The 57,671-nt window shown below is 43.1% G+C and carries 54 protein-coding genes and 1 riboswitch (1 of these 55 running past the window's edge); of the genes, 29 read left to right on the forward strand and 25 right to left on the reverse strand.

Annotated features, from left to right (window positions below):
• Nucleotides 1-154 precede the first annotated feature (154 nt).
• The 6 genes from HHA42_RS05175 to HHA42_RS05200 all read left to right on the forward strand — a co-directional run bounded on the left by HHA42_RS05175 (nucleotide 155) and on the right by HHA42_RS05200 (nucleotide 9,010).
• Nucleotides 155-1,738, forward strand: coding sequence for a TerC family protein (locus HHA42_RS05175; RefSeq protein WP_168419438.1), 1,584 nt, complete (start codon nucleotides 155-157; stop codon nucleotides 1,736-1,738).
• A gap of 408 nt (nucleotides 1,739-2,146) precedes the next feature.
• Nucleotides 2,147-2,614, forward strand: a complete 468-nt coding sequence (locus HHA42_RS05180) for a YchJ family protein (protein ID WP_168525636.1) — start codon at nucleotides 2,147-2,149, stop codon at nucleotides 2,612-2,614.
• A gap of 64 nt (nucleotides 2,615-2,678) precedes the next feature.
• Nucleotides 2,679-3,323, forward strand: coding sequence for a trimeric intracellular cation channel family protein (locus tag HHA42_RS05185; RefSeq protein WP_168419440.1), 645 nt, complete (start codon nucleotides 2,679-2,681; stop codon nucleotides 3,321-3,323).
• Nucleotides 3,324-3,471: 148 nt separating this feature from the next.
• Nucleotides 3,472-4,791 carry an MFS transporter gene (locus HHA42_RS05190; protein WP_168419441.1) on the forward strand — a complete coding sequence of 440 codons (1,320 nt, stop codon included), beginning with the start codon at nucleotides 3,472-3,474 and terminating at the stop codon, nucleotides 4,789-4,791.
• A 174-nt stretch (nucleotides 4,792-4,965) separates the two neighbouring features.
• Nucleotides 4,966-7,185 (forward strand): DNA topoisomerase IV subunit A, encoded by a 2,220-nt coding sequence (gene parC / locus HHA42_RS05195; RefSeq protein WP_168525638.1) that lies wholly within the window; start codon nucleotides 4,966-4,968, stop codon nucleotides 7,183-7,185.
• 148 nt (nucleotides 7,186-7,333) lie between these two features.
• Nucleotides 7,334-9,010: an AMP-binding protein gene (locus tag HHA42_RS05200; protein ID WP_168460961.1), complete on the forward strand. Its 1,677-nt coding sequence runs from the start codon at nucleotides 7,334-7,336 to the stop codon at nucleotides 9,008-9,010.
• Nucleotides 9,011-9,111: 101 nt separating this feature from the next.
• On the opposite strand, the gene HHA42_RS05205 is transcribed toward HHA42_RS05200, so the two are convergent.
• Nucleotides 9,112-9,492: a hypothetical protein gene (locus HHA42_RS05205; protein ID WP_168460960.1), complete on the reverse strand. Its 381-nt coding sequence runs from the start codon at nucleotides 9,490-9,492 to the stop codon at nucleotides 9,112-9,114.
• Nucleotides 9,493-9,596: 104 nt separating this feature from the next.
• Between HHA42_RS05205 and HHA42_RS05210 the strand changes: the two genes are divergently transcribed.
• The gene (locus HHA42_RS05210; protein WP_168525640.1) at nucleotides 9,597-9,995 is read left to right on the forward strand and encodes an MAPEG family protein; all 399 of its coding nucleotides are present in this window, start codon (nucleotides 9,597-9,599) and stop codon (nucleotides 9,993-9,995) included.
• 124 nt (nucleotides 9,996-10,119) lie between these two features.
• The gene (gene ppa, locus HHA42_RS05215) at nucleotides 10,120-10,656 is read left to right on the forward strand and encodes an inorganic diphosphatase (RefSeq protein WP_004975651.1); all 537 of its coding nucleotides are present in this window, start codon (nucleotides 10,120-10,122) and stop codon (nucleotides 10,654-10,656) included.
• Nucleotides 10,657-10,753: 97 nt separating this feature from the next.
• On the opposite strand, the gene HHA42_RS05220 is transcribed toward ppa, so the two are convergent.
• On the reverse strand, nucleotides 10,754-12,073 hold the full coding sequence (locus HHA42_RS05220) for an OprD family outer membrane porin (protein ID WP_168525642.1): 1,320 nt from the start codon (nucleotides 12,071-12,073) through the stop codon (nucleotides 10,754-10,756).
• A 489-nt stretch (nucleotides 12,074-12,562) separates the two neighbouring features.
• Nucleotides 12,563-12,754 carry a hypothetical protein gene (locus tag HHA42_RS05225; protein ID WP_168525644.1) on the reverse strand — a complete coding sequence of 64 codons (192 nt, stop codon included), beginning with the start codon at nucleotides 12,752-12,754 and terminating at the stop codon, nucleotides 12,563-12,565.
• Between the two features lie 513 nt (nucleotides 12,755-13,267).
• On the opposite strand from HHA42_RS05225, the gene HHA42_RS05230 reads away from it, so the two are divergent.
• The gene (locus tag HHA42_RS05230; protein WP_252726301.1) at nucleotides 13,268-13,984 is read left to right on the forward strand and encodes a TorF family putative porin; all 717 of its coding nucleotides are present in this window, start codon (nucleotides 13,268-13,270) and stop codon (nucleotides 13,982-13,984) included.
• A 122-nt stretch (nucleotides 13,985-14,106) separates the two neighbouring features.
• Here the strand turns inward: HHA42_RS05230 and HHA42_RS05235 are convergent, their stop codons facing one another.
• A complete protein-coding gene (locus HHA42_RS05235; protein ID WP_168525648.1) occupies nucleotides 14,107-15,594 on the reverse strand; it encodes a YifB family Mg chelatase-like AAA ATPase in 1,488 nt (495 codons plus the stop codon).
• Between the two features lie 69 nt (nucleotides 15,595-15,663).
• Complete coding sequence (locus tag HHA42_RS05240) at nucleotides 15,664-15,891, reverse strand: accessory factor UbiK family protein (RefSeq protein WP_168525650.1); 228 nt, start codon at nucleotides 15,889-15,891, stop codon at nucleotides 15,664-15,666.
• 275 nt (nucleotides 15,892-16,166) lie between these two features.
• Between HHA42_RS05240 and glnK the strand changes: the two genes are divergently transcribed.
• The 7 genes from glnK to HHA42_RS05275 all read left to right on the forward strand — a co-directional run bounded on the left by glnK (nucleotide 16,167) and on the right by HHA42_RS05275 (nucleotide 22,365).
• Nucleotides 16,167-16,505, forward strand: coding sequence for a P-II family nitrogen regulator (gene glnK, locus HHA42_RS05245; protein WP_004650081.1), 339 nt, complete (start codon nucleotides 16,167-16,169; stop codon nucleotides 16,503-16,505).
• Nucleotides 16,506-16,568: 63 nt separating this feature from the next.
• A complete protein-coding gene (locus HHA42_RS05250) occupies nucleotides 16,569-17,978 on the forward strand; it encodes an ammonium transporter (protein WP_131261709.1) in 1,410 nt (469 codons plus the stop codon).
• Between the two features lie 139 nt (nucleotides 17,979-18,117).
• Complete coding sequence (gene nrdR / locus HHA42_RS05255; protein ID WP_096902237.1) at nucleotides 18,118-18,576, forward strand: transcriptional regulator NrdR; 459 nt, start codon at nucleotides 18,118-18,120, stop codon at nucleotides 18,574-18,576.
• Nucleotides 18,577-18,612: 36 nt separating this feature from the next.
• Nucleotides 18,613-19,716 carry a bifunctional diaminohydroxyphosphoribosylaminopyrimidine deaminase/5-amino-6-(5-phosphoribosylamino)uracil reductase RibD gene (gene ribD, locus HHA42_RS05260; RefSeq protein WP_168525693.1) on the forward strand — a complete coding sequence of 368 codons (1,104 nt, stop codon included), beginning with the start codon at nucleotides 18,613-18,615 and terminating at the stop codon, nucleotides 19,714-19,716.
• Nucleotides 19,713-21,005, forward strand: a complete 1,293-nt coding sequence (locus HHA42_RS05265; RefSeq protein WP_131260998.1) for a DNA adenine methylase — start codon at nucleotides 19,713-19,715, stop codon at nucleotides 21,003-21,005. The genes ribD and HHA42_RS05265 overlap by 4 nt, the downstream gene beginning before the upstream one ends.
• A gap of 33 nt (nucleotides 21,006-21,038) precedes the next feature.
• Entirely contained in the window at nucleotides 21,039-21,698 is a 660-nt protein-coding gene (locus HHA42_RS05270) for a riboflavin synthase (protein WP_168460955.1), read from the forward strand.
• 121 nt (nucleotides 21,699-21,819) lie between these two features.
• Nucleotides 21,820-22,365 (forward strand): VTT domain-containing protein, encoded by a 546-nt coding sequence (locus HHA42_RS05275; protein WP_168460954.1) that lies wholly within the window; start codon nucleotides 21,820-21,822, stop codon nucleotides 22,363-22,365.
• A gap of 67 nt (nucleotides 22,366-22,432) precedes the next feature.
• Here the strand turns inward: HHA42_RS05275 and HHA42_RS05280 are convergent, their stop codons facing one another.
• The 4 genes from HHA42_RS05280 to HHA42_RS05295 all read right to left on the reverse strand — a co-directional run bounded on the left by HHA42_RS05280 (nucleotide 22,433) and on the right by HHA42_RS05295 (nucleotide 25,312).
• Nucleotides 22,433-22,651: a hypothetical protein gene (locus HHA42_RS05280; protein ID WP_136144345.1), complete on the reverse strand. Its 219-nt coding sequence runs from the start codon at nucleotides 22,649-22,651 to the stop codon at nucleotides 22,433-22,435.
• 144 nt (nucleotides 22,652-22,795) lie between these two features.
• Complete coding sequence (locus HHA42_RS05285; RefSeq protein WP_168525652.1) at nucleotides 22,796-23,416, reverse strand: hypothetical protein; 621 nt, start codon at nucleotides 23,414-23,416, stop codon at nucleotides 22,796-22,798.
• Nucleotides 23,417-23,463: 47 nt separating this feature from the next.
• Complete coding sequence (locus tag HHA42_RS05290; RefSeq protein ID WP_168418363.1) at nucleotides 23,464-23,871, reverse strand: DNA polymerase III subunit chi; 408 nt, start codon at nucleotides 23,869-23,871, stop codon at nucleotides 23,464-23,466.
• A complete protein-coding gene (locus tag HHA42_RS05295) occupies nucleotides 23,864-25,312 on the reverse strand; it encodes a leucyl aminopeptidase (RefSeq protein WP_168525695.1) in 1,449 nt (482 codons plus the stop codon). Before HHA42_RS05295 ends, HHA42_RS05290 begins: the two co-directional genes overlap by 8 nt.
• Before the next feature lie 158 nt (nucleotides 25,313-25,470).
• On the opposite strand from HHA42_RS05295, the gene lptF reads away from it, so the two are divergent.
• The 4 genes from lptF (at nucleotide 25,471) to HHA42_RS05315 (ending at nucleotide 30,523) form a co-directional block, all read left to right on the forward strand.
• A complete protein-coding gene (lptF, locus tag HHA42_RS05300; RefSeq protein WP_168418364.1) occupies nucleotides 25,471-26,571 on the forward strand; it encodes an LPS export ABC transporter permease LptF in 1,101 nt (366 codons plus the stop codon).
• Nucleotide 26,572: 1 nt separating this feature from the next.
• Nucleotides 26,573-27,643, forward strand: a complete 1,071-nt coding sequence (gene lptG, locus HHA42_RS05305; protein ID WP_168418365.1) for an LPS export ABC transporter permease LptG — start codon at nucleotides 26,573-26,575, stop codon at nucleotides 27,641-27,643.
• Nucleotides 27,644-27,787: 144 nt separating this feature from the next.
• Entirely contained in the window at nucleotides 27,788-29,335 is a 1,548-nt protein-coding gene (gpmI, locus tag HHA42_RS05310; protein ID WP_168525654.1) for a 2,3-bisphosphoglycerate-independent phosphoglycerate mutase, read from the forward strand.
• 18 nt (nucleotides 29,336-29,353) lie between these two features.
• Nucleotides 29,354-30,523: a S41 family peptidase gene (locus HHA42_RS05315; RefSeq protein WP_168525656.1), complete on the forward strand. Its 1,170-nt coding sequence runs from the start codon at nucleotides 29,354-29,356 to the stop codon at nucleotides 30,521-30,523.
• A 55-nt stretch (nucleotides 30,524-30,578) separates the two neighbouring features.
• On the opposite strand, the gene HHA42_RS05320 is transcribed toward HHA42_RS05315, so the two are convergent.
• The 3 genes from HHA42_RS05320 to HHA42_RS05330 are packed head-to-tail and all read right to left on the reverse strand — an operon-like array spanning nucleotide 30,579 to nucleotide 34,306.
• A complete protein-coding gene (locus HHA42_RS05320) occupies nucleotides 30,579-32,006 on the reverse strand; it encodes a sigma-54 dependent transcriptional regulator (RefSeq protein ID WP_168525658.1) in 1,428 nt (475 codons plus the stop codon).
• Nucleotides 32,007-32,049: 43 nt separating this feature from the next.
• Nucleotides 32,050-33,618 carry a HAMP domain-containing sensor histidine kinase gene (locus HHA42_RS05325; protein WP_168525660.1) on the reverse strand — a complete coding sequence of 523 codons (1,569 nt, stop codon included), beginning with the start codon at nucleotides 33,616-33,618 and terminating at the stop codon, nucleotides 32,050-32,052.
• A gap of 52 nt (nucleotides 33,619-33,670) precedes the next feature.
• Nucleotides 33,671-34,306, reverse strand: coding sequence for a response regulator (locus HHA42_RS05330; RefSeq protein WP_004975702.1), 636 nt, complete (start codon nucleotides 34,304-34,306; stop codon nucleotides 33,671-33,673).
• Nucleotides 34,307-34,525: 219 nt separating this feature from the next.
• Here HHA42_RS05330 and HHA42_RS05335 point away from each other — a divergent pair, with 219 nt between their 5' ends.
• Complete coding sequence (locus tag HHA42_RS05335; RefSeq protein ID WP_168525662.1) at nucleotides 34,526-35,617, forward strand: serine hydrolase; 1,092 nt, start codon at nucleotides 34,526-34,528, stop codon at nucleotides 35,615-35,617.
• A 116-nt stretch (nucleotides 35,618-35,733) separates the two neighbouring features.
• Here HHA42_RS05335 and thrC read toward each other — a convergent pair whose 3' ends face one another.
• The 4 genes from thrC to xerD all read right to left on the reverse strand — a co-directional run bounded on the left by thrC (nucleotide 35,734) and on the right by xerD (nucleotide 40,257).
• Complete coding sequence (gene thrC, locus HHA42_RS05340; RefSeq protein ID WP_104852917.1) at nucleotides 35,734-36,873, reverse strand: threonine synthase; 1,140 nt, start codon at nucleotides 36,871-36,873, stop codon at nucleotides 35,734-35,736.
• Between the two features lie 57 nt (nucleotides 36,874-36,930).
• Nucleotides 36,931-38,235, reverse strand: a complete 1,305-nt coding sequence (locus HHA42_RS05345; RefSeq protein ID WP_168460939.1) for a homoserine dehydrogenase — start codon at nucleotides 38,233-38,235, stop codon at nucleotides 36,931-36,933.
• Between the two features lie 199 nt (nucleotides 38,236-38,434).
• Nucleotides 38,435-39,250 carry a DsbC family protein gene (locus tag HHA42_RS05350; protein WP_168460938.1) on the reverse strand — a complete coding sequence of 272 codons (816 nt, stop codon included), beginning with the start codon at nucleotides 39,248-39,250 and terminating at the stop codon, nucleotides 38,435-38,437.
• A gap of 89 nt (nucleotides 39,251-39,339) precedes the next feature.
• Nucleotides 39,340-40,257, reverse strand: coding sequence for a site-specific tyrosine recombinase XerD (gene xerD / locus HHA42_RS05355; RefSeq protein WP_168460937.1), 918 nt, complete (start codon nucleotides 40,255-40,257; stop codon nucleotides 39,340-39,342).
• Between the two features lie 184 nt (nucleotides 40,258-40,441).
• Between xerD and HHA42_RS05360 the strand changes: the two genes are divergently transcribed.
• From HHA42_RS05360 to ftsW, 5 genes are all read left to right on the forward strand, one after another.
• On the forward strand, nucleotides 40,442-40,702 hold the full coding sequence (locus HHA42_RS05360) for a FeoA family protein (RefSeq protein ID WP_168418377.1): 261 nt from the start codon (nucleotides 40,442-40,444) through the stop codon (nucleotides 40,700-40,702).
• Nucleotides 40,699-42,555 (forward strand): ferrous iron transporter B, encoded by a 1,857-nt coding sequence (locus tag HHA42_RS05365; protein ID WP_168525664.1) that lies wholly within the window; start codon nucleotides 40,699-40,701, stop codon nucleotides 42,553-42,555. Before HHA42_RS05360 ends, HHA42_RS05365 begins: the two co-directional genes overlap by 4 nt.
• Nucleotides 42,556-42,587: 32 nt before the next feature.
• Nucleotides 42,588-42,839: a DUF6587 family protein gene (locus HHA42_RS05370; protein WP_168525666.1), complete on the forward strand. Its 252-nt coding sequence runs from the start codon at nucleotides 42,588-42,590 to the stop codon at nucleotides 42,837-42,839.
• A 171-nt stretch (nucleotides 42,840-43,010) separates the two neighbouring features.
• Nucleotides 43,011-44,357, forward strand: a complete 1,347-nt coding sequence (gene murD / locus HHA42_RS05375; RefSeq protein ID WP_168525668.1) for a UDP-N-acetylmuramoyl-L-alanine--D-glutamate ligase — start codon at nucleotides 43,011-43,013, stop codon at nucleotides 44,355-44,357.
• Nucleotides 44,358-44,376: 19 nt separating this feature from the next.
• On the forward strand, nucleotides 44,377-45,573 hold the full coding sequence (gene ftsW, locus HHA42_RS05380) for a putative lipid II flippase FtsW (RefSeq protein WP_168525670.1): 1,197 nt from the start codon (nucleotides 44,377-44,379) through the stop codon (nucleotides 45,571-45,573).
• Nucleotides 45,574-45,575: 2 nt separating this feature from the next.
• Here ftsW and HHA42_RS05385 read toward each other — a convergent pair whose 3' ends face one another.
• From HHA42_RS05385 to HHA42_RS05415, 7 genes are all read right to left on the reverse strand, one after another.
• Nucleotides 45,576-45,836: a zinc ribbon domain-containing protein gene (locus tag HHA42_RS05385; RefSeq protein ID WP_168418384.1), complete on the reverse strand. Its 261-nt coding sequence runs from the start codon at nucleotides 45,834-45,836 to the stop codon at nucleotides 45,576-45,578.
• A 56-nt stretch (nucleotides 45,837-45,892) separates the two neighbouring features.
• Nucleotides 45,893-46,825, reverse strand: coding sequence for a tRNA glutamyl-Q(34) synthetase GluQRS (gene gluQRS, locus HHA42_RS05390; RefSeq protein WP_168525672.1), 933 nt, complete (start codon nucleotides 46,823-46,825; stop codon nucleotides 45,893-45,895).
• A gap of 2 nt (nucleotides 46,826-46,827) precedes the next feature.
• Nucleotides 46,828-47,355 carry an RNA polymerase-binding protein DksA gene (dksA, locus tag HHA42_RS05395; protein ID WP_168418386.1) on the reverse strand — a complete coding sequence of 176 codons (528 nt, stop codon included), beginning with the start codon at nucleotides 47,353-47,355 and terminating at the stop codon, nucleotides 46,828-46,830.
• 213 nt (nucleotides 47,356-47,568) lie between these two features.
• Entirely contained in the window at nucleotides 47,569-48,378 is an 810-nt protein-coding gene (gene cpdA / locus HHA42_RS05400; RefSeq protein ID WP_168418387.1) for a 3',5'-cyclic-AMP phosphodiesterase, read from the reverse strand.
• A 10-nt stretch (nucleotides 48,379-48,388) separates the two neighbouring features.
• The gene (locus HHA42_RS05405) at nucleotides 48,389-49,009 is read right to left on the reverse strand and encodes an NUDIX domain-containing protein (RefSeq protein WP_168418389.1); all 621 of its coding nucleotides are present in this window, start codon (nucleotides 49,007-49,009) and stop codon (nucleotides 48,389-48,391) included.
• A 77-nt stretch (nucleotides 49,010-49,086) separates the two neighbouring features.
• Complete coding sequence (gene thiC, locus HHA42_RS05410; protein ID WP_168525674.1) at nucleotides 49,087-50,982, reverse strand: phosphomethylpyrimidine synthase ThiC; 1,896 nt, start codon at nucleotides 50,980-50,982, stop codon at nucleotides 49,087-49,089.
• 94 nt (nucleotides 50,983-51,076) lie between these two features.
• A riboswitch (TPP riboswitch) is annotated at nucleotides 51,077-51,221 on the reverse strand.
• 80 nt (nucleotides 51,222-51,301) lie between these two features.
• Nucleotides 51,302-52,348, reverse strand: a complete 1,047-nt coding sequence (locus HHA42_RS05415) for a hypothetical protein (protein WP_252726300.1) — start codon at nucleotides 52,346-52,348, stop codon at nucleotides 51,302-51,304.
• A 478-nt stretch (nucleotides 52,349-52,826) separates the two neighbouring features.
• On the opposite strand from HHA42_RS05415, the gene HHA42_RS05420 reads away from it, so the two are divergent.
• Entirely contained in the window at nucleotides 52,827-54,164 is a 1,338-nt protein-coding gene (locus HHA42_RS05420) for a TolC family outer membrane protein (protein WP_168460929.1), read from the forward strand.
• A 161-nt stretch (nucleotides 54,165-54,325) separates the two neighbouring features.
• Nucleotides 54,326-55,048: a phosphate signaling complex protein PhoU gene (gene phoU / locus HHA42_RS05425; RefSeq protein ID WP_168418393.1), complete on the forward strand. Its 723-nt coding sequence runs from the start codon at nucleotides 54,326-54,328 to the stop codon at nucleotides 55,046-55,048.
• A gap of 534 nt (nucleotides 55,049-55,582) precedes the next feature.
• Here phoU and HHA42_RS05430 read toward each other — a convergent pair.
• On the reverse strand, nucleotides 55,583-55,855 hold the full coding sequence (locus tag HHA42_RS05430; protein ID WP_026438236.1) for an oxidative damage protection protein: 273 nt from the start codon (nucleotides 55,853-55,855) through the stop codon (nucleotides 55,583-55,585).
• Between the two features lie 13 nt (nucleotides 55,856-55,868).
• Nucleotides 55,869-57,299 carry an argininosuccinate lyase gene (argH, locus tag HHA42_RS05435; protein ID WP_171525255.1) on the reverse strand — a complete coding sequence of 477 codons (1,431 nt, stop codon included), beginning with the start codon at nucleotides 57,297-57,299 and terminating at the stop codon, nucleotides 55,869-55,871.
• Here argH and HHA42_RS05440 point away from each other — a divergent pair.
• Nucleotides 57,290-57,671: the beginning of a histidine kinase gene (locus tag HHA42_RS05440; RefSeq protein WP_168525678.1), read on the forward strand. It continues 773 nt past the right edge of the window; only the first 382 of its 1,155 coding nucleotides appear in the window; it begins with the start codon at nucleotides 57,290-57,292; its stop codon lies off the right edge, out of view. The two genes, argH and HHA42_RS05440, sit on opposite strands and share 10 nt — an antisense overlap.

Genomic DNA, 57,671 nt, shown 5'->3' on the forward strand with positions numbered 1-57,671 from the left:
AAACTGTAAAGCGTATATTGCAAGAACGGACTGATCGCTATAAGTCGGAACTGACCGACTCAGGCTCTAGTTACACGTTTGGCAACAAGACATTAACAGAGTGCGAATTAGTCCTCGACTATGTTTGACTACATTTTAAGGAACAGAAGAACAGATGATCTTTGAATGGATGTCTGACCCTGCAGCTTGGGTGGGTTTGTTGACCCTAATTGTGCTCGAAATTGTATTGGGTATTGATAACTTAGTCTTTATTGCCATTTTGGCTGAAAAACTTCCACCAGAACAACGCAATACTGCACGGGTCGTGGGTCTGATCCTTGCTTTGGGCATGCGCCTAATTTTACTTGCTTCTATTGCGTGGGTGGTAACGCTGACCCAACCACTGTTTCATATTTTTGATCATCCTTTCTCTGGACGTGACCTGATTCTGCTGTTTGGTGGTGTGTTCCTGCTCTTTAAAGGCACTATGGAACTGCGAGAACGCATTGAAGGCAAACCTGCACTAAAAGAAGAAAACCCTGTGCACGCTACTTTCTGGATGGTGATTGTGCAGATTGTGGTGTTAGATGCTGTCTTCTCACTCGATAGCGTAATTACTGCTGTGGGCATGGTGCAGCATTTATCTGTCATGATGATTGCGGTGATCATCGCAATTGGCATTATGCTATGGGCTTCCAAAGCACTGATGGACTTTGTTAATAAGCATCCGACAGTGGTGATTCTATGCTTGTGCTTCCTGATGATGATTGGCTTCTCCTTAGTGGTTGAAGGCTTTGGTTATCATATTCCAAAAGGCTATTTATATGCCGCAATTGGCTTCTCGGTGATGATTGAATTCCTGAACCAAACCATCCGCAGAAATCAGGAAAAAACCGTGACCACGACTGATTTACGCTACCGTACTGCTTCTGCGGTGATGCGTATGTTGGGTGGGAAAAGCCAAAACACCACAGAAAGCAGCCATGTGAGTGAAGATGTGTTGGCCACGCGCGCCTTTGCCGATGAAGTCTTTGATGCAGAAAATGGGGTCTATCATAGTGTCATGGTGCAAGGGGTATTGGGCTTATCTGAACGTCCTGTAAAGTCAGTGATGACGCCACGTCCCGAGCTGGAATGGATTGATTTAGATGAAGACGAAGCTTCTATCCGTAGCCAGTTATTGAGCATGACCCATTCACGAGTGATCGTGGCACGTGGTGAACTAGACAATATTTCGGGTATTGTCCTGACCCATAAAGTGATGAATCAGTACATTGAAACTGGTGTGCTGGATTTTGAAACACATCTGCGTGAACCTGTGATTGTGCATGAAAATGCACAGGTATTGATGGTGATGGAACAACTGCGTCAAGCGCCGTTACAAATGGCAATTGTGCTGAATGAATATGGTTCTATTGAAGGAGTAGCAACTCCTATTGATATTCTGGAAGCCATTGCAGGTGAATTCCCTGATGAAGACACCATAGATGCGCATGCCGAAAGTCTGGAAGATGGTTCCTTGCTGCTAGATGGCTCCACCGATATTCGCCATGTTTCTTTATTGCTTGGGCGTGATTTGGTGGATGAAAGCGAGCAATATTCAACCTTATCGGGTTATATTCTGTTCCATTTGGGACGTTTGCCTGAAAATGGTGAAAAGCTGTTATCCGATGGATATATATTTGAAGTCGTGACGATGGATGGACATAAAATTGAAAAAGTCCATCTGATTCAGCAAGAGCCCTCAAGTACATCATAAGCCTTGACTTAGCTGTATTTCAGTCTTGTGCTTCCGTTAAAATAGCCTGCATTGTCAGGCTATTTGGGGGGCTGTTGACATTTCATAAATGGCTTGCGCTGTAGGCTAAAACTGAGCAGATCAGGCATGAAACGCAGGGAATAGCGAGACTATTGCCAAGTTTCATAACGCAATCTGAGAAAGTTTTAGCCACATGAGCAAAAACAAAGCACTGCTTTGTTTGCTGCGCAAGGGGGCGAGCATATTTTTTGCTGCTATTGCGTTATGTGCCAGTCATTTAGAATGACTAAATTTCCTGCCCCATGCCTTATATCAGCTAAAAAACCTTGCGAGATATATCTCTCATGCCGCAAACATAGACGAAGTGTCAACAGACCCTATTATTAAGATAAATTTCTGGAATTTTCTATGAGTGATTGGGCATGTCCATGTGGGCAAGGGAATTATCAACAGTGCTGTCAGCCTTTACATGTGGGGCAAAGGCATGCAACCACAGCAACCCAGTTGATGCGTTCACGCTATAGTGCATTTGCCTTGCAGCAGATTGATTATATTGTGCAGACGACTGCGTTGGGGCAGCAGGCCAGCCTAGATGTAGCTGCGATTGCAGATTGGAGTCGGTCAAATCAATGGTTGAAATTGGAAGTGTTGAGCAGCAATGAAAAGCTGGACAAAACTCATGCACAAGTAGAGTTTAAAGCGCATTACCATGATGCTAAACAGGTACAGGTTCACCATGAAATTTCCCATTTTGTACAATATCAGGCACGCTGGTATTTTCTAGACCCGACCACAGGGCAACAGCCAACCATGAAACAGCCATGTATTTGTGGTTCGGGTAAAAAATTTAAGCAATGTTGTGCGCAATTTTTATAACTTTTATTTGGTTTTCGCTTATCATAACGCGCATCTATTGGCCTAGTGAAAGAAGGGCAAGTCCATGTTGTTGTTGGTCATTTACTTAATTGCCATTACTGCAGAAGCGATGACAGGCGCATTGTCTGCAGGGCGTCGTAGCATGGACTGGTTTGGGGTTACCCTGATTGCCTGTGTCACCGCATTGGGTGGTGGTTCGGTACGAGATGTCTTATTGGGGCACTATCCTTTAACTTGGGTGAAGCATCCTGAATATTTAGTGCTGACCTGTATTGCCGCTTTTGTCACGATTTTAATTGCCAAATGGATGCGCCATCTACGCTCAATTTTCTTGGTACTAGATGCCTTGGGTTTAATTGGGTTTACCATTATTGGCTGTCAAATTGCTTTAGAAATGGGGCATGGTTTTGTGGTATCTGCCGTGGCAGGTGTGCTGACAGGCGTATCGGGCGGGATTTTGCGCGATATTTTATGTAACGATGTGCCTTTGGTGTTCCGCCGTGAGTTATATGCCAGTATTTCTTTTGTATCTGTCATTTGTTATTGGCTATGTATTGAAATTGGGTTGTCTTTAGAACTAACCGTGATTGCGACTTTGGTGTTTGGCTTTACCTTGCGTTTGATTGCCATTTATTTTGGTCTGGAAATGCCAAAATTTATTTATCAGGATGATGATGAGCATTCGGCATCATCCAAAGATGAGTCCTAAGACTGCTCATTTTCAAATTTAAATTTTAGACTGATCGCATAGGATTGGTCTTTGGGGACTATCCCTTTTATAAGTATTCATAGTATAAAAATAGAACACACCGCTGTGCCTGCACAGCCCTCCTTTTAGCCAACCTGAAGAGTGTGTTATGGATTTAGTTTCACGTGTACAACGTCTGCCGATTGGTAAATTTCACTATAGCCTGCTGGTGGTGATTGGTCTGGGCTGGATGTTTGATGCCATGGATACAGGACTGATTTCCTTTATTTTGGCAAAAATGGCAGAAGACTGGAGCATGACCCCTGCGGAAAAAGGCATGGTAGTGTCAATTGGCTTTGTCGGTATGGCTATTGGCGCAGTCTTTTCAGGTGGTCTGGCCGATAAAATTGGACGTAAAACAGTATTTGCCAGTACCTTGGTTATTTATAGTCTGGCAACTGCAGCCTGTGCCTTTGCACCTAATTTAACTTGGTTGTTGGTATTTCGTTTTATTGTCGGCTTAGGTTTAGGTGGGCAGCTTCCTGTTGCCGTAACTTTGGTCAGTGAATATATTCCTGCACATGTACGTGGGCGCTTTATTGTATTGCTGGAAAGTTTTTGGGGTTTGGGTTGGTTATGTGCGGCATTGGTATCCTATTTTGTGATTCCAAAATTTGACTGGCACATGGCATTTTTAATAGGTGGTTTGCCTGCCTTGTATGCGTTGGTGATCTGGAAAAAAGTCCCTGAGTCGATTCCTTATCTAATTAACCGTGGACGTATTGCTGAAGCACATGCCTTAGTACAAAAGTTTGAGCGTCAATGCGGGGTAGAGGTGATTGAACAGATTGAAGTTCAGCCTGTTGCAGCCAAACAACACATTTCATTTACCCAGCTATGGTCGGGGCCATTTGCCCGCCGTAGTTTAATGCTGTGGTTAATTTGGTTTGGTATTGTCTATTCCTATTATGGCATTTTTACGTGGCTACCAAGCCTGTTGGTACAGCAAGGTTATAGCATCGTACAGTCATTTGAATATGTGTTGGGCATGATTTTGGCACAGCTCCCGGGTTATATTGCTGCCGCATGGTTGGTCGAAAAATTAGGGCGCAAAGCCACTTTGGCTGGCTTTATTGGGATGTGTGCAGTTTCGGCTTACTTCTTTGGTCAGGCAGACAGCGTAGCAATGATCATGTTCTGGGGTTGTTTGATGTCGTTCTTTAACTTGGGTGCGTGGGGCGTGTTATACACCTACACCCCAGAGCAATATCCAACCAATATCCGTGCTTTTGGTTCGGGTTGGGCCTCGGCCATTGGGCGTGTAGGGGGGATTGTCGCCCCAATGGTGGTCACCCACTTAATGGTGATGCAAAACGGCTTTAGTTATGTCTTTATGATGTTTACCGCTGTTTTATTGGCCGTGGCTGTGGTGATTGTGGTGTTGGGTGAAGAAACCAAAGGCAAAACGCTAGAGTCGATGGGTTTGTAAAAGACAATTTGCCTATTTTTATTTGGCATTGCATATCGGTTATAAAATGCATATTTTTAAGTCATAAGACACAAAATGTCGCAGAGCACCTGTACTAACTCTTGTGCAGGATGCAACTGCGACTTAGCATAAGCCCATTGATACAAAAACAAATGATTTAGGACGATAGGTTTTATGACAAACCTTGCGCATCATGCGACAGAAAACCGTTCCGTAGCAGAATTTACTGAACGTGCATATCTCAACTATGCCATGTACGTCATCATGGATCGTGCATTGCCACATATCAGTGATGGTCTGAAACCTGTTCAGCGCCGTATTGTATATGCCATGAGTGAGCTGGGGCTCAAGCACAGCGGCAAACCAAAAAAATCGGCCCGTACCGTGGGGGATGTGCTGGGTAAATACCATCCACATGGTGACTCCGCCTGTTATGAAGCCATGGTATTGATGGCACAGCCGTTTAGCTATCGCTATCCTTTTATTGAAGGTCAGGGTAACTGGGGCTCACCAGATGATCCTAAATCATTTGCGGCGATGCGTTATACCGAAGCCAAACTGTCGCAATATAGTGAAGTGTTATTGGCAGAATTGGGGCAGGGTACCTGTGACTGGCAAGATAACTTTGATGGCTCTTTAAAAGAACCTGTCAATTTACCTGCGCGTGTACCGAATATTTTGCTGAATGGCACCACAGGTATTGCCGTGGGGATGGCCACCGATATTCCACCGCATAACCTGCGTGAAGTGGTCAAAGGTACTATTGCCCTGATTCGTAATCCAAATTTGTGTGATGAAAAAGTCGCAGAATATATTCCTGCGCCTGATTTACCGACCAAAGCCGAAATTATTACCCCGCCTGAAGAATTGCTAAAAATGCAAAGTACAGGGCGTGGTAGTTACCGTATGCGTGCTGTTTACAGCGTTGAAAAAAATGAAATCGTGATTACAGAACTGCCATATCAGGTTTCAGGCTCGAAAATCATTACCCAAATTGCAGATCAAATGCAGGCAAAAAAACTGCCATTGGTGAGTGACGTTCGTGATGAATCTGATCACCAAAACCCAACCCGTTTGGTGATTGTACTGCGCTCCAACCGTATTGATGCCGAAGCGGTGATGAGTCATTTGTTTGCCACCACCGATTTAGAATCGAGCTATCGCGTCAATATGAACATGATTGGTGCAGATGGTCGTCCACAGGTTAAATCGATTCGTCGTATTTTGTTGGAATGGATTGAAATTCGTAAGAATACCGTTACACGTCGTTTGCAGTACCATCTCAATAAAATCGAAAAGCGTCTACATATTTTGGCAGGTTTGCTGATTGCCTATTTAGATATTGATACTGTAATTCGAATTATTCGCGAAGAAGATCATCCTAAAGCTGAACTGATGTCACATTTTGGGATTGATGAAATTCAGGCCGAAGCCATTTTAGAGTTAAAGCTACGTCATTTAGCCAAACTTGAAGAAATGGAAATTCGCCGTGAACAGGAAGAACTCGAAGCCAAAGCAGCCATTATTCGTGAACAATTGGCCAACCCTGAATCTTTGAAAAATTTGATTATTAATGAGTTGAAAGAAGACGCGAAAAAATTTGGTGATGATCGTCGTTCACCAATCGTATTGCGCGCTGAAGCGACTGCAATTAATGAGCAAGATATGTTACCTGCCGACCCTGTGACTGTGGTGTTGTCAGAAGCAGGTTGGATTCGCTGTGCCAAAGGACATGAAGTGGATGCAGAAAATCTGAACTTCCGTGCAGGTGATCAATACCTTAGTCATGCGCAAGGCAAATCCAATCAGCGTGTTTATATTCTTGATGACACAGGACGCAGTTATGCGCTGGCCATTAATAGCTTGCCATCGGCACGTGGTTTAGGTGAGCCGCTGAGTTCTAAGCTTTCACCTGCCAGTGGTGTTGGCTTTAAACAATTACTGATTGCAGAAGATGACAGTGAAATTTTAGCCGCCAGCAGCAAAGGTTATGGCTTTAAAACGCAGGCCAAGCAGCTAGATACCAGTGCCAAAGCCGGTAAAGCGTTCTTATCTTTGCCTGAAAAAGCCACGGTGATGAATTTACAAATGACTGAACAAGCCAGTCATGTTGCACTGCTCAGTTCAGCGGGACGTTTATTGGTAATTGAGTTGTCAGAATTGCCAGTTTTAAACAAAGGTAAAGGTAATAAATTGATACAACTTGAAGAAAAAGATCAGTTGTTGTCTATGCTACCCTTAAATTTAGATGAAGCAATTCAAGTATTTGCAGGACAGCAACAATTAAAACTCAAAGGCGAAGACTTGCTTAAATATGTGGCGAAGCGTGGCACGAAAGGTCAGCTCCTACCACGCGGATATCAAAAAGCAAATAAACTGTTAATTCAAAGATAATACTAGCGTTTTTTAAGCAAAATACGTTATATATGGTTTGTATTCGTGAAAATGGATGCAATATTGGACATAAACAAGCAAACAACGACGTCCGATATTGAGAAAAACAGTTTAAAACTAAGGATTATTGATTGGAGAAATTGGCATTATGGAAAAGATTTGGTTTGCTGAATACCAAAAGACAGGGATTCCAGAAACTGTAGAGCTACCTGCAGAAAACACGTCACTTGTAGATGTTTTTGAACGCAATTTCCAAAAATTTGGTTCGCGTGATGCCTTTATCTTTATGGATAAGGTTTTAACCTTTAGTGAGCTTGAAGAAGCAAGCCGTAAATTTGCAACTTATCTACAAAGTTTAGGTTTGGCACCAGGTTCGCGTGTTGCGGTGATGATGCCGAACGTTCTCCAATATCCTGTTGTTGCACTGGGGGTGTTCCGCGCAGGTTTAGTGTTGGTGAACGTGAACCCGCTTTATACTTCGCGTGAGCTTGAGCATCAGTTAAATGACTCAGGTTCTGAAGTTTTGGTAATTGTTGAAAACTTTGCCTCTGTTTATCAAGCCATTATTGGTAAAACTCCTGTGAAGCACGTGGTTGTTGCTTCTGTGGGCGATATGCTAGGTGCTTTAAAAGGTACTTTGGTGAATTTCGTTTTACGTTCAGTGCGTAAGCAAATTCCAGCATGGAACATTCCAGGTCACATTAAATTTAATGCGGCAATGTCTAAAGTGAGTCCAAGCAACTACAAACGTCCAAGCTTAACTTTAAGTGATACTGCTGTATTGCAATATACAGGTGGTACAACTGGGGTATCTAAAGGTGCAGAATTAACGCATCGCAACCTTGTTGCTAACATGCTGCAATGTGATGGTATTTTCCAAAGTAAATTTGGTGCACAAGATGGTCAGCCAGATGACCGTATTTTCTGTGCATTGCCGCTTTATCACATCTTTGCATTCATGGTGTGTGCACTTTACGGCATGTATAAAGGTCAGGCTAACGTACTAATTCCAAACCCGCGTGACTTACCTGCGGTAATGAAAGAATTACGTAAATATCAGCCGACATTCTTCCCTGCAGTAAACACGTTATTCAATGCGTTAGTGAACAATGAAGAGTTTAAACAGCTCGATCACAGCAAATTGAAGATGGCGATGGGCGGTGGTATGGCAGTATTGCCATCAACAGCTGAAGCGTGGAAAAAAGTCACAGGTACCAACATTATTGAAGGTTATGGTTTATCTGAAACTTCTCCTGTTGCGACTGCAAACCCACCTGCATCTGAAGAATTTAGCGGTACGATTGGTATTCCATTGCCATTAACCGAAGTGGCTATTTTGGATGATGACGGTAATGAAGTTCCACTGGGTGAACAAGGTGAAATTTCAATCCGTGGTCCGCAAGTGATGCGTGGTTACTGGAACCGTCCAGACGAAACTGAAAAAGTTATGATCAATGGTTTCTTCCGTACGGGTGACATTGGTGTGATGGATTCACGTGGTTATGTGAAAATTGTAGACCGTAAAAAAGACATGATTTTGGTGTCTGGCTTTAACGTTTACCCATCTGAAATTGAAGAAGTTGTGTCTAAACACCCTAAAGTTTTAGAAGTGGCTGCCATTGGTGTACCTGATGAAAAATCAGGTGAAGTGCCTAAACTGTTTGTAGTGAAGAAAGACCCTTCATTGACGACAGAAGAAGTATTGGCATTTGCTAAAGAGAACTTAACTGGTTATAAACGCCCACGTTATGTAGAGTTTATGGATGAATTGCCAAAATCGAACGTGGGTAAAATCTTACGTAAAGATTTGCGTAAAACTGCATAATTCATTCAGCATATTCTAAAAAATGCCCCTGAACATTCAGGGGCATTTTTTTATGGTTCTTTTTTAGAAAACCAATCGTTATATCTTAGAACAAAACAGCATTATTCTTTCATGAGCCAGCGGTCAAAATAACGACGGCCAACACCAACAATGCCTAAGAAAATAAACATAGCGCCAAATTGTCGGCTAAACCCAGACTGATTGAAACTGCCATAACTTAAAATATTATCAATCAGGCAATACACCACAATCACAATCAGCCAGTGCCACAGCGGTAAACGCTTAATACCCACGGCATAAAACGCAACCCACAATACGATAAACGTAAAAATGGTGGACCATACGTTCATGTTGGCGCAAATCACCATCAATAAAAATGCCACAATGGGTAAGACAATTTTTAAAACACGATCCACTCGCAGTTGATGTTGGCGCTGCTTTTCAAGTACATCGAACATTTCCTTTTGATCAGGGCTGACCATAATGGATCCTTTATACAATTGCTTAAAACATGCTATTTAACAAAATTTATTCAAGAAATGCCATGTTATGATAAGTTCTAAACACAGTTTATGAGAAAAAATTGATGCAAAGCATAAGTGGGGTGGTTTATCTGATTATTATTGCATGCCTATTGCCCTATGTTTTTACGGTAGTGGCCAAAATGGCAGGTGGTTTTAAAAGTGAAGATAATCAAAATCCACGTGAATTTTTAGCCAAAGCAACAGGCTTAGCGGCACGTGCCAATGCAGTGCAACAAAATAGTTTTGAAAGCTTACCATTGTTTGTGGCAGCAGTATTGATGGCTGAATATATGGTCATCCCACAAGTGGTGGTGATGATGTTTGGTATTGCTTATATTGTACTGCGTATTGCCTACGGCATTTGCTATTTAGCCAACTGGGCAACTTTACGCTCAATTGTCTGGATTTTGTCATTGCTTTGCCCAATTTGTATTTTATTGATGGTGATTAAACTGACCTGATCAAGTCAGGTCTGAAAATATGTATTTTTACTTGGCAGATGTATAATCTCGCAGTAATTCCAGACCGAATACCGTTATAATTGACGCGGTTTTAAAAAGATTTAACTTGTTAAAGAGTGATGCTATGAGCTACAGCAATATCCCTGCGGGTAAAGATGCACCAAATGACATCTATGTAATTATTGAAATTCCTGCCAATGCAGCGCCAATCAAATACGAAATTGATAAAGATTCTGATGCGTTATTTGTAGACCGTTTTATGGGTACAGCGATGTTCTACCCAGCAAACTACGGTTATGTACCAAATACACTTTCATTGGATGGTGACCCGTTAGACGTATTGGTCGTAACACCACATCCAGTAGAGCCAGGCTCTGTAATTCGTTGCCGCCCAGTGGGTAAATTGAACATGGAAGATGATGGTGGTATTGATGCGAAGCTGGTTGCTGTTCCGCACGAAAAATTGACCCCAATTTATAAAGATGTTCAAGAATATACTGATCTTCCACCATTGTTGATCAGCCAAATTGAACACTTCTTCCAACACTATAAAGACTTAGAACCAGGTAAATGGGTGAAGTTAAGTGGTTGGGAAGGTGCGGATGTTGCAAAACAAGAAGTATTGAACTCAATTGAAGGCTATAAAGCAGCAAATCCATAATTTGCGCTTAGCCTGCTAAGCTTTTATTTTAAAGCTGAGATAAAAAAACCTGCACAATTTTTGTGCAGGTTTTTTATTGGGCTTCTATTATGAGAAATTAGAATAATTTCACAGGAATATCTAACCAGATACGCCATTCGTTGGTATCACCGATATAACCAGCTTGATAGTCATCACTCGCACGGTAGTAAGAGTGACGTAGACGTAAGCTTGCATCTTTCGCAAAACCTGATTGAACGGTGTATTTCACTTGGTTAAAGAATTCACGTTCTTGAGCATCATTCGTTGCTAGGATTGAGCGATTACCTTTATAGTCAGCAGGAACGTCAATATCCCAACCGTAAACAAAAGCAGATGTCCAAGTCAGGCCTGGAATATTCATTGCGCCAAAATCATAGGTGTATTGAATTTGTGCAGACTTCTCATCATTACCAATAAAATCAGATAAATATGAATTAGGCATATAAATAGTTTGATGACCGTCACCAACCCCTCTGCCTAAACCATAGTCATAACCTGTGTTACCAGTATTTTGTTGGTATGCCACCATGAGGTTGTGTGGACCAGTGTTATATGTGGCAGAAAGTGCCCAAATACTGTTACTTAAATTATCAAAATCATTTGATGTATGTGAGTAAGTATAAGCACTGCCATTTGAAGCTGCATCCCACTTGGTGTGGTAGCCACTGAAGTCGTATGTTAAGGCACTATTATTCGCAAGCGCTTGTTTAAAGTTAGCATTTACATAGTGACGTTCTAAACGATCTTTGATGTCTGCACCGTAATAAGCAGTATTGATTGCATCATTGACTTTATATTTCGCACCCCAGACAACAGCATGATCTAATTGATTACCATCTGAGTTGATTTGGTCAGAATATTGATTTTTAGTGAATTTACCAGCAGTTAACTCTAGGCCATCAATTTCACGGCTAGTCGCTAAAACACCTTCAAAATATTCAGGTACTAAACGGGCAGTGTTGCTAGCAAGTACTGGTAAATCGAGTACTTGAGTACCATAAGTTACCGTGGTATTCGAGATGCGTGCTTTAACGTTTGCACCACCACGTGCCCAATGGTCATAAGCTGAGCCATCATTATGGGTTGGAATCATACCATTACCTGAATGGGCATTTTCACCTAGCTTGAATGAGGCATCACCAACAACACCCACACCAAAACCTATTATACCTTTGCTAAAACCTGAATTTAGATTGACGATCGCAGTTTGAGCTGCAGAGCTAGTATCTTCTACACCATTCTTTTTATCACGATGTAAAAAACCTGTCCGGAATAAAACCGAACCGTTTGCATCTTCTACAAAGCCTTTAGATTCACTTTGTTCGCTAGCAAATGCAGTTGAAATAAGCGCTGCGTTGATCAATAACGCAAGTGTCAGTTTTTTAGATTTCAGCATTGGGAGACAGCCTCATGCAGTAAATGTGTAGTTGAAACGTAGCCGAATTGTATCGCTATTTAGGCGCGAAAATATCATTTTTAAGGGGCTTATGACACTAAAGTTAAGCATTTTTTCGATAAACTGTAGGGTCATTAAAAATATTGAATTTTAAAAAGTTTAATAATTATTTTAATTTTTAGTAAAAACATGAACATAATTTTAAATGAGCTGAACAGCTAGAATGGATGACTTGGGAGCAATGCTTTAAGTTTTTTGTAAACTTTAGCCATAAAATCAGCTTTGTTTAATATTTCAGCAGTTTAAGTTAAGAATTTATGGTGAAATAAGTAAGTAAAAACCTAAAATTTTTTGTTTACTTCATCTTCTTAAGTATTTCTTCAAAAGTGCGGTTTTAAATTTAAGAATAGATAAGGTTGTATATTTTGGTTTTTATTTGAACTAAAAGTATAAAAAAAAGAATCGTGTTTATGGGGTGAGTAATAGTTTTTAGCTATGAAGTGTTTCATGTGAAATACGGTGTTTTATTTGTGCTGTTTTTGATGAATTTGACCCAATTAGCATTTCTCTCTTCGCTAAGTTTTTAAGTGTAATAACTTCAGAAGATATTGCATCAGCCTGCCACAATACTGCTGAAATTTCACCTTGGCTCTTACGTTTAACAATTTGAATGATATGCAAGTTTTTGGTGCAAAAAATTTATTCGCATTCAAACAATATTTTTTCTAGGCCACACATGCTGTTCGCCCTTACTGGGCAAGGGGCTGTAAGCACCTGAGTAATGACTTTGTTCCAGTTTTTGGTATATGCAAATAAGTGGGAATAAATGTTATTGCACTTTTTTAGGTAGTTTAAATTTGAGTTTTAAGTCAGGTACATCAAGAATGTTGCAATGTATTCTGTATTTACGCAGTAAATATGACTTATACATCTATGTAAAAAGAATAAATAAAAGTATGTTATAGGCCACAGTGGTAAAAATAAGAAATTTATTAAATTTAAAATAATTATAAATAACAATTATTTAAATTTGTTTGTGAGCCTATTCTGAGTATGGGAAATCTTATTTTTTTGAATGTTGGCACACGGTTTGCAGTCCTCCATGTGAGTTAAACAACAATAGACACAAGCATCTCATCAGATGCAGGGGGAATAATCATGAACATGGGATTTAAAACATTTTTTGCAGCAGCGATGATGGCAGCATCTGGTCTAAGCATGGCTTCAGAATCAACTTCAGCATTGTCTTTTAGTGGTACTGCGGCAATGACCAGTGATTATCGTTTTCGTGGGATTACGCAAACTTACAATGATCCTGCGGTGCAAGCAGGTTTTGCGTTGAGCCATGATTCAGGCCTTTATGCCGGTGTGTGGGGTTCCAATGTCGATTTTGGCGGCACAGCACATTTAGAACTCGACCCTTATTTGGGTTATGCCACTACTTTAGACAGTTTTGCCAGCAAGCCATTATTAGACGTGGGTCTATGGTATTACCTTTACCCAAGTGAAAGTGATTTAAACTGGCTAGAAGCCTATGCCAAATTGGGCTTTAGCGATGTAGGATTTAAAGATGCCAGCTTATCTACCGCAATTAACTACTCCAATGATTTTCTAGGTGGTGATACAGATGCTTGGTATTTCAATGCAACTTATAGCGTACCGTTTGCAGATACAGGTTTCTCAGGTGTTGCGGGTATTGGTTACACGCTAGCAGATGATTTTGATTTTGGTGGTGGCGAAGACAGTTATATCGACTGGAAAGCAGGTGTGAGCTATAGCTTTGCATCAGTAGAAGGTTTATCTGCTGAATTGGCTGCCGTTGGTACAGATATTGATACAGATGGCATGTCACACGCTGCGAAGCGTGGTGTTGAAACAGGTGCTGTGTTTACTTTGACCAAAGCATTCTAAGTCCTCTGTATTCAGGATAAATAAAAAGCTCCAATTGGGAGTAATATCTAAAAGAATAACAAGATAACTCGCCCATTGCGCAGACATGGCAATGGGCTGTTTTTATATCTCAATATTTTCGCCTAGGCTGGATTGCCACGATAAGACAATGCTTCACTCAAATGGCCGCTTTGAATCTGTTCACTTTGCGCCAAGTCTGCAATAGTACGTGCGACGCGTAACACCCGATGATAAGCGCGTGCAGACAAATTTAACCGTTGTTGTGCAATGGTTAAAATATCCTGTGCAGTGCCATCTAATAGGGCAAACTGTTCTAATTGTTTTGGGCTGAGCGACATATTTAAGCCCTTTTGTCGTTGCATTTGCAATTCATAAGCTTGAATTACGCGTTTTCGCACCGTTTCGGAATCTTCAACAGGTCTACTGTCTTGTAATTTATGGGCTTGTAGTGGTGGAACATCAATATGTAAATCAATGCGGTCTAACAGTGGTCCTGAGATACGATTTTGATAGCGTTTAATACTTTCTGTAGAGCATTGACAGCGCACGTCCTGATTAAAAGCATAACCACAGGGGCAGGGGTTCATTGCAGCCACCAATTGAAAGTTCGCAGGAAAGGTAATTTGTCGCGATGCCCGAGAAATCACAATTTCTTTAGACTCCAACGGTTGCCGCAATACTTCTAATACTTTCTTATCAAACTCAGGTAATTCATCTAAAAACAACACGCCTAAGTGCGCCAGCGTGATTTCGCCAGGTTTTGGATATGAGCCACCCCCGACCAATGCTACGGCAGAGGCAGTATGATGTGGGGTACGAAATGGGCGTTGCCCAAAAGTATGCGGTGTGTTGGCGACTGAGTAGATACTCGCAACTTGTAAATTTTCTTGTAAATCTAAGGGCGGTAAAATACTGGCAAGGCGAGAAGCCAACAAGGTTTTACCTGTGCCTGGCGGGCCTTTAAACAACAAGGAGTGTCCGCCTGCTGCTGCAATTTCCAAAGCACGTCTTGGGCGTAATTGCCCTTTTACATCTGCCAGATCAAAAGCCGAAGCCGAGAGCAAAGGCTGGTTTGCTGGCGTGACTTTATGAAGTGGCTGATGTTGTGCCAAATGCTCACAAACTTGTTTTAAGTGATTGGCAGCAAAAACTTCAAAGTCTGGTAATTGTGCGGCTTCTTGCGCATTTTGTTCGGGTAAAACCAAACAGTGCTGAGCCTGTTGGCAGGCAATCGCAATACTCAGTGTACCTGTAGTCGGACGCAATTGACCATCTAAAGCCAGTTCACCAATAAATTCTAAACCATCGCTACTGTGTTCGGGCAGTTGACCTGACGCAATCAAAATGCCCAAAGCAATGGCAAGGTCAAGGCGAGAACCATCTTTAGGTAAGTCTGCTGGTGCTAAATTAATGGTTAGACGTTTGCTTGGAAATTGAAAACCACTATTGATAATAGCAGAGCGTACCCGATCTTTACTTTCACGGACTGCTGCTTCGGCTAAGCCGACAATCGTCAGCGAGGGTAAACCCTGACTTAAATGGACTTCGACTTCAATGGCAGGGGCGTGCAGACCCAATAGCCCCCGTGTATAAACTTTGGCAAAAGACATTATTATTATGATCCGTTTTGGTGCGTTATTTTTATAGGTGTTTGGTCTTTTATGGCACTAAATTGGTGCTTATTTTTTGATCTGCATCTTTTGTTCGAGCATTTCGACTTGTTTTAACAATTCATTTAAACGCAAATTGGCATTATTCAGCGCAGTACGCTGACGATCTAGCTCATCTTGAGAGACCAAATCCATTTTTGTCACGGCTTCATTCAGTAAAGCACGTAAATTATGTTCTAAATCTTTTTTGGGTTGTTCAATTTGTTCCAAAATGGCTTGTAATAAAGTTTCAATCATTGTTGTTTCCACACAGATGGACAAAGGTAGGCAGTGTAGCACTGGTCTTTAATAGACTATAGCATTTCAGACGAAATATGGATTTATTCGATGAGTAAAATCGTAAATCTTCTAGTAAATATGTCTATTTTTTGAAGATCAAAACCATATAAATGTATAAAATAAGGTATAAAGAAAACTCATGTCACGGTTTCTAATTTCCCCCGACCTTAGAACTTTGGCATGGAATTTGAACATAAAACCTTACTGGTGAATTAAGCCGAAGGAAAACAAACATGAAGCTCGTAACTGCAATTGTAAAACCCTTTAAATTAGATGATGTGCGTGAAGCATTATCTGAAATTGGTGTTCAAGGGATCACCGTAACAGAAGTCAAAGGCTTCGGTCGCCAAAAAGGTCACACCGAACTTTATCGTGGCGCTGAATACGTCGTTGACTTCTTGCCTAAAGTTAAAATTGAAATCGCAATTAGCGATGAAATGGTGGATTCGGTGATTGAGTCAATCACTCGTGTTGCTAGTACAGGCAAGATTGGTGATGGCAAAATCTTTGTTACTAACCTCGAACAAGTCATCCGTATTCGTACAGGTGAAACGGGTGCAGACGCTGTTTAAGAAAATGGCACGAAGTTTGCTGAGTACCTAATAACTCACAAAAACAAAGGTCGGGGGACACAAATGAAAAAAATGCTACTCGCGCTGAGTCTATCAGGCGCACTTCTTGGTGGTTCTGTTGCTTGGGCTGAAGAAGCCGTAACAGCCACCGCACCAACTTCAGATGTTGCAGTGCTTGAAACTGCCGAAACATCTCCTATCGAAACACCAAATGCAACAGAAGTTGCAGCTGTAGCAGAAGTCAGCACGCCCGAAGCTGCTGAACCAGAAGCTGTATTAGATACAGGCGATACCGCTTGGATTTTAGTTTCGACTGCTTTAGTTTTACTCATGACCATTCCTGGTTTGGCACTGTTTTATGGCGGTATGGTACGCAAGAAAAACGTACTCAATACTATGGCCTATAGCTTTGTAGCAGCAGCCGTGGTCAGTATTGCCTGGGTGGCAGTGGGCTATAGTTTGGCTTTTGGTGAAGGTAATGCCTTTATTGGTGGTCTAGACAAAGTCATGCTGGCGGGCATTGGTACCGATGCGCTCAGTGGCAGTATTCCTGAAATTCTATTTGTGATATTCCAAATGACCTTTGCCATTATTACTGTGGCAATTATCAGTGGTTCAATTGCAGAACGAATGAAGTTTGGTGCCTTTGTTGCCTTTATCGCGATCTGGGTGGTCGTGGTCTATGCACCAATTACCCACTGGGTATGGGGTGGTGGTTGGTTAGGCAATGATGGTGCACTTGATTTTGCTGGTGGTACTGTTGTTCATATTAACTCGGGTGTTGCAGGTTTGGTTGCTGCATACATGTTGGGCAAACGTATGGGCTTGGGCCGTGAATCTATGGCTCCGCATAACCTGACTTTGACTGTACTGGGTGCCAGTTTACTCTGGGTGGGCTGGTTTGGTTTCAACGGTGGTTCTGCTTTAGGCGCGAATGGTGCAGCGGGTTATGCCTTAGTTGTGACTCAAGTGGCAGCCGCAGCCGCAGCAATCGCATGGCTTGTTGTTGAAAAACTGGTACGTGGTAAAGGTTCGGTATTAGGTGCTGCATCGGGTGCTGTTGCAGGTTTGGTGGTGATTACTCCAGCAGCAGGTTTTGTGACTGTTGGTGGTGCATTAGCGATGGGTTTAATTGGTGGTGTCGTATGTTTCTGGGGTATTACTGCCTTAAAACGCGCCCTGAAAGCTGATGACTCTCTAGATGCCTTTGGACTACATGGTGTAGGTGGTATTGTCGGTGCAATTTTAACCGCCTTCTTCGCCAGCGAGTTTATTATGGGCGATGCTGCACCAAGCAACTTGATGAGCCAACTTTGGGTGCAAGTTGAAGGTGTGTTAGCGACCATTGCTTACTCAGCTATACTGACTTTCATCATCTTAAAAGTAATTGATCTAACCATCGGTATTCGTGTGGCTGCAGAAGATGAGCGTATGGGACTCGACTTAAGCCAACATGGTGAACGTGTAGAATAATTCAGACAGCACATAATCAATATATTGTGTAAAACAGCCCTTCGGGGCTGTTTTTTTTCTATATGTTGCGTAAAACTCTACAAAGTTTGGAAATTTTGCTACACTGCATTTTCATTTAAATTTGTGCAATTAAACCGCTATGCATTGTCCATTTTGCAACACTGCAGACAGTAAAGTGATTGACTCACGTTTGGCGGCAGAAGGCTGCCAAATTCGCCGACGTCGTGAGTGTATTGGCTGTGGTGAACGCTTTACCACCTTTGAAAGTTATGAAGTGGTCATGCCTCGGGTAATTAAATCCGATGGTAAAAGTGAGCCTTTCGATGAAGCCAAGTTGCGTCGTTCGTTAATGCATGCTTTGCAAAAACGTCCTGTGACCCAAGAGCAAATTGAAACGGTACTTAGTGACATCCAACTGCAAATTCGCCGTTTGGGAGAGCGTGATGTGAAATCACGTACCATTGGTGAGGTTGTTATGCAGGCTTTATTTGCATTGGATCATGTCGCTTATGTACGTTTTGCCTCGGTGTATCAAGACTTTCAGGATGTTGAAGCCTTCCGTCGCCAAATTGAACAAATGCAGTCGCGTGAGCAATAAAGCACAATGCCAGCATCTATTCCACAGCATCCATCCATGACTGAACTCAATACTGACGCGCAACCTGATGATCTTTTTTGGATGCGTCGTGCCATTGAACTGGCACGTTTGGGGCAATACAGCACTAAGCCAAATCCGAACGTGGGCTGCGTTATTGTTAAAGATGCCCAATTATTGGGCGAAGGTTTCCATCCGCGTGCAGGACAGCCACATGCCGAAGTCTTTGCTTTGCGTCAGGCCGCTGAACAAGCGCAGGGTGCAACCGCCTATGTGACCTTGGAACCTTGTGCACACTATGGGCGCACACCACCATGTGCCAAAGCCTTGGTTGATGCAGGCGTGGTCAAAGTGGTTGTGGCTTGTCCAGACCCAAATCCATTGGTGGCAGGTAAAGGCGTTCAGATTTTACAGGATGCAGGTATTCAGGTCAGTGTGGGCGTGGCAGAAGCTGAAGCAGCACAGTTAAATGCAGGCTTTTTAAAAGCTATGGCTACAGGTATGCCTTATGTGCGTTTAAAAATTGCCTCTAGTTTGGATGGTCGTACCGCCATGGCTTCGGGTGAATCTAAATGGATTACAGGGGCTGCAGCACGTGCAGATGTGCAACATTGGCGTGCAATTTCTGCAGTAGTCATTACGGGTATTGATACGGTACTGGCCGATGACTGTCTGCTCAATGTACGTCAGTTGGCAGCGGTGGATGATCTTCACAATGTGGTACAGCCAAAACGGATTATTTTAGACCGTCAAGGTCGTTTGCCTTTGAGCGCACAAATTCTGCAGCAACCTGAAACCGTGATGGTGATGGGGCCGTATCGTGCAGAGTTGGCAGCCTTAGGCGTGATACAATTGGCGGTACAGCCTTTGGCAAGCTTACTGGCTGAACTGGTCAAACAGCATCAAATTTATGATGTACTGGTTGAGGCAGGCGCAACTTTATCTACCGCTTTCTTGCAAGAAAGCTTAGTTGATGAAGTCATCAGCTATGTGGCGCCTACATTATTAGGGCAATCAGCACGTGCCATGTTTAATGCAGAATTTGAGCAGATGGCAGAGCAACTTCGATTTAAACTTTGCGACGTCACTCAATTGGGTGATGACGTGCGCCTTAGGTTAATTCCTTCTCAAGAGACACTATGAGTTCAGAGTCAACGGTTTATCACAAACGTCGTCATGCGGCACGCACCACCGATGAATACTTATTTCATCAATTGGTGCCTTATTTGGGCAATAAACGCCGTTTACTGCATTTGATTTTAGAAGCCCTTGAACAGACAGGGACACTGCATCCTAAAGACGGTCGTGCCCCAATTTTTGCCGACTTTTTTGCAGGCTCCGGGGTGGTATCACGTTTGGCTCGCCAAAATGGCTATCGGGTAATTGCCAATGACTGGGAACCCTACAGCCATGCCTTAAACCATGCGATTTTGGCCTGCACCGAAGCACCTGCGTTTAAAGAATTAGGCGGCTATCAAAAAGCCATTGATTATTTGAACCGCTTGCCTGAAGTCAAAGGCTGGGTGACGCATAATTTGTGTCCGCGCAACGACGAAATTTATGACCCAAGCCGTGACCGTTTATTCTTTAAACGTCGTAACGGTATGCGTATCGATGCGATTCGTCAGCAAATTGCCACGTGGCAAGCGCAGGGTGCAATTGATGATGTTGAGATGTCGGCCTTATTGGCACCTCTACTCTATTCTGCCAGTTTTGTCAGCAATACCAGTGGGGTATTTAAAAGTTTCCATCATGGTTGGGGCGGTAAAACTAAAACCGCATTGGAACGAATTGAATCGTTATTGTGGCTCACTCCAAGCCGTTTTTGTGAAATTGGCGATGCCAGCAAACCTGCTGCAGAAATGTGGTGTGTTGATGCACAGCATCTGGCTAATCAAATGAGTGGTTTTGAAGTTGATGTCGCGTACTTGGACCCTCCATATAACCAACATGCCTATAGCAGTAACTATCATGTTTTAAATGCTTTAACGTTGTGGGATCAGGTCGATTTACCCACCCCAGACACCAAAGGCTTTAAAAGTGGTATTGACCGTGCATGGCGTAAGGAACGTCCAAGTCCATACAACTCTTCCAAGTATGCCAAAGAGGCTTATGAAACCTTATTGGAAACCATCAATGCACGTTTTATTCTGACCAGCTATTCTACCGATGGTAATATCAGTGCCACAGACTTGCTACAAGCTAACTTAAAGCGTGGCCGAGTGACGTTATTGACCCAAGATGTACCACGTTATCGTGTCAGTAAGCAGCGTCAGTCTGAACGTGCGCGCGTGCTGGAATTTATTGTGATTACCGACACCCATGCCAAATCAGGCCCGCCAATTCGTCAGTTGCTGGGTCAGTTGTACCATTTTGCAGAATTGGGCGGTGTCGATACCTCAGGGGTGAGTACCCAGCTGGCCTTGTGGTAAGCCCACCTTAATGAACACATTAGAGAAAGAATTATGTTTACAGGCATTATTGAAAGTTTAGGTAAAGTGGAAAGCCTGCAAAGTGTGGGCGGTGATGTACGTTTGCGTATTCAGACAGATTTAGATATGTCAGATGTGCATTTGGGTGACTCGATTGCCACCAATGGTATTTGTCTAACCGTGATTGAGTGGGGCGATAACTGGTATGTGGCAGATGTGTCGCGTGAAAGTCTGAACCGTACCACTTTAGGTACATGGAAAGTCGGTCAACCTGTCAACGTTGAAAAGGCCATGCTGCCAACCACACGTTTTGGCGGACATATCGTGAGTGGGCACGTAGATGCCGTGGGTGAAATTACCGTGGTACGTGAAGATGCGCGTTCGATTTATTATGAAGTGACTGCACCTGCAGAAATTGCCAAATATTTGGCAGAAAAAGGCTCGGTGACGGTAGATGGCATTAGCCTGACCATTAACCATTTACGTGGCAGCATCATCAGTCTAAATTTAATTCCACATACGGCAGAACGCACCAATATTGGTACATGGAAAGTCGGCAGCAAAGTCAATTTAGAAGTGGATGTATTGGCACGCTATATTGAGCGTTTGCTATTGGGTGATAAAGCTGCAGAAACCACACAGCAATCCAAAATCAGCATGGAGTTTTTGGCTGAAAATGGCTTTTTAAAATAAGCACAACGCCGTTAAATTCAAACAGTCTGATTGAAAAATTAGACTGTTTTTTTATTTTTAGGGATAATTCAGCCGAATAAAGTCATTTTTTCATCATGGATGATGCATTGGTTTATTGTAGATGATTGATATTTTAATGAATTTGGAATACTGGCTGCCCATATTACTCGATAATTATGGGGTGTGGATTTATGCCATTTTGTTTCTGATCATTTTTGCAGAAACAGGTTCCGTGTTTATGTTCTTTTTGCCAGGTGACAGCTTGCTGATCGCCATTGGTGCGCTGTGCTCTACCACTGACGTGGTGCATTTGCACTATATGGGCATTTTGCTTTTTGTTGCTGCGGTCTTGGGATATAGCGTCAACTACTACACTGGACGCATATTGGGACTAAAATACTTTCATCAGCATTCACGTTATTTCAAACCCGAATATATTGTAAAAACCAACCATTATTTTATGAAACATGGCGGTAAAACTATTTTAATGGCACGTTTTATACCTTTCGTGCGGTCTTTTGCACCCTTTGCAGCAGGGTCGGGGCATATGCCTTTGGCGACTTTTACTGTGTATAACGTAGTCGGTGCTGCTGTGTGGATTTTTTCTTTAATGGCAATAGGTTACGGTTTAGGTAATATTTTATCTTGGTTGGGTGATTGGATTTAAACCCTTAATTTTATTTTGGCTAGTGCTAAAAAAAGCCCACAGTGTGGACTTTTGATCATATTTGGTTTTAGTGTTTGATGACTGTCAACTCAGTACCACCTAAACGTGGCACAATTGCGTTATCGCTTTGAATTGAAAACTCACCTTTTTCAGCCTCTTTAGATAAGTACATGCATAATGATTGGAAGTCTGCACGACTCATCCATAGATCCTGAGCACGAATACTCCACTGTTCGCCCGTATGTAGATGGTCGATTTTTCCTGAAATTTTCGTCAAGATATCCATTTGAAACCCATGATTGCAAAAGTCATAAAAGGAAATAAAAGTTGAAAATTCAACTTTTTCCGAGCGCTCATGATGTGACAGAAATGTTGCAGTTTAATGACACTTGGGTTAAAACTTTGGGTTAATTTTGTATAAAAAGTAAAATTACTCTTTAGAAAAATTTGAATTTTTTAAAATATAGTCTATTTCTTCCTGAGCAGCAGCATGCAGGCGTGCACGGAAAATGGTCACTGCTTGTTCAATCTGGGTTTCTGCTTCTAATTCTAAACGCAAACGCACACTTTCCAATTCAGACAGGATTTGATCATCACTAACACTTAAAGCTGCTTTATTAAAACTCAGTGCAGGGAATTCAGGATTTTTCTGATAACGTGCGGTATAGGTTGAAATTTCATGATCCAAACTTTGGCGCATAATGGCTAGGGTCTGGGTTTGCTCTGCAAAACGCTGAGCTTCATCTTGTTGTAACTGTGCAGCATAGGCTGCTTGTTCTGCACGCTGCTGCTCCAGTTTTTTCTCTAAGGCCAACTGACGACGCTGGCGGGCTTCTTCAATCAAGCGTGCTTTTAAATTGGCATAAGCTTGTTCAATGGTGTTCTGAGATTGCTGTTGTGCACGTTGATCTTGGGCAATCCAGTTTTGCAAATTCGTTTCAGGTTGCAAGACTTCACAGATGCGGTAAAGGTCATCCATAAATGTCTGGCGCACAGCCTGAGGCGCAGTTAACCAGCGCTGTTTAAAATCTGAGCCGACATTTAAGGTCACAACAACTCTCCTTATTCTGAGCAGTATTTGTAAAAATCGTTTTAAAATTAAAGCTTAAACGTCTGTGGTTCTATGCCCAAACGTCGATATTGTTTAAATTTTTCACGCCCAAGCACTTTGGCAGTGTCGTGATTTTCAATAATCTCAATAATGTGACTAAATTTTGCATAGGCTTCAAGTGCCTGACTGTTAAAATTAAACACAATCCAGTCCGATTCAAGCGGTAATTCGGCAGAAATACATACACTGGCCTGTGTTTGGTTGATGCCATGAGGAATAAAACTGCTGGCATCAAAGCTCCATAGACGTTCATCTAAGGCTTGTTGCAAGTCAGCGTCAGGGCAGTGCAGCCAAATGCGCGCCTGCTGCCGCAGAATTTTGCGGCATAAACGGCAAGTGCTTTCCACTTGCCGTTCAGGGCTTTTTTCAAACAAATAAAAGCTGACTTTAGCCATTATGGCCTGCACGTTGTGCAAGGAATTGCATCAATAATGGAACAGGACGGCCTGTTGCACCTTTATTGCTGCCTGAGTTCCATGCTGTACCTGCAATATCTAGGTGCGCCCAACGGTAGTCACGGGTAAAGCGCTGCAAGAAACAAGCTGCAGTCACTGAACCTGCTTTTGGCCCACCAATGTTGCCAATGTCGGCAAATGGTGAATCCAGTTGTTCCTGATAGTCATCAATTACAGGCATGCGCCATACACGGTCAAATGCAGTTTGTCCTGCGGCTTCCAATTCTGCTGCCAGTTCATCGTCAGGGCTAAACATACCGGTTAGCACTGAACCGAGTGCAACCACGCACGCGCCTGTTAAAGTGGCAATATCAATCACCAACGCAGGGTTGAAGCGTTTCACATAGGTAAGGGTATCGCACAGTACCAAACGACCTTCGGCATCGGTATTTAAAATTTCGATGGTTTGACCGCTCATACTGGTCACAATATCACCTGGGCGGGTTGCTTTACCTGAAGGCATATTTTCAGCCGCAGCAATGGTGCCGACCACATGAATTGGCAAACGTGCTTCGCACAGTGCGCGCATGGTGCCTAAGACTGAGGCAGAACCACACATATCAAATTTCATTTCATCCATGCCTAAGCCAGGTTTGAGTGAAATGCCGCCTGTATCAAAAGTAATCCCTTTACCCACTAAGACCACAGGGGCTTCATCACGCTGCGCTTGGTATTCAAGACTAATGATGCGCCCTGGACGGTCTGAACCCTGACTGACTGCAAGGAATGCACCCATGCCCAGTTCCGCCATTTGTGCTTCATCTAAAATGGTGACTTTGAGCAGGTCTGGAAACTCTGCCGCCAAGGCTTGAGCCTGTTCTGCCAAATATTCAGGGAAGCAAATGTTGCCCGGACGGTTACCCAAGTCACGCGCCATGTTTTGCCCTGATTGCACAGCTTCAATTAACTGCAACTGATCGGCAGTGAGTGAGCTTTCTTTGGCAATTAAGTTGATCTGTTCAAGATTAAATTCATTCTTTTTGCTTTTGAATTCATCAAAGGCGTAAGCTGCCTGCGTGAGGCTAAGTGCAAATACATAATGCAATTCGCTTGGCAAGGCAGACAGATCAATGCTGATCTGTTTAAATTTTTTTTGTGAAGATTTGATAATGCTTTGTGCAATTTTTGCCAGTTTTGCAGGCTGTAATTCTTCAACTTTACCTAAGCCAATCAGAGCGCTATGTGCACATTCTGCAACATTGGCCACCAGACTTAGACTTTCATTCAGGCCTGCCTTAAATTGTGTGGCATCAAGAATACGGTCTAAATCCTTGATTTGATAAGCAGCAGTTGCCTGTGGAACTTGCTCTGCAGCCACTAAAATCAACAAATATTCATTGGCGCTTTGCGCTGGGAATGACGTACTTAAGCTAAATTTTATCACTGGATTTTATGCCTATCTAAATGTGCAAACTATGCAACCATTGAAACATTTTTATGCGTCGAGTTTCAATGTATAACAAGGTGATAGGTTTTATATTTTGCACATTCAGGTAAACTAACGCGAATTGGATTCCCTCACATTTTGGAAGAAATAATTTGATTATTCGGCGTTATTTGGTCAAGCAAGTTGTGTCGACATCCTTGGTTGTGATTGCCTTACTGACCTTGATCATGATGGGTGGTCGACTGATCAAGTATTTTGGCGTAGCCGCGCAAGGGCGTTTGGATGCGAGTATTTTATTCAGCATCATTGGCTATCGCTTGCCTGAATTTTTGACGCTGATTTTACCTTTAGGTTTCTTTATTGGTCTGATGCTGGTCTTTGGTCGTTTATATGTCGATCATGAAATGGCAGTGCTCAACAGTAGTGGTGTGAGTCGACATCAGTTGGCACGTTTATTGGTACCTATGACGTTGGTGTTTCTGATTGTGCAAGGCTTTTTGATGCTGTGGGCATCGCCTTGGGGGATTCGTCAGTTTGAAGCACTGACCACTAGTCAGGCGGTGCGTACAGGTTTTGATTTGGTGCGACCCAAAGAATTTATTTCTTCGGGGCCATACACCATTTATGCAGGCGATTTATCTGAAGACCGTAAAAACCTGAAAGATATTTTCTTCTATCAACGGGCTGAAAAAGCAGGCCGCCCAGATGTGATGATTTTAGCCAAAGAGGCCACACGGGTAGAACTGGAAAATGATCCTGCCAATGTGGTGGATTTGGTTGAAGGTCGCCGTTATGAAATATTCCCAGGCACAGCCAAATATTCCCAGGCAGAATTCCAAAGTTATCGTTTACGTTTAGAAAATGACAAAGAAGCCAAATTTGAAAGTGCTGAAGTCGAAGCTTTAACCACGTCACAACTCTGGGAAAACCGTGAAGACCCTGTGGTGGCCAGTGAGCTAGGTTGGCGTATTTTTGTGCCGTTTGCAATTGTGGTGGCGCTGTTTTTAGCAGTGGCATTATCAGAAGTGAGTCCACGGCAGGGACGTTATTTAAAACTATTTCCAGCTTTGTTAATTTTCGCCAGTTTGATTGTGGCACTGATGGCAGTTAAAACTCGTGTTAGCAAGGAAGAGATGGGCATGATTGCCTATCCACTGGTATTGTTGGCGTATGCCATTGCCGCAGCCTTGTTCTCGCGTAAACAAAAACTGGCACCTAAAATTAAGCAGCAAATTCAGCGAGTGAGGTCTTAAGATGTTGGCACGTCGTATAGTTGCAAAACACGTTATCAAGACCACGGCACTGGCTATGTTTGGTGCCACCGCAATTCTGTCTGGTTTGCAGGTGTTGTTTACCTATTTGGGAGAGTTGGGTTCACTCAAAGAGGGTTATGGTGCATGGCAGGCGCTACTGTATGTGTTATGGGGTGCGCCAACCTATCTTTATGAAATTTTACCTATTTCTGCCTTAATTGGTGCAGTTTTAGGTTTGGGTACTTTGGCATCCAACAGTGAATTGATTGTGATGCGTTCTGCAGGAATTAGTCTGTGGCGTATTGTGGGATGGGTCATTCGTTCCGCTTTGGTGTTGGTCGTTCTGTCGTTTGTACTTAGTGAATGGGTGATACCGTATACCAACGAACAGGCCAAAAGCGTTAAAAGTCACCGCAGCGTAGCAGAGTTGGGCGAAGTTCGTGGCTATTGGTCACGTGAAGGCAATCGATTTATTTATATTGACTATGCTAATGCCCAAGGTCAGCTAAAAAATGTGCAAGTGGTCGACTTTGATGAGAACTATCGTCTGCGTGGCACGCTGTCTGCCGATCAAGGGCAGTTTGTTAAAGATGGCAGCTGGTTGTTGAATCAAACTGAACAGATGGATATTTTGCAAGCAGGTAACGCGACCTTGGCCAAAAATAGCCAACAAGCATTGGCTTTGGCTTTGCAGCCGAAATATGTGCACATGGTCACCATCGACCCTGAAGATTTATCACCTAGCCAGTTGGTGAGTTTCATGAGTTATATGCATGAATACAGCCAAGTGCCAAAAACTTACCAATTGGCCTTTTGGCAAAAACTTGGTGCGCCATTTGCCCTAATTGCCTTGGTGGTGATTGCCTGTTCCTTTATTTTTGGGCCGTTACGTCAGCAATCTATGGGTTTTCGTTTGGTGATTGCCTTATTTGTGGGTTTAACCTTCTTTTATTTGCAGGATTTCTTGGGCTATGCAAGCTTGGTTTATGCACCATCGCCTGCGTGGTTCGTATTTATTCCTATTGTTCTGATGTTTGTCATCGGCGGCTATTTATTGCATCGTGCACGCTAAGTGCGCACCGATGCTGCTGCTTTTCTGTTTGATTGGCTAAACCTATCTGAATCAGTGGTGGAAACCATCTTCTGAACATAGAGTCTTGACGCAAAATTCGTTAAGATAGCATGATTAATTTGTAGACGAAAAAGAGTATTGATTATGGCGGATGCAACTGCTGGCAAAATCCCTCACGTATTGGTGATTATGGATGGTGTGGGTCATCGCGAAGCGGTCGAAGACAACGCGTTTTTAGCAGCGAAACGACCAAATTTGACTGCTATGCAGGAAAAGCATCCGCATGGTTTGATCTCTGGTTCTGGTGAAGATGTTGGCCTGCCAGATGGTCAAATGGGCAACTCTGAAGTCGGTCACATGAACTTGGGCGCAGGGCGCGTGTTATACCAAGACTTTACCCGTATTACCAAAGACATCCGCACAGGTGTTTTCTTTGAGCATGAGGTGTTGGTGGATGCTGTAGAGAAAGCCAAAGCTGCTAACGGTGCAGTGCATATTTTGGGTTTATTGTCTGAAGGTGGTGTGCATTCGCATGAAGATCACATTGTGGCGATGGCAGAATTGGCACTTAAACGTGGTGCAAAAGTGTATCTACATGCCTTTTTAGATGGTCGTGATACACCACCAAAAAGCGCACAGCCTTCTTTAGAAAAATTGGATGCATTATTTGCACAGTATCCAGATCAGGGGCGTATTGCCAGCTTAATTGGCCGTTACTTTGCAATGGATCGTGACAACCGTTGGGATCGTGTAGAACAAGCCTATCGTCTACTCACTGAAGGTGAGGCAGTGCGTACTGCTGCAACTGCGGTAGAGGGCTTGGCAGCGGCTTACGCAGCAGATGAAAGTGATGAGTTTGTTAAAGCCACTCGTATTGGTGAAATTGCCCAAATTCAAGATGGCGACAGCGTGGTATTCATGAACTTCCGTGCTGACCGCGCGCGTGAATTAACCAAAGCCTTTGTAGAACAGGACTTTGCTGGCTTTGAGCGAAAAGTTGTGCCACAACTGTCTAAATTTGTGATGTTGACCCGTTATCAAGCTAGCATTGCTGCGCCTGTGGCGTATATGCCAGAAGATTTGAAAAACTCGATTGGTGAGTACTTGTCAGACTTGGGTAAAACCCAGTTGCGTATTGCCGAAACTGAAAAATATGCACACGTGACCTTCTTCTTTAGTGGTGGCCGTGAAGATGAATATCCGGGTGAAAAACGCATCCTGATTCCATCACCAAATGTGGCAACTTATGACTTAAAACCAGAAATGAGTGCTTATGAAGTGACCGATGAACTGGTTGCTGCAATCAATTCAGGTGAGTATGACTTGTTGGTGGTGAACTATGCCAATGGCGATATGGTCGGTCATACTGGTGTTTTTGATGCTGCAGTGAAAGCGGTTGAAGCGGTCGATACCTGCTTGGGTCGCGTCTATGAAGCGGTGATGGCGAAACAGGGTCACATGATTATTACTGCTGACCATGGTAACGTTGAACAAATGCAAGACTATGACAGTGGTCAGGTACACACGCAACATACGACTGAATTGGTGCCATTCATTTATGTAGGCCCAACACAGGCGACTATTGCAGAAGGTGGTGTGTTGGCAGACGTTGCGCCAACTTTACTGAATTTGATGCAATTGCCTGTCCCTGCAGACATGCAAGGTCGTAACTTAATTTGCCTACAGGCATAACCTCAGACTGGTGATGGAATGACGGCTCACAAAATTTATGCATTGGCATTGACGACATTGCTGTTGTGGGTTGGTCATTCCCAGACTTGGGCTGCACCTGATGAGTTAGAGCTGGATGGGCCAACACAGGCACAGGATTATGTAGATGTGCCTGTCGAGGCGATTCAGGAGTTTGTACAAATTTATGGCATAGTCAAAGACAACTACGTGACTGAAAAAAGTGACGATGCCTTATTTCAGCAAGCCATTCGTGGCTTGGTGAGCGGTTTAGACCGCTATTCGCGTTATTTAACTGCAGAAGAATATAAACAGCTTCTACAATATACCGAAGGCGATTTGGCTTCGGTCGATTTTAATTTACGTTATGAAATGGCCCAGCAGCAGTGGGTAATTCAGAACTTAAATACCGATGCAGACTCTGCCAAACAAGGACTGCGTAATGGTGATAGCCTGTTCAAAATTGATGATCAGGAATTAAGAAAACTCACTGCAGAGCAGGTCAATAACTTGCTCACAGGTTCAGTAGGTTCGACTTTAAGTGTACAGCGTGCGGCCAATCAGCCCTCTATGTTATTGGTGCGCAACAAAAAAGTGGAAACTGATATTCAGGCACAAATGCTTCCGAATCAGGTCTTGTTGCTTAAGGTCCGCGTGTTTCAGCAAGATACTGCTAATGAAATCAAACGCTTAATTGAAGAACATAGTACACCACGTTTAAGAGCTGTATTGATTGACTTGCGTAATAACCCAGGGGGCTTGTTGTCTGCTGCAGTAGAATCTGCCGATTTATTTCTAAATCAGGGTGTGATTGTATCGACCAAAAGTCGTTCTGAGGGCGATCAGCAATTTCAGGCATTACCAAGTTTTGAATTTCAAAATTTAAAAGTAGGGGTACTGATTAATCAGCGTTCGGCTTCGGCCGCAGAGGTTTTTACGGCTGCTTTGAAAGATCACGCACGGGCTTGGGTCATGGGTGAAAAAAGCTATGGCAAAGGTGTGGTACAGAAGCTGTTTCCCCTCAGCGATGGTTCGGCCTTGCAAATGACAGTTTCGCATTACTACACCCCACGTGATCAAATGATTGAAGGCGTAGGGATTCAGCCGAATCAGCAATATATCCAGACTGCAGAGATGAAAGAGGATGCGTATTTAGAGCATGTGGCGAACTTGTTGCTCAGTCGCCGTTAATACATCTCTGGCCACTCACAACTTACACCGCATACAGTTTGAAGATGAATAGTGCTTATTCATCTTCAGTATCGAGCCCAAATTTTTTCAAACGATAACGTAAAGAGCGGAAAGACATCCCCAGTTTTTTTGCGGCTAAGGTGCGGTTCCAGTGGGTTAGATTCAGGGCATTCAGTAAAATATCTTTTTCCACTTTTTCTAAATAAGCTTCTAAACCTTCTTCTGGCAGTTTACGTCCCGTTAGTATCGCATCTGACATGAGTGCGTTATTTGTGTCTGAGGATAGTGGAGTCTCCGCGCTAGTTTCCATACTAAACTGCCGTAAAGGCGCAGTTTGTAGGTGTTGTAAGTCAATGACTGCATCATCACTTAGGGTCATGGCGCGTTCAATAATATTGCGTAATTCACGCACGTTGCCAGGATAGTATTGTTCCAGTAAAAATTGCTGGGCACGTGGGGTGAGCTGTTTAGCAGGAATATCCCATTCTTGTGCGACTTTTTGAATAAAGTGATCTGCCAGTAATAAAATATCCTGTTCACGTTCACGCAGGGCAGGCAAGACTAAATCCATCACATGAATACGGAAAAATAAATCCTGACGGAAACGTCCTTGCTGAACCAAACTTTCTAAGTCTTGATGACTGGCACTGATCACACGAAAATCGACATCAATTTCGGTGTCTGAACCGACAGGACGAATCCGTTTTTCCTGAACCGCACGCAGCAGTTTGACTTGCATACTCAGTGGCAACTCGGCTATTTCATCTAAGAACAAGCTGCCACCATGTGCAGATTGAATCAAACCCTGTTTGTCTTGGGTTGCGCCTGTAAAGCTGCCTTTTTTATGCCCAAACAGCTCGCTTTCCATGAGCTCGGTTGGAATTGCCCCGCAGTTAATTGCAATAAATGGCCCTTCATTGCGGTTACTTAAACGGTGTACCAAATTGGCAACTACTTCTTTCCCTGTACCTGATTCGCCTGTAATAAACACAGGCGCTTGGGAGCGGGCAATTTTTTTGATGGTGCTGCGTAATTGCTGAATAGGCAAAGATTGCCCAATCAACATTTTGTATTCGAGTTGATCTTGGCTGTTTGGTTCGGCTTTATCAAACGGCTTATTTAGCGATTTTTCAAGGAGTTGCTGCAAATGCATCTGATTAACTGGTTTGCTAACAAAGTCAAATGCACCCGCCTTTAATGCCGCAATTGCAATTTCCATATTGCCATAAGCTGTTAACACGGCTACGGGTAAATTGGGATATTGCTCTGCAATGAATTCCACCAGTTGTATACCATTGCCATCGGGTAGGTTTAAGTCGGTTAAACAAGCATCATAATGATGTTCAGCCAAACGCTGTTTCGCTTGTTCCAGACGGTAGGCCACATGAGTTTGAATGCCCATGCGAGCCAAAGTCATTTGCATAAGAGTACAAAGGTCTTCTTCGTCATCGACCAATAAAACCAAAGGTTGAACAGCGTGCATATTTTCCCCAAAACAACACAAAAACTACATCGTTAAATAAAGACTAAATCGCGGGTGGGCATTGGCATTTAATTCTGAAACATGCCCCTTGTTTTTGTTCTACATAGCTCAGCTTGGCTTGATTGGCTTCGCAAAAACTATGTGATAAATATAATCCTAAACCAGTTCCATTAATTTCGGTACTGAAAAATGGTTGGAACAGATAGCGAATATCCTGACTGGCAACCCCTGAGCCAAAATCCTGTACATCAATGCAAATATGATTTGCTTGATGATATGCATGAATTTCTATGGCTTGCTGATCTGCTGAATTGTGTCGAATGGCATTGCGAATCAGGTTTATTAGTACTTGGCGTAACTGTAATTCATCAAACAGAATACTGATTTGATTTTCAAGTTGCAGCCGAATTTTACTGGCAGCATCGGGTAAATCTTCCCTAATGAGTTGCGGCAAAAATTGGTTTAGCTGAATCACTACAGGTGTGGTTTGTTTGTTTTTCACCATACTTAAGGTGTCGTGAATAATTTTATCAATCCGGGCCGCTTGTTTACTGATCATGCCGGACAACAATTGTTGTTGTGCTGCGTCACTGCCACTGAGGAGCGTATTGGCCTGTACAATGGCAGCCAGTGGATTACGGATTTCGTGGGCAATACTGGCCGATAATTGCCCCAAGGCCGCCAGTTTAAGTTGCTGGACTTGTTGATTTATTTTTTGTCCATCCTGAAGTGCCAATAAGGTCAAAGTCTGATGCGGTACTTTGAGTTTTTGTACCTGAATATGTACGTGAAAATTGCTGAGCTGTGATTCAAACTGAAATTTTTCACCATCTTGTAACTGGTCAAATTTGAACAGATCAAATAAATCGGGCTGAATTTTATACAGTGGATAGGTTGAGTGTGCGTATTGTGCAGGAATACCTAATAAATAACAGGCCGCAGGGTTGCTTAAAACCACATGACAATTTTCATCCAGCACCAAATAACCCATTTCCGTTTGTTCTAAAATATACCGGTTAATATTTTGTAGGCGGTGCAGTTCTAAGGATTGTGAAAAGTTGAGATTTTCTAACAGCTGAAAGCGTCTTACTGCAATACGGCCACTGCCATAGACCACCCAAAATAAAAATGCCAGCAGTGCACTATGACCAATATTATTCAGTGAAGAAAAGGCCAGTAAACTGCCAACAAAATGTTGATAAATCACCATAATCATGGCAATGAGGGTGATGGCCAAGGCTTTACGTTTTTGCAGCAATAACGATGCCGCAAAAATCGTGATCACAAACAATAAACTTAAATAGAGGTTGGGTCCATCGGTTGCAAAAGTCAGGCTACTCAGCGCGATAATATCAACCGCAAAAAATAGAGTCAGTTGTTGGCTGCTTTTGAAGGGAATATATTTATAGCTGATCAGTTGCACACAGCTAAACACAAAATAGCAGACCAGTGTATACAGATATAAACCAGGGTGCTGATACTGTGAACCAAGCTGCTGAAAGGTGAGTAGGGTAATCAGCAGTAAACAAAACGCAATTAAAAGCCGATACGCACCATACCACATGCCAAGATGATACTGATTTAACTCAGAATGTTGTTTTAAATCTGGCATAGGGTCATCGTCTTATATACGGATAAAATGCACAACAAGCACACAGTAAAGATTAAGGCTTAATCAATCCATAACGAATCGCAAGGTGCGTGAGTTTGACATCACTATCAATATTTAATTTTTCAAAAATACGGTAACGGTAAGTATTCACCGTTTTTACACTAACAAAGAGTTTATCGGCAATTTCCTGTGCGCTGATACAGTTCACTACCATCATTGCCACCTGCATTTCACGTTCTGACAGACTATCAAAAGGGGATTGTTGCGTGTCAGATAAGTATGAACTGGCCAGTTGCTCGGCAATATCGGCACTGAAGTATTTGCCACCCTGCATGACTTTTTTGATGGCACGTACCATCTCGCTCACTGGTGCACCTTTGGTGATGTAGCCTTTTGCTCCCGCCTTGAGCAGTAAAGATGGGTACGGTTCTTCTGCCAAACCACTAACCGCCAAAACTTTAGTGTCGGGTGCAGTCTGCAACAAGCGACGCGTGGTTTCTACACCCCCAATGCCAGGCATGTTTACATCTAATAACACCACATTGGGATGATGCTGACGTACTAAGGTAATCGCTTCTTCACCAGATTCAGCCTGTCCAATCACCTGTACATCGGCATGGTCTTCGAGCATACGGCAAATCCCAGTACGTACCAATTCATGATCGTCCACTACTAAAACTGTGATCACCTACACTCTCCCTTTGAAAAAATCATCTTTTTTGTTACATAAAGCAAAATTAGCTTGCAATGAAACGACAAAATTAGCAATGCTATTCTTAATCCAGAATGAAAAGTTCTGCACAATATCCTGGCAAAAACTATTCATTGTTGTATTTTTTATTAAATGTAAGGCATATTTGAGGTAATACGCAAATGTATCTTACCTCCCTGAGTTGAGTAAGCAGTCGTGAAAAATTCTAAGAAGTCGTTAATGCATGTGCTGATCGCATCTATGATGCTCAGCCTAAGTTCTGTCAGTTTTGCTGAACTTGTCATCAATCCTTCCTCTGGGAGCGACGGTCAGGCGACATTAAGTTGGTCTTCAGAGCAAGCCGATCAATTCTTAAATGGTGACCTAGCAAGTAGCAGTGCGAGCGCTCAGGCTACACCAGACACTTATGTTGCAGAGCCTACACCGCCAGGTTCAACCAAAATTACCACAACTGTACGTAGCAGCAATGGTGTTGCACCCGCGTCTACTACGCCAAAAACCGTCCGTATTTTAGATACTTCTGCCTATAGCAGCCAGCCTTCTGTCAATGCGCGCGCGGCTTTGGTGATGGATGCACAAACTGGTGAAGTGCTGTACAGCAAAAACACCAACGTAGCACTGCCAATTGCTTCAGTGACCAAAGTGATGACTGCAGTGGTCACCTCAGATGCTCGTTTGAATATGTCTGAACAAATTACCTTACAATCAATAGACTTTGCAGGCGCTGCAGGCAAAAACTCAAGTTCGACTTTGCGTGTGGGTGACAAGCTCAACCGTGCCGAAGCATTATTATTTGCTTTAATGAAATCTGAAAACCCAGCAGCAGCAGCCTTAGCGCGTACCTACCCAGGGGGAAAAAGTGCCTTTGTTGCAGCAATGAATGCTAAAGCACGTGAATTGGGCATGAATGCTACCCGCTTTACCGAAGCCACAGGTCTAGACCCGCGTAACGTTTCTTCTGCACGTGATTTGGGTATTTTGGTAAGTACTGCCTCGCAATATGGTTTGATTCGTCAATTCTCAACGACGCCAACGTATGACTTTAACTTGGGTTATCGAGTCTTGAAATCTAATAATACCAATGCGTTAGTGCGTAATGGTGGCTGGAATATCAATCTGTCTAAAACAGGATATATCAATGAGGCAGGGCGTTGTGTGGTGATGCACACCACTTTAAATAACCGTCCTGCAGTGGTGGTGCTTTTGGGTGCAGATACTTCACAAGCACGCACCAATGATGCAACCCGTTTAATGAGCTGGGCAAGTCAGTTGCCAAAACGCATTTAAGCGAATATTCAGCTTTAATGGTGTGATTCTCACGATTAAGGCTGAAAAACCTGAACAGAAATATAAACAAGAAAAAACCCTGCCAAAGCAGGGTTTTTTTAATGACACTTCAAATTTTACATATTTGAAAGAATCGAGTCTTTTACTTGTTGCATGGTGGCATCAATTGACAACATAACAGCATCTGCACATTGTTTCATGGCTGTGTCAGGGTCTTTTAGACCGTTACCTGTTACGGTACATACAATCACAGAACCTTCTTTGATTTTACCCGCTTTGATGTCGCGCATTGCACCACCAATAGACGCAGCAGATGCAGGCTCAACAAATACGCCTTCATACATAGACAGCATACGTTGTGCTTCTAAAATTTCGGCATCGGTCAATTCATCAAACCAACCTTCTGAATCACGTACCACTGCTTTAGCATGGTTCCAGCTTTGTGGGTTACCAATACGGATTGCAGTTGCAACAGTTTCTGGGTTTTCAACAGGCGCACCACGTAAGAATGGCGCAGCACCAGATGCTTGATAACCGACCATGATTGGACGGCCTTCAGGGTTTGGGCCTGTGAATTTGTCAGTAGCTGCGTCATATACCACCTGCTCGAATTGATCTGCAGGTTGGTTGGCAACTGCTTCGGTATATCCCATCCAGTGAGCAGTGATGTTACCTGCGTTACCTACTGGTAAGCAGTGGTAATCTGGAGCACGACCTAATTCATCTACAATTTCATAAGCGATGGTCTTTTGACCTTGTAGGCGGTAAGGGTTGATTGAGTTCACAATCGTTACAGGTGCTTGGTCAGCCACTTCTTTAACGAGACGCATACCATCGTCAAAGTTACCACGAATTTGCATGGTGATTGCACCGTACATCATCGCTTGTGCCATTTTGCCCATGGCAATTTTGCCTTCTGGAATTAAAACGAATGCTTTAATGCCAGCACGGGCAGCATAAGCTGCAGCCGCAGCAGAAGTGTTACCTGTAGATGCACAGATAATGGCTTTTGAACCTTCTTCAACCGCTTTGGTCACTGCCATGGTCATACCACGGTCTTTAAATGAACCTGTCGGGTTTAAGCCTTCATACTTCACATAAATTTCAACATCTTTACCAATAATGCGTGGAATATTCTCAAGCTTAATGAGCGGCGTGTTACCTTCGCCTAGAGAGATTGCACGTGTAGTTGCAGACACTGGTAAACGGTCACGATAACGGTCAACTAAACCAGTATAACGATTGGCATTCGACATGATGATGTTCCAATTGTGTGTAGAGCTTGGCAAGAGGAAATATTCCCCTCCACCCGATTAGTTATCAAGCGATTCTAAACGAATTCGTACAATTTCGCCATGAATGGTTGGCAATGCTTGAATTTGTTGTAACGCTTCATCCATTTTTGATTCCTGAACTGGGTCAGTCAGAATCACGATAGGAATAAGGTCTTTTAAGCGTGATTGTTGCATGATGGCATCAATACTGATGCCTGCACGGCTTAAGATGGTGGTTACATCGGCAAGAACACCAGTTTGGTCTTCAGCATTAATACGGATGTAGTAGCCAGTGGTCATTTCTTCACGGCTTAGAATTGGCAAGTCGGTTAATGCTTCAAATGCCAATTGTGGAATCGTACCTGCACCATCTTCGGTATATGAAATATCACGGACAATGTCGACAACATCGGCAACCACAGCAGACGCTGTTGGGCCTGCACCTGCACCCGCACCATAATATAAAGTTGGGCCAACAGCATTGGCTTGTACCAAGACTGCATTTTTTACGCCGTTGACGTTGGCAATCAATTCTTCTTCAGGAATTAAAGTTGGGTGGACGCGAAGTTCAATCCCTTTGTCGGTACGACGTGCAATCCCTAAGTGTTTGATGCGGAAGCCTAGTTCTTCTGCATATTTCACATCTTGCGCTGTGACTTTGCCAATACCTTCGGTAAAGACTTTGTCAAACTGTAGTGGAATACCAAAAGCACATGAAGCCAAAATGGTCAGTTTGTGTGCAGCATCAATACCTTCAACGTCAAAGGTTGGATCGGCTTCGGCATAACCTAATTCTTGCGCTTCTTTCAGGACATCTTCAAAGGTACGGCCTTTTTCACGCATTTCACTTAAAATAAAGTTGCCAGTACCGTTAATGATGCCTGCTAGCCATTCAATTTTGTTGGCAGCCAAACCTTCACGAATTACTTTAATAATTGGAATACCGCCTGCAACTGCTGCTTCATAGGCAATTTGTACAGCATTGTCTTCTGCTGCTTTAAATAGCTCATTGCCATGTTCTGCAAGCAGGGCTTTGTTGGCAGTCACGACTTGTTTGCCGTGTTTCATCGCTTCCATGATGACTTCATACGCAGGGTGAATACCGCCCATGACTTCAACCACGACGTCTACATCGGGTTGACGTACGATGTCCATCAAGTCATCACTTTGCTTGACAGATTCTGGCAAGTTGAGGTCTGGACGCGGACGACGTGTTCCCACATAGGTGATTTCAATTTCACGACCGGTGCGACGTCTAATCTCAGCAGCATTTTCTTTTAATAGTTTAAGGGCACCACCACCCACAGTACCAAGACCGAGGATTGCCAGACGAACTGGTTTCACGTCACACTCCATATTAATCAACTTTAAGCGAGTTTAGATCATAGCTAAAAAAACGCGCTGACTCTAGGGCAGATCTCACTTATCTTTTGTATATAAAAAAAAGTAAAATCACAGATAAAAATTCGTTATTTATATTGGCTCTATGGACGCTTCATCTTAGTTTATGACCAAGATGAAACATCCCAAAAACTGCGTATTTTTAGTTTTCTAAACGCTTCACCAATTCTGAAGTAGACAAATAGCCACCCAAATAAACGCCTTCAGCATTATAAATTGCGGGCGTGCCATTTACGCCCATATTTAAACCCAGTTGATATTGAGCACGAACTGGGTTTTTACAGTTGGCAGGGGCAATTGCTGCACCATTCATAACCGCATTAAAGGCTGCATGGCGGTCTTCACTACACCAGATCGCTTCCATGTTTGGCATGTGCTGTTCGCCACGTGGCCAAGCAATGTAACGGACTTCAATCCCTTTGCCGTTCATTTCATCCATTTGTTCATGTAGACGATGGCAATATGGGCAGCTGACATCGGTAAAGACATAAATTACATGTTTGGTTTTGCCTTTGGCAGGGAAGACCAGTAAATCTTCCTGCTTTAATTCAGCAAAGATTTTTTTGTTCACGCCTGCTTGCAGGTTTTCACTGACGTTGTGCAGTTCTTTGTCGCCTAAACGAATTACGTCACCTTGAATAATATATTTGCCGTCACTGGTGGCATAGACTGAAGACATGCCTTCTAGGCTGACCCAAAATAGGTTGGGTACTTCAGTGGCTTTAATATCGGTAATTTTGGCACTGATGCCTGCAGTTTTAAAATGTTGCTGCAAGGTCGTGCTTAGACGTTGTTGTGCATTGCGTTCAATTAGAGTCGATGCTTCACCTGTAGCGGGAGCACTTGCGGTGAGCGTAGTTTGCTTTTTGTCTTCGTTATTGGCATTTGAGCAAGCGGTGATTGCAAAAGCACTGGCAAGTGAGCAGGCAATCAAAAGTGTTGAGCGGGTAAATGTCATAAACAACCCTTTCTTGTTGGCGTAAAAAATAGAGCGTTAGCATAACAAAAAATAGTCGTGATCGTTAAACTTCTGCGTCGTTTTTGATTTTAAGCCCGTGGATGGTGCTGGGCATGTAGTTGCTGCATACGGACTTGTGCCACATGTGTATAAATTTGTGTGGTAGATAAATCACTGTGTCCGAGCAGCATTTGTACCACACGTAAATCTGCACCATGATTCAGCAAATGGGTGGCAAATGCATGTCTTAAGGTGTGTGGCGATAACTCGGCCTGAATACCTGCTTGCAGGGCATAGCGTTTAATGGCGTACCAGAAGTTCTGGCGACTCATAATGCCGCCATGCTGCGTTAAAAATAGATAATCTGTGGCGGTTTTATACAGTTGTGGGCGCGATTCTGTTAAATATTGCTCGATCCATTCACATGCGACTTGCCCCATGGGTACTAAGCGTTCTTTATTGCCTTTTCCCACAATGCGTAAATAACCTTGTTTGAGGTTAATCAAGTCTAGACGCAAGTTGAGTAATTCAGTGACACGTAAACCGCAGGCATACAGGACTTCCAGCATGGCACGATCTCGTAAGCCCAAGGCCGTCTGAATATTCGGTGCTTGAATCAATGCATCGACATCGGCTTCGGACAAGTCTTTGGGTAGAGCACGACCTAACTTAGGTGTTTTATGTGCTGCAACAGGGTTGTCGGAACGTAGTTTGTGTTCTCTTAAAAATTTGTAAAAAGAGCGCAGGGCAGAAAGACAGCGTGCTATCGAGCGTGGACTTTTCTGTTGTTTGGTCAGCGCAATCAACACATCGGAAATATCATCATGTTGCCAGTCTGGCATGGGTTTACTGACATATTCGCTGCACTGAATTAAATCGGATAAATAGGCATTACGTGTATGTGGGCTCACACTTTGTGCAATTAAATCATTGCGATAGCCTTCCAAAAAACTCAGGGATTCTGGAATTTGAATTGCAGCAGGAATACGCGGTTTTTTGTTCAGCATAGTGATCACATGAAAAATCCCAATGTTGATTGGGGAAATCGATAATAAGCATAGTTATTTCCTACTCTAATCCAATTCAGTAAGCCTGTCGATGTGATATAAAACCATTAAATGTAAGTTGACCTTATTTGTTAATTATTCTCATTTGCGTATATAATGGGCAAAATAGTATAGGAATTTCACGGTGCGTTTGTCAGAACTCAAAGCAAAACAAACAGCCATCATTCGTCAGGTACTTCGGACTGCCGATGGTGGAACATCCCTAAATGATTTGGTTGCGAATCGCTTAGAAACGTTGGGCTTTGTGCCTGGAACGCCTGTGCAGGTGATTACCAAAGGTATTTTTGGTGGAGATCCGATCTTAATTCAGGTGGGATTTACCCGTTTTGCCTTGCGCAAAGTGGAAGCTGATCGCGTTGAAATTGAACAGGGAGTAACTGCATGAGTGATCCTTTACGTATCGCACTTGTAGGGAATCCAAACTGCGGTAAAACTTCTTTATTTAACCATTTGACAGGGACGCGTCAGAAAGTTGCAAACTATGCGGGTGTTACCGTAGAGCGCAAAGTGGGTCAGTTCAACTTGCCTTCGGGGCAGGCGGTACGTGTACTGGATTTACCAGGTACATACAGCCTAGAAGCCACCAGCCCAGATGAAGCCATTACCCGTGATGTAGTGCAGGGCAAAATTGCTGAAGAAGGTCAGCAAGATGCATTTTTGTGTGTGGTCGATGCGACCAACCTGAAACTGCATCTAGGTTTAGTACTTGAAATGATTGAGTTGGGACGTCCAATTTTATTGGTGCTCAACATGATGGATGAAGCACGCCGCCGCGGAATGCAAATTAATACGCAAAAGCTATCTGAGCGTTTGGGTGTGCCTGTGGTGGAAACCGTTGCGGTGCGTGATTCAGGTATTCAAAATTTAATGAATGCGTTGGATTTGGGTAAGTTTTCGGTACCACAGACTGAATTGACAGGCTTAAAAGGCAGCCAGCACCAACGTATTCAAACCATTTTGCATGATGTGGTGCAGTTTGTAGATGAAGAAGACAAACGCTCTGACTTTCTAGATAAAATTTTTCTGCATCCTGTGTTTGGCTTGGTAAGCCTTGCCGTGATGATGTTCATTGTATTCCAAGCTGTTTTTGCTTGGGCTGCACCATTTATGGATGGTATTGAAAGCTTCTTTGGCTGGTTAGGCGAGGTGCTTGGGGAAAATACCTCACATCCTTTGCTGAACAGCTTAATTGTAGATGGCATTATCGCAGGTGCAGGCGGTGTGGTAGTGTTCTTGCCACAAATTCTAATTTTGTTCCTGTTTATTCTGATTTTAGAAGAATCGGGCTATTTGCCCCGCGCTGCATTCCTACTAGATAAGCTGATGTTTAGTGCAGGCTTGAGTGGTCGTGCCTTTATTCCTTTGTTGTCCAGTTTTGCCTGTGCAGTTCCAGGGATTATGGCCACCCGCAGCATTGCTGATCCACGTGATCGTTTAACCACGATCATGGTTGCGCCATTGATGACTTGTTCCGCACGTTTGCCAGTATATGCCTTATTGATTGCGGCGTTCATTCCAAATCAAACCGTTTGGGGCATGTTTAATTTACAAGGTTTGGTGTTATTCGGTCTTTATATGGCGGGTATTTTAAGTGCCTTGGGCGTATCGTTTGTGCTCAAATTTTTGCAAAAAGACAAATCTGAACACGTGTTGTTAATGGAATTGCCAAGCTACCGTTTTCCAGACCTAAAAAGTGTGTGGATTGGTTTGCTAGATCGCGCCAAAATTTTCTTAAAGCGTGTCGGTGGCATTATTTTTGCGCTGTCTATTTTGCTATGGTTTTTGTGTACCTTCCCACAACCGCCAGAAGGCGCGACCATGCCTGCGATTGATTACAGCTTTGCAGGGATGTTGGGGCATGTGTTACAGCCAATTTTTGCACCCATTGGTTTTAACTGGCAGATTGTAATTGCTTTGATTCCTGCCATGGCAGCACGTGAAGTAGTCGTGGCAGCATTGGGTACAGTCTACGCCTTGTCTGCAGTTGATGAGGATGCCATGTCCGAAGGTTTGGCCGCTTTAATTAGTGGCGGTGGTGAGCTTGGTTGGTCATTGGCGACAGGTTTGTCATTGTTGGTGTGGTTTATTTATGCACCGCATTGTTTGGCGACTTTGGCTACTGTAAAGCGTGAAACAGGTTCATGGCGTACAGTCAGTTTTATGACGGTGTATTTATTTGGTTTGGCCTACTTTATGTCATTCCTGACTTATCAAACAGCCTCATATTTATTGGGTTAAGGCTATTTTAGGTTTCACAGGAGAAGACGAACATGATTGAAATTCTGATTGTTGCTGCACTGGTACTGTGGAGTGCGGTAGTGGTTTTTAAAAAAGTCTTTCCCAAGGCTTCTAGCGCAGTTTTTCTAAAACTGTCCAATTCCTGCGCAGAAAAAGGTTGGCATGGTTTGGCAAAGTGGTTGAAGCCTGTGGCAGTGGCAGGTTGTGGTGGCAGTTGTGGATGTGACAGCAAAGATCAACCCACCGAAAAGAAAGTTGAAGTCCAAGCAGTGAAATGGAAATAGCCACATCTGTCCAACTTTACTGAGATGTTTTAAAAAACCGTCAGCGATCTGACGGTTTTTTTACGCACTGACACAAAAAATTTGCAGAAACTGCAAACAGAAAAAGCATTCAAAACAGCAAAGTGCTACCATTTTGTCAGTTTCAAAATTACCGCACAAAATGGGGCAAAAATGTTAATACAACGTGGTGGATTAAAAGTCGTTGCAGGGCTTGGTATTTCGGGTGTTGCAGCCGTTAATTTCTTACATCATCAGGGTTACCGCGTTGCTGTGACAGACTCTCGCCCCACACCTCCAGGACATGACCAAATTCCAGCCGAGGTTGAAACCCGTTTTGGGCAGTTTGATCAAGATATATTGCTGTCTGCAGAAGAAATTGTGATTAGCCCTGGGCTAGATCCAAAACTCCCTGAAATTCAGGCTGCTATGGCACAGGGTATTCCTGTGGTGAGCGAAATTCAGATTTTACGTCGTGCAACCGACAAACCTATTGTGGCCATTACTGGTTCAAATGCGAAAAGTACCGTGACTACATTAATTGGTTTAATGGCAGAGCAGGCGGGTAAAAAAGTGGCTGTGGGCGGTAATTTAGGCCGTCCTGCGTTGGATTTGATTAAAGATGATCCTGAACTGTATATATTGGAACTCTCCAGTTTTCAGCTAGAAACTACCTCGAATTTAAATGCAGAAGTGGCTGTGGTGCTAAATATGAGTGAAGATCACTTAGACCGCCATGGTGATATGCTGGGGTATCACACTGCCAAACATCGTATTTTCCAAGGTGTCAAAAAAGTGGTGTTTAACCGTGATGATGCCCTGAGCCGTCCGTTAGTACCCGATCAAACCCCAATGCAAAGTTTTGGCTTGAATGCGCCTGACTTAAACCAATTCGGTTTATTAAAAGATGATGATGGCAGCATGTGGCTGGCGCGTGGGCGTGAGCGTTTATTGAAAAGTACAGAAATGTATATTCAAGGTACGCATAACATTGCCAATGCCTTGGCTTGTTTGGCGTTGGGTGAAGCGATTGGTTTGCCTATGGCAAGCATGTTGGAAACGCTGAAAACTTTTAAAGGTTTGGAACATCGCTGTGAGTTTGTCAAAACCTTGCATGAGGTGCGTTATTATAATGATTCTAAAGGCACCAATATTGGTGCGACTTTGGCGGCTTTGGATGGCTTGGGTGCTGCAATTCAGGCTCAAGGTGGGCAAGTCGCCATTATTTTAGGTGGGCAAGGCAAAGGGCAGGACTTTACTGCGCTGCGTGCTTCCTTGCAGCAATATGCCAAACTCGCGGTGTTGATTGGTGAGGATGCACCGCAAATTGAAGCTGCAATTTCGGGTACGACCACACTTTTGCGTGCAGAGACCTTACAACAGGCAGTCGAAATTTGCCAACAACATACACAAGCGCATGATGTGGTGCTATTGTCACCTGCATGTGCAAGTTTTGATATGTTCTCGGGCTATCCAGAACGTGGTCACAAGTTCGTTGCTTCTGTTAACGCGCTGGTATAACAACAATAAGGGATGAGATATGGCTGGCTTGGCTCAGACAACAATCAATAAACTCAATCAGGTCTATGACCGTTGGCTGCCAAAACTGCCTGCGGAAATAAATGTGCGTAATGTGCTGATTTTTAGTGTATTGGCATTGTTATGTATTGGCTCGATTATGGTGGCATCGGCGTCGATGCCCTATGCAGAGCGTATGCATGAAAATACTTTTCACTATGTTTTCCGCCATGGTATTTCGATTGTGGTGGCCTTGGTTGCTGCTTTTGTTGTGTATAAAGTGCCGCTGAATACATGGTTTAACAATACCTTTTTTCTGTGGATTGTCACCATTGCCTTATTGATTGCAGTTTTGGTGGTTGGTACTGAGGTTAATGGCTCTAAACGCTGGATTCGGGTTGCAGGATTTACCTTACAAGCCTCTGAAGTCGCCAAAGTCATGATGGCCATATTTACTGCAGATTATGTGGTGCGACGTGCCGAAGAAGTGCGTAACAATATTAAAGGCTTGGTACGTCTTGCGGTGATTATGGCCGTGACCGTTGGTTTGGTGATTGCAGAGCCAGACTTAGGGGCTACTGTGGTGATTGCCTTGACCATGCTGGGCGTCTTCTTTTTGGCAGGTGCACCGTTAATTCAGTTCGGGATTGCCTTCGGGGCAATTATTGCCGCCTTTGTGTTTTTAGTGGTGTTCGAGCCGTATCGCTTTGAACGCTTAATGTCGTTCTCAAACCCGTGGAATGACCCTTTGGGTGTTGGCTATCAGTTATCTAACGCTTTAATGGCATTTGGTCGTGGTGAGTGGGTTGGTGTAGGTTTAGGGCACAGTATTCAGAAAATGTCCTATTTACCAGAAGCGCACACAGACTTTATGTTGGCTGTGTTGGGTGAAGAGTTCGGCTTTTTGGGTATTTTTGTGGTAATCAGCCTGTCTTTTGCGATGCTGGTTTCTTGTATTAAAATTGGTCATCGTGCCCTAAAAAACCAATATTTACGTGCAGGCTATTTGGCGTATGGAATCAGCATCATCTTCTTGTTGCAGATTATGGTGAATGCAGGCATGAATATGGGCATGTTGCCAACCAAAGGTCTGACGCTACCATTCATTAGTTATGGTGGTTCATCTTTGATTATGTGCGCAGTCATGGTGAGTCTAATTCTGAAAATTGAAGCCTCGACCCATGAAACCAATCCAAGCCGTGAAGAATCTAGTTTCTAGTCTTAAGCTTCTAGATTCATCTCTTTAGCAGAATTCGGCTGAGCATGGTTTAGCACCATGCTTGGCATTTCAGTTCCACAATGTAAACACTTCACCGTAGCATTCTGCTGTTTCGACACAGGAAAAAGCGGAATAAAAAATAAAGAAAAATATTGCCGCCGTTGTCTTAATTCATATCTGCTGTGGGTACGACAAACAGGACAAGTAAACTGATTGCTTTCCACGACTTTGGTTTTCGGCCCTACACCAAAAATAAAAAACATAGATGCTTCTGCCTAAATCTGTGAATGTGACTTTGAGCATAAACGAATCTGGAATTTTATAAGTAGCAACCGTGTAACGTAGTGCCTACAGGAATACGAGATGCATCCCATTGTTGAATGCCTTGCTGCAACATACGTGCTGGCGTGTCGAGGACAATAGGGGGCTGATTTAGCGCAGTAAACGCAGCCTGTAGCAATTGTGGGGCTTGGGTTGAGTCTAAAGCCTGAGCAAGGTTTTGTTTAGACAGTTTCTGTCCTTGCGCATTCATGGCCAAAGGCAAGTGCATATAATTAAGGCGTGGATAGCCTAACAATTGCCCCAAATAAATTTGTCGTGCAGTGTTGTCCAGCAAATCTGCCCCACGAACTACATGCGTGATGCCTTGCAAATAGTCATCCACCACTACCGCCAATTGATAGTTGATAATGCCATCGCGCCGTTTCAATACAAAATCTCCCAAGTCCTGCGCTAGGTTGGAACATTGTTGACCTTGTAAACGGTCTTGAAAGCAGATGTCCTGATCGTTCACTTTGACGCGAATGGCTTGTTCTACAAAATCTAGCCCTAGATTGCGGCAGGTCCCTGCATAAATATGATTAGAGCCAAGCATTTTGCGGGTGCATTGACAGGCATAGACTAAATTTTGTTGCTGTAACTGTTGCAATACGGCTTCATAAAGCTCAAGATGATCTTTCTGGAAAATAATTTCAGCATCAGGTTCAAATTGAAAAGCATCTATGCAGCGCAAGATATGGCTTTCACTACCTGGGTAGATGCGAGGAATATCGGTATCTTCAATGCGGACGAGCCATTTGCCGTGCTGAGCTTTGGCATCACAATAACTGGCTACTGCTGTAATGAGTGAGCCAAAATGCAAAGGGCCGGTTGGCGATGGCGCAAACCGACCTGTGTAGCGAGTGAGCGAAACATCGTTTCGCTGCTGCTCAAGCTCCGAACTGTGTTCGGCTAGGAAATTCTCAACAGTCACGATTAACCGTTGTTTTGCTTCTCTTTGATCTCTGCCAAAGTTTTGCAATCAATACATAACGTTGCAGTTGGACGTGCTTCTAAACGACGTAAACCAATTTCGACACCACAAGTTTCACAAAAACCATAGTCATCGTTTTTAATCGCTTCAATAGATTGTTCAATTTTACGAATCAATTTACGTTCGCGGTCACGAGTACGCAACTCAATTGCAAACTCTTCTTCTTGAGTCGCACGGTCGTTTACATCTGGCAAGGCTGTATTTTCGTCTTGCATAGTGTTTAAAGTGCGGTCAACTTCTGACATTAACTCTTCTTTCCACGCCATGAGAATTTGACGGAAATGCTCGAGTTGTCCTTCAGACATGTATTCTTCATTTTTTTTAGGCTGATAAGGTGCAATACCAAATAAGCTAGCTGTAGAACCGCCCTCTAAAGCCTTTGGCTTTGCCTTACGCACGCGTTTTGTAGCTTTTTCTTCTACAAGATCTGTTTGTTCGTCCAAGACTTGATTTTGGTTGTCATTCGCCATGTAGGGCATTCCTCATCATATGCGTACGATTGGTACGCAAAAAATATGGTGATATGCAAGTGTTTTTATCCACTCCCAAAGAACAATATTCGATCTTCGGGGGACGTCATCATATAGACTTTTTTTGATTATGGATAGTCTTTGATGTTTGGATGTGTTATCGCATTTTTTCGTTGAAGGCATAAAGTAAAGCAAAAGAAATAAAATGAAAAGTTAATAACCTGAAATTTCAAAATTTATTTGTTGCACGATATGCTCAACCCGATGCACCTGAGTGCTAAAACTGCCATCTGCATTCAAATGTAACACACGGTAACCCGGGGCTTCTGTACCTAAAGCAAAGTGTTGGCTGTGTGGTTTGAACTGCACGCAGGTCGATGGGGTTGAGTAAAACTGAATCCCTTGCCATTCATTGAGTGAGTCCTGATGCACATGACCGCACAGTACCAGTTTGACTTGACTGTGCCGCGCCAACACATCAATTAGATCTTCAGTGTTTTTTAACTTGTGCTGATCAATCCAGTGTGAATGCATATCAAAAGGATGATGATGACAGGCAATGATCACATACTGATGCGCATGTTGTTGCAGAACCTGATCTAATTGTTGTAACTGTGCTGCATCCATCCATCCATCGACACGGTTTTTGACGGCTGTATTCAGCAAGATCACGCACCAGTTACCCAGTTCAATCGCATGGACTTGATTGGATTTTACATAAAAAGGGAAGACCTCGGCATCATCATGATTGCCAGGAATTTGATAATGCGGAATATTTAATGCCTGCATAAATTTTAAATAGCGCTGATATGTCGCAGCGACAGGCACTTGTGCTAAATCGCCAGTATGAAAAATTGCATCGGCCTGCGGGTATTGTTGTGTAATATCCTGCATGACCGCATGAAAACTGTGTTCAGGATTCATGTGCACAAACTCTAAATCATCCTGATCCATGAGATGTGTATCTGAAATTTGTACAATGGTCCAGCGCTCTGGCTGGTGTGTATTTGGGAATAAAGTCATGCCTGACCCCTTAGACATCCTTTACGGTTTTAATCTGTTGTTGTAACCATTGCAATGCCATAATGACAGGTGCGTTCTTTAGCCGACCATTGGTCAGTAAGTCAGGAATGTCCTGATAATCAATAATATGTAATTGGATGTTTTCTCCCTCATCTGGCATTCCAAAAACGCCACCTTCCTGTGGTAGCGTGGTATTCGCACTATATAAGTGAAACAACTCTGCACATGCCCCTGCAGAAGGGTAAAAACTAAATAAATGTTGTAATTGTTGCAGCTCGCAGCCTGACTCTTCTAAGGCTTCACGACGAATGCAGCTTTCAGGCGATTCATTGCCATCCAGTACGCCTGCAATCACTTCCAATTGCCAAGGCGAGTCGCTGTCGTCAATTGCACCAATGCGGAACTGTTCAATCAGTGCAAATTTTTGTTGTGCGGCATCATAAATGAGTACCCCAGCCGCTTCAGGGCGTTGAATAAGTTCACGCTGAAGGACTGGGGTATAGGTGGTTTGATTAAACAAGCGATGGCTCAGGCTGACTTTCTCAACCTGAATAAACCCGCGATACAGGTATTCACGCTGGTGAATCTGTGCATCGTGTTGACCATAAGTTGCTTGTTGAATAATCTTCATAAACTCTCATCAGGATGAGCAAAGCATGATTTCATCCTAACTGAGATTTGATTGAATACAAACGCTTTTTAAACAATTTATAGCTTATGGTACAATTTTTGACCATGTTCCTGATAAGCGGTTTTCATGGCTTTGAGACCTGATTCTATCTCTGTATCTACTTGCTTTGTTTTGTTCGCAGCATTTTGATTTTGTGCATAATCTCTCACATTTTGGGTGATTTTCATGGAGCAGAACTTCGGTCCGCACATTGAACAGAAGTGTGCAGACTTATGCGCTTCTTTTGGCATGGTTTCATCATGCATGCTGCGTGCGGTGTCTGGGTCAAGGCTCAGGTTGAACTGATCTTCCCAGCGGAATTCAAAACGTGCTTTAGATAGGGCATTGTCACGGGCTTGTGCACCTGGGTGACCTTTGGCAAGGTCAGCCGCGTGGGCTGCAATCTTATAGGTGATGATGCCATCTTTGACGTCTTTTTTGTTTGGTAAGCCTAAGTGTTCTTTAGGTGTCACATAGCACAGCATTGCTGTACCGTACCAGCCAATCATTGCTGCACCAATGGCAGAGGTTATGTGGTCGTAGCCTGGAGCAATATCAGTGGTTAATGGGCCAAGTGTATAGAATGGTGCTTCTTTACAGACCTCAAGTTGCAAGTCCATATTTTCTTTGACCATGTGCATTGGCACGTGTCCTGGGCCTTCAATCATCACTTGCACATCATGTTCCCAAGCACGGTGGGTCAATTCGCCCAAAGTACGCAGCTCGCTGAACTGTGCTTCATCGTTGGCATCTTGAATACACCCTGGACGTAAACCATCACCCAAGCTGAACGATACGTCATAAGCCTTCATGATTTCACAGATTTCATCAAAATGTGTATACAGGAAGTTTTCTTCATGGTGTGCCAAACACCACTGTGCCATGATTGAACCACCACGTGACACAATGCCTGTTAAGCGGTTAGCTGTGAGGGGTACATATCGCAATAACACCCCTGCGTGAATAGTGAAGTAGTCCACCCCTTGCTCTGCTTGTTCAATCAGGGTGTCTTTAAAAATTTCCCAAGTCAGGTCTTCGGCAATGCCATTTACTTTTTCTAAGGCCTGATAAATAGGAACAGTACCAATTGGCACAGGTGAGTTACGGATAATCCATTCACGGGTTTCATGGATGTTCTTACCTGTCGATAAGTCCATGATGGTGTCTGCCCCCCAGCGGGTTGCCCAAGTCATTTTCGCAACTTCTTCATCAATACTGGAACCTAGTGCCGAGTTACCAATATTGGCATTGATTTTCACCAAGAAGTTACGACCAATAATCATTGGTTCACATTCTGGGTGGTTAATGTTTGCAGGGATAATTGCACGGCCTTCAGCCACTTCCTGACGTACAAATTCTGGCGTGATTTCGGTTAGATTTTTAGCCCCGAAGTTTTGACCTGGGTGCTGACGCATATCGACCCCTTCGCGCTGACGCTGGTTTTCACGAATCGCGATATATTCCATTTCTGGGGTGATGATGCCTTGTTTTGCATAGTGCATTTGGGTTACGTTTTTGCCCGCTTTGGCACGACGTGGCTTTTGAATATGCGCAAAACGAATTTCAGCGGTGCGAATGTCACGTAAACGCTCTTGACCAAATGCAGAGCTCAGAGTTTCTAGTTTTTCGGTGTCTTGACGTTCTTCAATCCAGCTGTCACGAATGTTTGGCAAGCCTTTGTTTAAGTCAATTTCAACATTTGGGTCGGTATATACGCCTGAAGTGTCATACACCATGATAGGTGGATTGTGTTCACCACCCAAACCTGTTGGGGTATCGGTCAATTCAATTTCACGCATGGGCACTTGAATGTCTGGGCGTGAGCCTTGGATATAGACTTTTTTCGATGCAGGTAAAATGCGGGTTAAATCTTTGGCATCTTGCTCATGTTGAGCAGAAATATCAGCAGGGGATAGATTCGTTAATTGGTTCATTGCAATGATCCTGAAGAATGAAATCAACGAATCAAGCACGACCAAAAACATAGCAAATCAAACTGTTTAAAAGTTAAAACAGTTTTTAGGCGGGGTGTTTAGGTGGCTTGATTCCTACGCAGGTTTTAACCTGATCAGGTTCAACGGTACTTGGGTTTACATCTTGTATTATTACTTTGGGCTGAACACAAAATGGACACAATCTCAGCGAGGAATTACTCGCGCTCCGTCAAGCTGTATAAATAGTAGCATGTTGTTGCTATAAAAGCAGGGCTCACCGTGCTTTTATTCAGGTGGGGTATTTTGTAGAAAATTACCTTTAAAGCGGCAGGCAAATGCCATCACTGAAACAGTCACGCTTTGAATTGGTGAGCGTAGTCTTGAGGTTTAAATATTGATTCAGTTGTGCATGTACTAGAGCCTGCTCGCCATGTTCGCGTTTTTGTTGTGCGGTAGGCTGGGCTGAAATTTCATTAAGGCGTTGTTCTGCGCTCATTTGTAAAAAGGCAATAAACTTGCGTGCTTGATTGGCCAAAGTAGATTTTTGCAGTTCAGCCAGTTTTTTAACTTCAAATAATACAGCGGGCTGAATACTGGATTCATCGACATAATCGTATGAAACAGGGCTTTGCGCTGTCCCTTTAAACAACAGTGTGGCATAAAGTTCTGCTAGGTAACGTGCATCTGCAATAAAGTGACTTTTTGGATAACGTTGTAGATAATCTTCCCAAAACAAAGCACGTTCTGCGATGTCTGTCGCATCGAGCGTCAATCCTGCATCTTGTAAGCTAGACTGCATGTTGTCATTGGCCAGTCTTTCAATGAAAACTTGCTCAGCATCGGGCATATAAGGTGCAAAAATAATTGCTAAATATTGCGGACTGCGTCGGTATGCAAGCTTGCTTGCACCTGCATCATGCAGTTCTAAGTAGGCTTGTCCTTTGTGTTTCAATAAATACTGATCACGCGCAGCAAATTTTTCAAAATGACTTTGCTGAATGGTGGGGTGTTGAGCCATATCAAAGGCGTGTTGTTCAAACGCTAATTGTTCTGTAGCACTACGTTCTACATGCAAAAAGCGTTGATACATTTGGGTGGAAAGGTCGAGCAATTTTAACTGTTCTGCTAAAGGCAACAGCGGCAAACAGACTTTTAAGTCCTGATTGATTTGCTCTAAGGCAAATGTGGTGCGGGTATTATCAATTTGCTGCATGTTGTGCTGAATGTTGTCACACATTTGGGTTAAATCTACAGGCTCACTGGCACTGGTCTGCACCTGTGGCGGCTCAGGTACAGGCGGAGTGTCTGAGTTTTGGCAGGCAAGTAAACCTAAGCAACTGCTAAGCAGTATGATTAGTTTACCCATGCGAAAAAATTTAACCATTACAGCAATTCAACATAAAAATTGATCGGTCATTGAAGGTGATCTCTAAGTGTCAATCCATCATGAGAAAAGTGGTACAAACATACGTCATCAAACAAAAATTAAGCATTGCCAAAAAGTTAGAATTTCCAAACCATCAGTACGATGCAGGCGGTCTGTAGAAATACACTTTATTGCACAACTAGGGAGAGTGCTCATTGTAAGGTCAAATAGCCGCAAGAAATTGTAGTATTCTGCTAGAGTTTGGTTACATGGTTGTGATGTGAAGCTGAATTGTGAAGCCTGTGTAAGCAGAGGTTTTTTGAGTTGATGCTTATGCAATGAATTGAAATAAAATGAAAATTAATGCAATGTAATGAAACTCATACGGAAAAAATGCAAATAAGCTTTAGTATGTGCAGAGTAAAAAGAACATGCAATTGGATTGATGAAATCGCAAAAGTGGGTTGTTAGAAAAACAATGAAAAAAATCGTTTTGAGTCTGAGTTTATTGTGGGCAAGTTCAGGGGTATTTGCTTTAGATTTGCTGCAAGCCTATGCACGTGCTCAACAGAACGACCCGAATTGGCAAGCACAGCAATTGCAGTATCAAGCCGATCAACTGAATTTAGGGATTGCCCAAGGTAATTTACTGCCAACAGTGACCTTATCTGGCAATATCACCCGTAAAAGTCAGGACATGAGTCAGGTTAATATCGCAGACTTTCCCAATGACATGCTAAATAGTGCATCATCCACATCGCGTCAAGTGGCTTTAACCGCACGTCAACCATTGTTCCGTTGGGATGCTTGGCAAGCTTTAAAACAAGTTAAAACCTCTTTGAGCTTGAGCGAAGTGACTTTGCGTTTACAACAGCAACAACATATTTTGAATGTGTCTGAAGCTTATTTTAATGTGTTGCGTCAGCAGTCTTTAACCACCGCCTATTTACAAGAAGAAAAAGCCCTGCTGGAACAGCTTAATATGATGAATGCCAAATTGCGTGAGGGTTTAGTGGCTAAAAGTGAAGTCAGTGAAGCCAATGCGCAATATCAAAATGCACGTGCCAATCGTATTGCAACGCATGTGCAACTGGTGTTGGCACAAGAACAATTGGCACAACTGATTGGCCCGTATCGGGAAAATTTGGCAGTACTGCGTGAAGATTTTCAATTTCAGAAACCCGTACCAGAGCGTCTGGAAGATTGGACGCAGTTGGCCCAACAGCAAAATTTAGCCATTTTACAGGCCCGTTTACAGCGCCAATATGCTGAAGATGCACGTCGGGTCGAGCAGGCTGCGCGCTATCCACAAGTTGAGGCCGTTGGCAGCTATGGCTATGCCAAGCAAAGCCCTGAAAGTGTGATGTCACCCGATGGTCAGTTTGATCAGATTGGGGTTGAGATGAACTGGAACGTGTTTAGTGGTGGGCGTGTCAGTAAAAATGTGCAAAAAGCGGCAGTGCAAGTTCAAAAATCGGAAGCTGAACTAGATGCCGCAATTCGCAAAGCCCAAACCGATGTAAAGAAAGCATATTTACAAGTAGAAACGGATCAGGCCAAATTGCAGGCACGCCAAGCAGCCATGAATTCAGCAGACTTGGTGGCACGTGCCTCGAAAGCGCAATATCAAGAAGGTTTAAAAACCATGGTGGATGTATTGCTGGCACAGCGTAATGCTTTTTCGGCGAAGCAAGATTATCTCAATGCACAATATGATTATTTAAATCATGTCTTGCAGCTTAAAGCTGCGGTGGGACAATTAACCGAACAAGACTTGCAGGAAATGAATGCTTGGTTGGTGCAAAAGGCATCGTAGCATAGGCTCACTAAGAAAACCGAAATGCAGGATTGTTGTTTAAAGACAGAAACGATCAGACTTTAGAGTTTGGTGAGAAAATGTCATAAAAACGTCATCATTGCTGTGCTTTAATATTGAATCATTGCGTCAGTCTATCCTTTTGTTGTGGAGAGTATTCCTTGAGTACGAATAATCCTGTGTTAAGTCACCATATTTCTTCTCAGTTCAATGAAGATTTGCAGGATGTAAATACCAAATTTATGACCATGGGTGGTTTGGTAGAACAGCAGGTTGCCAATGCGATTCATTCACTCTTGGATACTGATGCAGCGTTGGCGGTAGAAGTGCAATTCCAAGATAATGTGGTTAACCGCATGGAAACCGAAATTGACGAAGCCTTAACTTTGATTTTGGCACGTCGTCATCCTGCAGCCATCGACTTGCGTATGGTCATTGCCATGTCTAAAGCCAATACTGATTTAGAGCGTATTGGTGATGAAGCTGCAAAAATTGCACGTATTGCCCAAAACTTATGTGAGGAAGGCGGTTCGCCACGGGGTTATATGGAAACCCGTCATATTGGCAACCAAGTACGTGTCATGATTCATGATGCATTGGACGCTTTTGCACGTTTAGATGTAGATCAGGCCTTACGTGTATTATTGGCCGATGCGGATATTGACCGTGAATATCAATCTGCAACTCGCACCCTGATGACTTATATGATTGAAGATCCGCGTCATATTTCACGTGTAATCAATGTGATGTGGGTGTTGCGTTCATTGGAGCGTATTGGTGACCACGCGCGTAATATTTCTGAACAAGTCATCTATATGGTGAAAGGTTTTGATGTGCGCCATACCAGCGTCAAAGAAATTGAAGAAAAAGTACAGGAACGCTAAGTTCTAGTTACTTTTAAGTCTTAAAGCCTCATCTGATGATGGGGCTTTTTTATGTCATTATTTTTATTTTCTGAATTTCTTTGAGAGTAGAAACTGGCCTATTTTGAAAAATTTTGGGCAAAAAAAATCCCAGACTTTGGGGGAAATCTGAGATTGAAATCGGGGATATTTATTATAGTAAGAGACAATTGCTTATCTCCTTGCAAATAAGTATAGGAAAAGCCAGCGCGATAATCATGTGCTTTATTGTAGTGGAATGTAGCGTTTTATATACAAATGTATTTTAGAATTACATTGTTATTTGTGTGATTTATTTTTTATGATTTTATTTAAAATCATCGCCTAATCCGCTATTTTTAGGGCTTAAAGATGTGAATGTTCATCTTTAAAAAATCAGCAACAGCTTTCACTTTTTGAATCTTCTTTCAGTTGTTTTGCTGCATGGCTGTAGATCATGCAAAAAAGGGCATAAAAAAGAGCCTTCGTGAAGACTCTTTTTGATATTGGTTCTTGATGCTTAGAATACAGGCGAAATTAGTTTTGAGGTTTTAAACCTTCAGCGACTTCAAGGCTAGCATCATTGTTCAGGAACTTCTCACGCTGCTCTTCAAGAAACTTTTTCGCATCGGCTTCAAACACATTTAAACGCTTTTCGTTAATGAGTGTAGTTTGGTGTTTGAGCCATTCTTGCCATGCCTGCTTAGACACGGTTTCAAACAGTTCCTGACCTTTTGCACCTGGAAATGGCGCAAAATCCATCGCATCCATTTCCTTTTGATATTTACGACAAAACACTTGTTTAGACATAGCGACTTCCCGGTTAGGCATAAAGTTGGGCAAGACGTGCTTGAGCACGTTCAATTGCTGCAGCGACTTGTGCAGGTGCAGTGCCACCAATATGATCACGTGCATTTACAGAAGCCTCAAGGGTTAAGGCTTTTTCAAATACATCGGCTTGAATCAAATCAGAGAATTGTTGTAATTGCGCTAAGCTCAGTTCAGACAGGTCTTTACCTTCTTGAACACCCAAGGCTACGGCTTTACCTACAATTTCATGCGCATCACGGAAGGCCACGCCATTTTTCACCAAGTAATCGGCAAGGTCGGTTGCGGTAGAGAAACCACGCAATGCTGCTTCACGCATTTCTGCAATATTTGGTACTAAGGCAGGAATCATGTCGGCAAATGCCATGAGTGAGCCACGTACGGTATCAATTGCATCAAATAAAGGTTCTTTGTCTTCTTGGTTGTCTTTGTTGTAAGCCAAAGGCTGACCTTTCATGAGGGTTAATAGGCTCATTAAATCGCCATAGACACGACCAGTTTTACCACGCACCAATTCAGGCACGTCTGGGTTTTTCTTCTGCGGCATAATGGATGAGCCTGTGCAGAAACGGTCTGGAATATTCACAAACTTAAATTGTGCAGATGTCCATAAAATCAGCTCTTCAGACATACGTGACAAGTGCATCATAATTAACGATGCAGCGGCATTGAATTCGATCCCGAAATCACGGTCTGATACTGCATCTAGCGAGTTTTCAGATACAGCTTCAAAACCAAGTAGTTCCGCCGTATAAGCACGGTCAATTGGGTAAGTCGTGCCTGCTAATGCAGCAGAACCCAATGGCATGCGGTTGACACGTTTACGACAGTCAATTAAACGCTCTGAGTCACGTACTAACATTTCAAACCACGCCATCAGATGGTGACCAAAGGTCACAGGCTGTGCGGTTTGCAAGTGAGTAAAACCAGGCATAATAGTGTCAGTATTTTTTGCAGCCAGTGTCAAAATACCGTGTTGTAGTTTTTTTAATAATTCTAAAATTGCATCAATTTCATCACGGACATAGAGACGAATATCGGTTGCCACTTGGTCATTACGGCTACGACCAGTGTGTAGTTTTTTACCTGTAATGCCAATACGCTGAGTTAAACGTGATTCAATGTTCATGTGCACATCTTCAAGATCAATGCGCCATTCAAATTGACCTGCTTCAATTTCGGCCTGAATGGTGTTTAAGCCCTGAACAATGTCATCACGCTCTTCGCTGGTGAGTACGCCCACTTTTGCCAACATGGTGGCATGTGCAATTGAGCCTGCAATATCTTGTTTATAAAAGCGTTGGTCAAATTGAACAGATGCTGTAAATTCAGCAACAAATGCGTCAGTAGCTTCAGAGAAACGACCGCCCCACATACCCGAAGTTTGGGCTTGTGACGGATTTGAGGAATTAGAAGATGTGGTCATATCGGCTCAATAAAGTAAAAAGCGGTAATTTGGACAAGAGTATAACAAATTCAGATTCACTTGCCGAAGAACAAGCCAATCAAACTTTTGCTGATACGCAGGCAGAACAGAATTATGTGTATTTTTTTACGAAAATAGGGCGTTGGCAATATCTAATTGAACTATTTATTGGCAGCAATGCTTTGGCAATGGTCTTGGCTTTGGCTGAAGCACAGGGCTGGCAAGGTTTAAGTTTTAGTCGGGTGCTGCAATATATTTTGTATATCAACTGGGTAGTGTTGTGTTTTGCGGCTTTGGTTGAATTTTTTCAGGCACGTTTTTTACGCATGGGCTTGGCGCTGTCGTTTATGGTGAGTTTTATCTTGCTGCAAG

Origin of the sequence: Acinetobacter sp. A3 (assembly GCF_012371415.1) — a bacterium.
Lineage (GTDB): Bacteria > Pseudomonadota > Gammaproteobacteria > Pseudomonadales > Moraxellaceae > Acinetobacter.

Coding starts and splice junctions, on each gene's coding strand:
- HHA42_RS05175 (WP_168419438.1), top strand. CDS start 155: ATGATCTTTGAATGGATGTCTGACCCTGCAGCTTGGGTGGGTTTGTTG.
- HHA42_RS05180 (WP_168525636.1), top strand. CDS start 2,147: ATGAGTGATTGGGCATGTCCATGTGGGCAAGGGAATTATCAACAGTGC.
- HHA42_RS05185 (WP_168419440.1), top strand. CDS start 2,679: ATGTTGTTGTTGGTCATTTACTTAATTGCCATTACTGCAGAAGCGATG.
- HHA42_RS05190 (WP_168419441.1), top strand. CDS start 3,472: ATGGATTTAGTTTCACGTGTACAACGTCTGCCGATTGGTAAATTTCAC.
- parC (WP_168525638.1), top strand. CDS start 4,966: ATGACAAACCTTGCGCATCATGCGACAGAAAACCGTTCCGTAGCAGAA.
- HHA42_RS05200 (WP_168460961.1), top strand. CDS start 7,334: ATGGAAAAGATTTGGTTTGCTGAATACCAAAAGACAGGGATTCCAGAA.
- HHA42_RS05205 (WP_168460960.1), bottom strand. CDS start 9,492: ATGGTCAGCCCTGATCAAAAGGAAATGTTCGATGTACTTGAAAAGCAG.
- HHA42_RS05210 (WP_168525640.1), top strand. CDS start 9,597: ATGCAAAGCATAAGTGGGGTGGTTTATCTGATTATTATTGCATGCCTA.
- ppa (WP_004975651.1), top strand. CDS start 10,120: ATGAGCTACAGCAATATCCCTGCGGGTAAAGATGCACCAAATGACATC.
- HHA42_RS05220 (WP_168525642.1), bottom strand. CDS start 12,073: ATGCTGAAATCTAAAAAACTGACACTTGCGTTATTGATCAACGCAGCG.
- HHA42_RS05230 (WP_252726301.1), top strand. CDS start 13,268: ATGATGGCAGCATCTGGTCTAAGCATGGCTTCAGAATCAACTTCAGCA.
- HHA42_RS05235 (WP_168525648.1), bottom strand. CDS start 15,594: ATGTCTTTTGCCAAAGTTTATACACGGGGGCTATTGGGTCTGCACGCC.
- HHA42_RS05240 (WP_168525650.1), bottom strand. CDS start 15,891: ATGATTGAAACTTTATTACAAGCCATTTTGGAACAAATTGAACAACCC.
- glnK (WP_004650081.1), top strand. CDS start 16,167: ATGAAGCTCGTAACTGCAATTGTAAAACCCTTTAAATTAGATGATGTG.
- HHA42_RS05250 (WP_131261709.1), top strand. CDS start 16,569: ATGAAAAAAATGCTACTCGCGCTGAGTCTATCAGGCGCACTTCTTGGT.
- nrdR (WP_096902237.1), top strand. CDS start 18,118: ATGCATTGTCCATTTTGCAACACTGCAGACAGTAAAGTGATTGACTCA.
- ribD (WP_168525693.1), top strand. CDS start 18,613: ATGACTGAACTCAATACTGACGCGCAACCTGATGATCTTTTTTGGATG.
- HHA42_RS05265 (WP_131260998.1), top strand. CDS start 19,713: ATGAGTTCAGAGTCAACGGTTTATCACAAACGTCGTCATGCGGCACGC.
- HHA42_RS05270 (WP_168460955.1), top strand. CDS start 21,039: ATGTTTACAGGCATTATTGAAAGTTTAGGTAAAGTGGAAAGCCTGCAA.
- HHA42_RS05275 (WP_168460954.1), top strand. CDS start 21,820: ATGATTGATATTTTAATGAATTTGGAATACTGGCTGCCCATATTACTC.
- HHA42_RS05280 (WP_136144345.1), bottom strand. CDS start 22,651: ATGGATATCTTGACGAAAATTTCAGGAAAAATCGACCATCTACATACG.
- HHA42_RS05290 (WP_168418363.1), bottom strand. CDS start 23,871: ATGGCTAAAGTCAGCTTTTATTTGTTTGAAAAAAGCCCTGAACGGCAA.
- lptG (WP_168418365.1), top strand. CDS start 26,573: ATGTTGGCACGTCGTATAGTTGCAAAACACGTTATCAAGACCACGGCA.
- gpmI (WP_168525654.1), top strand. CDS start 27,788: ATGGCGGATGCAACTGCTGGCAAAATCCCTCACGTATTGGTGATTATG.
- HHA42_RS05315 (WP_168525656.1), top strand. CDS start 29,354: ATGACGGCTCACAAAATTTATGCATTGGCATTGACGACATTGCTGTTG.
- HHA42_RS05320 (WP_168525658.1), bottom strand. CDS start 32,006: ATGCACGCTGTTCAACCTTTGGTTTTATTGGTCGATGACGAAGAAGAC.
- HHA42_RS05325 (WP_168525660.1), bottom strand. CDS start 33,618: ATGCCAGATTTAAAACAACATTCTGAGTTAAATCAGTATCATCTTGGC.
- thrC (WP_104852917.1), bottom strand. CDS start 36,873: ATGTCGAATGCCAATCGTTATACTGGTTTAGTTGACCGTTATCGTGAC.
- HHA42_RS05350 (WP_168460938.1), bottom strand. CDS start 39,250: ATGACATTTACCCGCTCAACACTTTTGATTGCCTGCTCACTTGCCAGT.
- xerD (WP_168460937.1), bottom strand. CDS start 40,257: ATGCTGAACAAAAAACCGCGTATTCCTGCTGCAATTCAAATTCCAGAA.
- HHA42_RS05365 (WP_168525664.1), top strand. CDS start 40,699: ATGAGTGATCCTTTACGTATCGCACTTGTAGGGAATCCAAACTGCGGT.
- HHA42_RS05370 (WP_168525666.1), top strand. CDS start 42,588: ATGATTGAAATTCTGATTGTTGCTGCACTGGTACTGTGGAGTGCGGTA.
- murD (WP_168525668.1), top strand. CDS start 43,011: ATGTTAATACAACGTGGTGGATTAAAAGTCGTTGCAGGGCTTGGTATT.
- ftsW (WP_168525670.1), top strand. CDS start 44,377: ATGGCTGGCTTGGCTCAGACAACAATCAATAAACTCAATCAGGTCTAT.
- HHA42_RS05385 (WP_168418384.1), bottom strand. CDS start 45,836: ATGTTTTTTATTTTTGGTGTAGGGCCGAAAACCAAAGTCGTGGAAAGC.
- dksA (WP_168418386.1), bottom strand. CDS start 47,355: ATGGCGAATGACAACCAAAATCAAGTCTTGGACGAACAAACAGATCTT.
- cpdA (WP_168418387.1), bottom strand. CDS start 48,378: ATGACTTTATTCCCAAATACACACCAGCCAGAGCGCTGGACCATTGTA.
- HHA42_RS05405 (WP_168418389.1), bottom strand. CDS start 49,009: ATGAAGATTATTCAACAAGCAACTTATGGTCAACACGATGCACAGATT.
- thiC (WP_168525674.1), bottom strand. CDS start 50,982: ATGAACCAATTAACGAATCTATCCCCTGCTGATATTTCTGCTCAACAT.
- HHA42_RS05415 (WP_252726300.1), bottom strand. CDS start 52,348: ATGGGTAAACTAATCATACTGCTTAGCAGTTGCTTAGGTTTACTTGCC.
- HHA42_RS05420 (WP_168460929.1), top strand. CDS start 52,827: ATGAAAAAAATCGTTTTGAGTCTGAGTTTATTGTGGGCAAGTTCAGGG.
- HHA42_RS05430 (WP_026438236.1), bottom strand. CDS start 55,855: ATGTCTAAACAAGTGTTTTGTCGTAAATATCAAAAGGAAATGGATGCG.
- argH (WP_171525255.1), bottom strand. CDS start 57,299: ATGACCACATCTTCTAATTCCTCAAATCCGTCACAAGCCCAAACTTCG.